The sequence below is a fragment of the Cellulosimicrobium sp. 4261 genome, from assembly GCF_040546915.1.
GTDB lineage: Bacteria > Actinomycetota > Actinomycetes > Actinomycetales > Cellulomonadaceae > Cellulosimicrobium > Cellulosimicrobium cinnabarinum.
Map to the genome: position 1 here is coordinate 1 of NZ_JBEPOQ010000010.1, position 57,671 is coordinate 57,671.

Consider the following 57,671-nt stretch of genomic DNA (forward strand, 5'->3'; position numbering starts at 1 on the left):
GCGGGGGGGCTGGGGCGGCCCCCCCGGGGTGGGGCGGGTGGGCGGCGCCGGGCCCGGGCGGGGGGGGGGGGGGCCCCCGGTGCGCCGGGGGGGCCCCCCCCCCCCCCCCCCCCCCCCCGGGACCGCTCCTCTACCTCGCGAGGAGGGCTTAGTGGAACTGGGCGGTCTCGGTGGACCCGGCGAGCGCGAGGGTGGCGGCGTCGGGGTTGAGAGCCGTGGCGACCCGGTCGAAGTAGCCGGTGCCGACCTCCCGCTGGTGACGGGTGGCGGTGTAGCCGTCGGCCTCGGAGGCGAACTCGGCCTCCTGCAGCTCGACGTAGGCGGACATCGCGCGCTCGTTGTACCCGCGCGCGAGCTCGAACATGGAGTGCGAGACGGCGTGGAAGCCGGCCAGCGTGATGAACTGGAACGCGTAGCCCATCGCGGCGAGCTCCTTCTGGAAGCTCGCGATCTGGGCGTCGTCGAGGTGCTTCTTCCAGTTGAACGACGGCGAGCAGTTGTAGGCGAGCTTCTTGCCCGGGTGCTGCGCGTGGATCGCCTCGGCGAACGTCCGCGCGAGCTCGAGGTCGGGCTCGCCCGTCTCGACCCAGATGAGGTCGGAGTACGGTGCGTACGCGAGGCCGCGCGCGACGACCGCGTCGAAGCCGGGGCGCACCCGGTAGAAGCCCTCGGACGTGCGCTCGCCGGTGAGGAACGGCTGGTCGCGCTCGTCGACGTCGGACGTGAGGAGGTCCGCGGCGAGCGCGTCCGTGCGGGCGATGACGATCGACGGCACGCCCGCGACGTCGGCCGCGAGACGCGCGGCGTTGAGCGTGCGGATGTGCTGGCTCGTCGGCACGAGCACCTTGCCGCCGAGGTGGCCGCACTTCTTCTCGGACGCGAGCTGGTCCTCCCAGTGCACGCCCGCCGCACCGGCGGCGATCATCGAGTGCATGAGCTCGTAGGCGTTGAGCGGACCGCCGAAGCCGGCCTCGGCGTCGGCGACGATCGGCGCGAGCCAGTCGCGGTCGGGCCCCTGCCCGTCCGACCCCGCGCGCTCGGCCGCCTCGATCTGGTCCGCGCGCAGGAGCGCGTTGTTGATGCGACGCACGACGGCGGGCACGGAGTTGGCGGGGTAGAGCGACTGGTCGGGGTAGGTCTGGCCGGACAGGTTGGCGTCGGCCGCGACCTGCCACCCGGACAGGTAGATCGCCTTGAGGCCCGCGCGGACCTGCTGCACGGCCTGGTTGCCGGTGAACGCGCCGAGCGCGGCGACCCACTCCTCGGTGTGGAGGAGGTCCCACAGCGTCTCGGCGCCGCGGCGGGCGAGCGTGTGCTCCTCGCGCACGGAGCCGCGCAGCGCGACCACGTCCTCGGCGGTGTAGTCGCGCTGGAGGCCGGCCCAGCGCGGGTCGGTCGCCCACTGCTCGGCGAGGTCGGCGGCGCTCTGCGTCTGGTCGCCCGGACGGGCGGACGGGCGCGCGGTGCCGCCGGGGGTCGGGGCGGTGCCGGGGCCGGTGACCGTCGCCGTCGTCGCGACGGCGCCGAGCGGGCGGGCGCCGCCCGCGTACTCGGACGGGGAGCGGCGGCTGACGATGGTGGGCCTGTTCACGGGTGCCTCCTGGTGGTGCGCCGGCCCGCGTGGCGCGGGCCGGCCGGGCCGGTCGGTGGACCTCGGCGAGGTCCGTGCTTCGACCTTCCTCCCGCCGGCAAGCCCTTCTCAAGCCCTATCACGCGAAAGAATCGCGGTTCTTCTCTTGTGCGCAAGGAGTGGCGCGTGTCACTCTCAGTCATGGCTATCCCGACGACGCGACCGGCCGGAATCGCGGAACATGCGGAAATCCCGCTCGAGAGCGAGCCCGACGCGCTGACGATCGGCCGCAGGATCCGGCACCTGCGCACCGCGCGCGGCATGACGCTCGACGAGCTCGGCGCCGCGATCGGCCGTGCGCCGTCGCAGGTGTCCCTCCTCGAGAACGGCAAGCGCGAGCCGAAGTTCGGCCAGCTCCAGGCCGTGGCGCGCGCGCTCGGCGCGAGCCTCGACGACCTGCTCTCGCCGGAGGCGCCGTCGCGCCGGGACGCGCTCGAGATCGAGCTGGAGCGCGCGCAGCGCGGCCCGCTCTTCGACGCGCTCGGGCTGCGTCCCGTGCGGGTGGGGAAGTCGCTGCCCACCGACGCGCTCGAGACCATCGTCGCGCTCGAGCGCGAGCTCCAGCGCCTGCACACCGAGCGTGCCGCGACGCCCGAGGAGGCGCGCCGCGCGAACGCCGAGCTGCGCGCGACCATGCGCGCGCAGGACAACTACTTCCCTGAGCTCGAGGACGCGGCGGCCGGGCTGCTCGACGGCGTCGGGCACGCGGGCGGGCCGATGCCCCAGCGCGTCGCGGCCGACCTCGCCGCCCACCTCGGCTTCACGCTGCACTACGTCGGCGACCTGCCGCACTCCACCCGGTCCGTGCTCGACCTGCGCCACCGCCGCGTGTACCTGCCGAGCAACGGGATGCGCGGGCGGTCCAACGCGACGTCGGCGCTGCTCCAGGCGCTCGCGCCGCACGTGCTCGGGCACGCGGAGCCGCGCGACTACCGCGAGTTCCTCCGCCAGCGCGTCGAGGCGAACTACCTCGCCGCGGCGCTCCTGCTGCCGGAGCGGCACGCGGTCAAGGCCCTGCGCGCCGCGAAGGACGCGCGCGAGATCTCGATCGAGGACCTCCGGGACGCGTTCGCGGTGTCCTACGAGACCGCCGCGCACCGGTTCACCAACCTCGCGTCCAAGCACCTCGGGATCCCGGTGCACTTCATGAAGGTGCACGAGTCCGGGGTGATCCACAAGGCGTACGAGAACGACGGCGTGCGCTTCCCCGCCGACCCGCTCGGCGCGGTGGAGGGGCAGTACGTGTGCCGGAGCTGGACCGCGCGCACCGTGTTCGCCGTCGAGGACCGGCTCAGCCCGTTCAGCCAGTACACGGACACCCCGAGCGGCACCTACTGGTGCACGTCGCGCGTGCAGGCGTCGGCCGACGGCGAGTTCTCCGTGAGCGTCGGCGTCCCGTTCGCGCACGTCAAGTGGTTCCTCGGGCGCGACACGACCGAGCGGCTCGTGTCCCGCTGCCCCGACGGCGCGTGCTGCCGCCGCCCGCCGGACGCCCTCGCCGACCGCTGGGCCGGCCACGCGTGGCCGAGCGCCCGCCCGCACGCGTCGATGCTCGCCGCGATGCCGACCGGCGCGTTCCCTGGCGTCGACCAGACCGAGGTCTTCTCGTTCCTCGAGGCCCACGCGCCGGGTTAGCCGGCCCGTGCCTGCCCCCGCGGTCCCCACCGCCCGCGCGGTCCGCGCGAGCCGCGTGCGCCATGACGGCGGACGCCGGACGACGGTCAGCCGATCGAGCCGCCCTCGACGGGCGCGACCATCGCGTCCTTGAGGCGCGCGGTGTCGGCGTCGTTCCAGCCGTCGGGCGCGTGCAGCGCGGCGAAGCCGTCGGCGTACTCGAGCTGGTAGACGTGCCCGTGGCCCGGCGGGATGTCGGACGCCGCCGCGACGAACAGGTCGCCCGTGAGCTGCCAGAACGTGACGAACGGGTACCAGCGCACGTCGCCGAGCACGTCGGGCCCGCGCGGCTCGCGGAGCCAGTCGGGCTCGGACCACAGCGTCTCGGGACCCCACCAGGTCACGCCGTCGGACGCGTGCTGGAGGTACACGACGCGGGGCTCGTCCCAGCGCGGGCCGGGGCCCCAGAGGTCCGCGACGCCGGTCGCGACCGGGTCGCCCCAGCGGACCTGGCGGCCGTCGTCCACCACGGGGGCGTACTCGAGCGAACCGGGGTCGCGCGCGTCGGTGAGCTCGCGCCACATCGGCGTGAAGCCCGGCGTCCCGGTGAACATCGCGCCGTCGGACCGCGCCTCGACGTCCTGCACGCCGCTGAACGCGCCCTGCATGCCGAACGACCCGAGCGAGATGCCGAACGCGAGCAGGCGCGGGCGGTCGTCCGTGGGCAGGTCGGACCAGCGCGCGTACACGGCCTCGAACAGCGCCTTGCCCGCGGCGGGCGGGGTCGAGCGATCGCCGACGAAGCTGATCCAGCTCGGCAGGTACGAGTACTGCATGCTCGCGATCGCGGTGTCGCCGCCGTGCATGAGCTCGAGCGCCTCGATCATCCCGGGGTCCACCCAGCCGGTCCCGGTCGTCGTGGCGACGACGAGGACGGACCGGCCCCACGCGTCCGTCCGGTCGAGCTCGTCGACGACGCGGGCCGCGGTCGCGTCGAGGTCGCCCTCGGGGTCGAGACCCGCGTACGCGTGGATCGGCTCGCGCACGGCCGCGGGGTCGACGACGTCGCCCGCCGCCGCGAACGCGCGCAGCTCGTCGAGGGTCGGGCCGGAGACGACGAACTTGCGCCCCTCCGCGCCGAGCGACTCCCAGGACTCGAGGGACTCGGGCGAGCCGGACCGCTCGGGGAGCGTCGGGGGCGTGAGCCGGGGGCTGATCTCGGCGTTCGCCGCCGCGTAGACCGAGTTGAGCGCGCTCAGGGTGCCGGACCAGATGACGCCGTTGAACAGGAGCACCACGACGACGGCGACGGCGACGCCGCTGACGAACCGCGCCACGGGGGCGGGCACGACCTTGCCGACGAGGACGCTCAGCCACCGGGCGACGCGGCGCAGACCCCGGCCCGCCTGCAGCACGAGCAGCGCGACGGCGAGCGCCGCGAGCAGCGTGACGATCTCGCGCCCGGGGACGTCCTCCGACATGCCGAACAGGTGCCGCAGCTCGATCTGGCGTCGCGCCCCGAGGATCAACGACAGCGGCACGAGCACGACGGTCGCCCCGGCGAGCACCCACCACGCGATCCGGCTCGCGCGCGCGGTCCACCGGATCCGCAGCCCGACCTTCACGGCGAACCACTCGACGAGCGCGCCGACGGCGTACCCGCCGACGGCGCTGACACCCGAGATCACGGCCTGGTAGTACCAGGCGCGCGGGATGAGCGACGGCGTGAACGACAGGCAGAACCAGGCGAGCGCGACCACGAGCCCGGTCGCGGAGAACCGCCGGAGCCACCGCCCCCACACGCCGTGCCGGGGGCGCTCCTCGTCGACGGGCTCGGGGGCGCGGGTCTCCGTCGTGGTGGGCTGCACGTCGCGATCGTAGGCGCGGCGCCCCGAACCGTCCCCTCGAACGGTCGGGGCGCCGTCGGCCCACCGGACAGGGCGAGCCCTACGCCTCGAGGAGCAGCGCCTCGCCCTGGCCCCCGCCGCCGCACAGCCCGACGGCGACGCGCCCGCCCCCGCGGCGCGCGAGCTCGTGCGCCGCGTGGACGGCGAGGCGGGCGCCGGACGCACCGATGGGGTGGCCGAGCGAGATGCCGCCGCCGTGCACGTTGACGAGGTCGGGCGAGACGCCGAGCACGCGCGTGGAGACCGCGACGACGGTCGCGAAGGCCTCGTTGATCTCGACGAGGTCGAGGTCGTCGACCGTCCACCCGGCCCGGTCGAGGGCCTGCTGGATCGCACGGGCGGGCTGGGAGTGCAGGGACGTGTCCGGGCCGGCGACCTGGCCCCAGGTCCGCACGGTCGCGAGCACCGGCGCGCCCGCGGACTCGGCCCGGGCGCGGGTCGTGAGGACGAGCGCGGCCGCGCCGTCGGAGATCTGCGACGCGTTGCCCGCGGTGATGGTGCCCTCGGGGTCGAACGCGGGGCGCAGGCGCGCGAGGCCCTCGACGGTCGTGTCGGGGCGCACGCCCTCGTCGTCGCGCACCTCGACCGGCTCGCCCCGGCGCTGGGGGACGCTCACGGGGGCGAGCTCGGCGTCGAACAGGCCGTCCTTCGCCGCAGCGGCGGCGCGCTGGTGCGAGGCCGCCGCGACGGCGTCCTGCTCCGCGCGCGAGACGAACACGTCGCCCACGTTGGTGCGCTCGGTCGAGACGCCCATGGAGGTGTGGTCGAACGCGTCGGTGAGCCCGTCCCGCGCGACGGCGTCGACGAGCGTCGCGTCGCCGAACGCGAACCCGGCGCGCGACCCGGGGAGCAGGTGCGGCGCGTTGGTCATGGACTCCTGGCCGCCGACGAGCACGACCTCCGCCTCGCCGGAGCGGATCATCCGGGCCCCGTCGATGACGGCGGTGAGCCCCGAGAGGCACACCTTGTTCACGGTCGCGGCGGGCACGTCCCAGCCCACGCCCGCGGCGGCGGCCGTCTGGCGCGCGGGGTTCTGGCCCGCCCCGGCCTGGAGCACCTGGCCGAGCACGACGGCGTCGACGGCGTCGGCGCCGAGGCCCGAGCGCTCGATGGCGGCGCGCGCGGCGACGGCGCCGAGCTCGACCGCGGTGAGCGCGGCGAGCGAGCCCTTGAGCCGCCCCTGGGGCGTGCGGGCTGCGGCGACGACCACGACGTCGTCAGGGGAGTGGGGGGTGGTGGTGCTCACGGCTGGACCTCCAGGGGTGCGGACGGCGTCGTCAGCGCGGACGCCGGGGGTGTGGCGTCCGCTCGTGCGGCGGCCTCGTCGACCAGCCCGAGCAGGAGCCCGAGGAACACGTCCGGCTCCTCGAGGTGGGGGCTGTGCCCGACGCCGGGCCGCACCTCCTCACGGTACCGCCCGCCCGCGGCCGCGTAGGCGTCGAGGACGGCGCGGGTCTGGGCGACCATCGGCTGGGGCGGGTGCGTGCCGGCGCCCGGCCACCCGGGCACCGCCCCGAGCGCGCCGAGGTGCGCGAGGTCGAACAGCGACGTGTCCGAGACGATCGCGTCGGCGTCGCCGCGCACCCACAGCACGGTCGCCGTCGCGCCGGACGTCGCGAAGCCGGACAGGTCGCAGTACCGCGCGCTGATCGCGTTGTTCATCCCGCGCGTCCCGGGCGCCACGCCGGGCCACGTGCCCGACGCCGTCCGGTCGCCCGGGTAGTTGTCGTCGCCCGTGCGCGTGGAGAGCACGGAGTCGAGCAGGAGCTCCTCCAGGGCGCCGAGCGGCTCGCCGAGCGACGCCGGGTCGGCGACGTAGAACCGGCGCAGCACGTCGCGGGGCGACCCGGCGTCCTCGCTGCGGTCGCCGGCGGCGAGCGCCGCGACGAACGCCGGGTTCGCCGTCCCGCCGCCCGAGCCCGCGAAGTCCGGGGAGAGCGGCGCTCCGTCGACGTCGCGCGTGCCGCCGAACCCGTACGGCGACATGGGCGCCTCGAGCAGGATCGCGTCGAACAGGTCGGGCCGGTCGGTCGCGAGCTGCAGCACGACGCCCGCGCCCGCGGAGTGCGCGACGGCGACGAGCGGGCGCGCGAGGTCGAGCGCGTCGAGGACGGCCGCGACGTCGTCGGCGAAGTCCCGCACGCCGCGCGTCGCGTCGACGGGGCGGACCTCGGCGTCGCCGTACCCCCGGAGGTCGACGGCGACGCCGCGCACGTCGCTCGGCAGCGTGCGCAGCAGCGGGTCGAAGAACGCCGACGACGAGCAGTTGCCGTGCACGAGCAGGACCGTCGCGCGCGCCGCGCCGTCGGCGGCGACCTCGCGCACGTGCTCGCGCCCGCGCGGGGTCGGGACGTCGCGGCGCAGCACCTCGCGGCGCAGCACCCCGCGCGTCACGACGGCGTCCCGGCGGCCTGCGTGGACGGTCCCGGGCCGGCGTCGGTGACGTCGAGCGGGGCGTCGTCGAGCGCGACGGCGAGGTCGGGCTCGGTCGCGGCGCGCACGTCGTCGACGCTCACGCCGGGCGCGGTCTCGCGCAGCACGAGCCCGTCGGGCGTCACGTCGATGACGGCGAGGTCGGTGATGACGCGGTGCACGACCCCGCGCCCGGTGAGGGGGAGCGAGCACGAGCGCAGGATCTTGGGCGACCCGTCGCGCGCCACGTGCTCCATGAGCACGATCACGCGCGCGGCCCCGTGCACGAGGTCCATCGCGCCGCCGGGACCCTTGACCATCTTGCCGGGGATCATCCAGTTGGCGAGGTCGCCCGTCTCGGAGACCTGCATGCCGCCGAGGATCGCGGCGTCGATCTTGCCGCCGCGGATCATGCCGAAGCTCAGCGCCGAGTCGAAGAACGCGGCGCCCGGCAGGACGGTGACGGTCTCCTTGCCGGCGTTGATGAGGTCGGGGTCGACGGCGTCCTCGGTCGGGTACGGCCCGACGCCGAGGATCCCGTTCTCCGACTGCAGCACGAGGTGCTTGTCCTCCGGCACGTAGTTCGGCACGAGCGTCGGCAGGCCGATGCCGAGGTTGACGTACCAGCCGTCGTGGAGCTCGCGCGCGGCGCGCGCGGCCATCTCGTCACGGGTGAGCGGCACGGCTCAGCCCTCCTTCACGCTGGTCGCGGTGCCCGACGGCGCGGGCCGGTCGGTGGCGGCGGCCGACCGCACGGTGCGGCGCTCGATCCGCTTGGGGACGTCGGTGCCGACCTCGACGACGCGGTGCACGAACACGCCGGGCAGGTGCACGGCGTCGGGGTCGATCTCGCCGGGCTCGACGAGCTCCTCGACCTGCGCGACGCACACGCGGCCCGCCATCGCGGCGAGCGGGGAGAAGTTGCGGGCCGACCGGTGGAACACGAGGTTGCCGTGCCGGTCGCCGCGCAGGGCGTGCACGAGCGCGAAGTCCGTGGTGATCGCGTCCTCGAGCACGAACTCGGCCTCGTCGGCGAACGCGCCGTCGCGACCGCGCGGCCCGACGCCGAACGTGCGCACCTCCTTGGGCGCGCTCGCCTGCGCGACGCCGCCCGCGCCGTCGTACCGCTGGGGGAGGCCGCCCTCGGCGACCTGCGTGCCGACGCCCGTCCGGGTCCAGAACGCGGCGATGCCCGCGCCCCCGGCGCGCAGCTTCTCCGCGAGCGTGCCCTGCGGGGTGAGCTCCAGCTCGAGCTCGCCGGAGAGGAACTGCCGCTCGAACTCCTTGTTCTCCCCGACGTACGAGCTCGTCATCTTGCGGATGCGGCCCGCGCCGAGCAGGACGCCCAGGCCCCAGTCGTCGACGCCGCAGTTGTTGCTCACGACCCACAGGTCGCGCGTGCCCTGGGCGAGCAGCGCCTCGATGAGCGCGATCGGGTTGCCGCACAGGCCGAACCCGCCGACGGCGAGCGACGCGCCGTCGGGCACGTCCGCGACGGCCTCGGCCGCGGACGCGACCACCTTGTCCAGCCCGGTCCCTCGTGGGGACGCGATCGTGGGGCTCATGCCGTGACCTCCTCGTCACTCGCCGGTCCTGTGCCGTCGCTCGTGACGGCGGCCAGGGCCCGCAGGGTCTCGCCCGCGACGGCCTCGACGCCGGGCGGGCTCATGATGATCGTGTAGTGATTGATACCCGCTACGTCGCGGGTGCGCAGCCCCGGCAGCCGCGCGCGCCACGCGGCGAGGTGCTCGGGGGAGTAGAGGGCCTCGGGCTCGTCGAGCAGGCCGCGCGGCGCGCGCAGCAGCACGAGCGGCACGTCGAGCGGGTGGTCGCCCGCGAGCGCGTCCGCGAGCGGCCCGCCCTCGTAGAGCTCGAGCGAGTCGGCGGAGACCGCCGCGCCGGACGACGCCGGTCGCAGCGCGGGCGCCTCGCCCACGAGGTCGTAGTCGACGTACCCCGCGACGACGTCGGCCCACGGCTCCTCCCACGCGCTCGCGAAGGCGGGGTGCGCGCGCCAGAAGCCGCGGTACTCCTCGTGGTCGGCGAACGTGCGCTCGAGGCGCTCGACGGCCGGCCCGAGGAGCGCGCGCAGGACCTCGTCGTGGTCGGCGTCCGGCGGCAGGCCCGCCGGGGGCGGGAGCGGGACGCCGCCGTCGACGAGCACGAGCCGGGAGACGCGGCCGGGGTGGCGGTGCGCGAGCACGACGGACACGAACGCGCCCATGGAGTGCCCGAGCGCGACGACGCGGTCGATCCCCAGCGCGTCGAGGACGGTCGCCAGGTCGTCCGCGTGCGCGCCCATGCCGTACGGGCCGGGCAGGGCGTTGCTGCGGCCGCGCCCCCGCAGGTCGGGCGCGACGACGCGCACGCCCGGCAGCGCCGCGACGACGGCCGGCCACGCGCGGTGCGAGGCCGTGATGCCGTGCACGGCGAGGACGGTCGGGACGGCGTCGTGCGCGGGGGGCGCGCCGCCGTCGGGCCGGGCGCCGGGCTCGGGTGCGTGCGGGGCGACCGGGTCCCACACGCCGACACGCAGCCGCCCGCCCGCGACGGGGACGTCGAGCGTCGCGTAGGTGTGGGTGGCGGCGGTGACGTCGTCCGGCGCGGTCGTCGCCGCGGTCACCGGGCGCTCCAGCCGCCGTCGATCGTCCACGACGCGCCCGAGACCATCGACCCGTCCGGGCCGGTGAGCCAGCCGACGAGCGACGCGACCTCCTCCGGCTCGACGAGCCGCTTCACCGCGGACTCGGCGAGGAGCACGGTCGCGAGCACCTCGGACTCGGGGATGCCGTGCACGCGCGCCTGGTCCGCGATCTGCTTCTCGACGAGCGGCGTGCGGACGTACCCGGGGTTGACGCACACGCTCGTCACGCCGTGCGGGCCACCTTCGAGCGCCGTCACCTTGGACAGGCCCTCCAGGCCGTGCTTCGCCGACACGTACGCCGACTTGAACGGCGACGCGACGAGGCCGTGCACGGACGAGACGTTGACGACGCGCCCGAACCCGCGCGCGTACATGCCCGGGAGCGCAGCCCGGACCAGCAGGAACGGCGCCTCGAGCATGATCGCGTGCAGCAGCCGGAAGTCGTCGGGTCGGAACTCCTCGATGGGGCTCACACGCTGCACGCCCGCGTTGTTGACGAGCACGTCGACGTCGAGCGTCAGGTCGTCGAGCGCGCGCGTGTCGGCGAGGTCGACGACCCACGCCTCGCCGCCGAGCTCGTCCGCGAGGCGCTTCGCGCCGTCGGGGTCGACGTCCGCGACGGTCACGTGCGCGCCGCGCGCGGCGAGCTCGCGCGCGCAGGCGGCGCCGATGCCGCTCGCGCCGCCCGTGACGAGCGCGCGGCGCCCGGCGAGCGTCGGGGCGGTGCCGGGGAGCGGTGCGGGGACGGTCATCGCGCGTCTCCTTCGGTGTCGGTCGTGGTGGCGGGTCCGCTCCCGGCCGAGGAAGCGGGCCGGGGCGCGGCGAGCGCGCGCTCGATGAACTGCATGGTCTGCTCGAAGACGTGCGGGGGGACCTCGGCGGCCGCGGTGTCGTACGACGGCGGCTCGGCGCCCTCGTCCCAGCGCCCGCCCCACAGGACCCAGCGCATCCCGACGATCTCGCCGATGCCCATGAGCGCCCACGCGGCGACCTCCGGGTCGACGTCGTGGCCGACCTCGCCGTTCGCGCGCGCCTTGTCGAGCCCGGTCATGTAGCCCTCGACGATCCGCGCGTAGTGGCGGCGCAGCGCTCCGGGCGAGACGAACTCGGCCTGCCGCACGATGCGGTAGAGCGCCGGGTGCTCGGCGGTGAAGCGGAAGAACGCCTCGAACCCCGCGCGCTCGGCGGCGAGCCGGGTGCCCGCCTGCGAGCTCGCCTCGATCATCGCGTGCCGCACGCGGCGGTTGAGGTCGTCGACGAGCTCGTCGAACACGTCGATCTTCGACTCGAAGTACAGGTAGAACGTGCCCTGCCCGACGCCCGCGGACTCGGTGATCTTCACGATCGACGCGTCGTGGTACCCGACCTCGGCGAACACCTGCTCGGCCGCGGCGAGGATCTTCGCCCGGGTGCGGTTGCCGCGGGCGGTGCGGGGCTGGGTGCTCATGAGTCCTCCGGGACGGTCGCGCGCTCGGCGAGCGAGCGGCGCGACACCTTGTGCAGCGACGTGCGGGGCAGGGACGGGACGAGGTCGAAGCGGCGCGGGACCTTGAAGTGCGCGAGCTCGCGGCGGCAGAACGCCTCCAGCTCCTCGGCGTCGGTGGGGTGGCCGGCGCGCGGGACGACGAACGCCGCCCCGACCTCGCCCCACCGGTCGTCGGGGACGCCCACCACCGCGACGTCCGCCACCGCGGGGTGGCGGCGCAGCACGGTCTCCACCTCCGACGGCGTGACGTTCTCGCCGCCCACGATGAAGACGTCCTTGAGGCGGTCGACCACGCGGTAGCACCCGTCGGCGTCGCGCTCGACGAGGTCGCCGGTGCGCAGCCAGCCGTCGCGCAGGACGGCGGCCGTGGCGGCCTCGTCGCGGAAGTACCCGGCGAACACCCCCGGCCCGCGGACCAGCAGCTCGCCCGCCGTGGGCCCGTCGAGGTGGCGTCCGGTCACCGGGTCGGCGACGGCGACCTCGACGTGCGGGTACGGCGTGCCGGCGGAGCCGCTGCGCTCGCGGGCCTGGTCGTCGGGCAGGCACAGCACGTTGGGCCCCGCCTCCGTGAGCCCGTAGCCCTGCGAGAGCGCGACGCCGCGGCGGTGCCACGTGCGCAGCAGCGGCTCCGGCATGGGCGCGCCGCCCACGACGGCGTGCCGCAGCGACGACAGGTCGGCGTCCGCGAAGCCGGGGTGCTCGGCGAGGAGCAGGTAGTTCGTCGGGACGCCCATCATCGTCGTGACACGACGCTCGGCGACGAGCTGCAGCACGCGCTCGGGCTCGAACGTGCGCTCCAGGACGACGGTCGCGCCGGTCCACCACGCGAGCAGCGGCTGGATGTTCCACCCGCCCGCGTGGAACTGCGGCAGCACGCTCAGCACGACGTCGTGGCTCGTCAGCTCGACCGTGCGCGAGAGCGAGAGGTTCGTCCAGAAGCAGTTCGCGTGCGTGAGCAGCGCGCCCTTGGGCGTGCCCTGCGTGCCGGACGTGAACACGAGGAGCAGCGGGTCGTCGTCGCGCACGGGCCGGCGCTCCGGCGCGGGACCCTGCCGCGACGGCGGCGGGACGTGCGCCTCGACGCCGCTGCGCCCGAGCTCCGCCCGCCGGGGCGGGCGGCCGAGCCGCTCCGCGTCGAGCCGGCGCAGCGGGTCGAGCCGGTCGAACGCCGCGTCCGCGAGGCCGGAGAACTCCTGCTCCACGAGCACGAGCGCCGGGTCGGCCTGCTCGACCTGGGCGGCGAGCTCGCCGGGCGACAGCCGCCACGACAGCGGCGCGAGCACCAGCCCGGCCTGCGCGCACGCGAAGAACAGCACGACCTGGTCGGCGCTGTTGCCCGTGACGGTCGCGACGCGGTCCCCGACGCCGTAGCCCGCCTCGCGGAACGCCGCCGCCAGGGCGCTCGCGCGCTCGTGCAGGTCGCGATAGCGCAGGGTCACGCCGCGGTCGTCGACGGCGACGCGGTCGGGCGTCGCGAGCGCGCGGTCGCGCGTCCAGCGCCCGAGGGTGTGCAGGCCGTCCTGGGCGTCCTGGTGCTGCGTCGTCATGCCACCTCCTCCAGGCGCTCGCGGGCCTCCTCCCGATCCTCCCGCGGGCGGCGGCGCGCGGCGAGGCGCGACGCGGCCCCGGCGATGCCGCCGGGCAGGAACATCACGACGAGGATGAAGAGGGTCCCGAGCAGGAACAGCGGCTCGCTGAGCGGCACGCGCAGCACGGCCGGCAGGTCCGCGACGGCCGCGGAGCTCGCGAGCGTCCCGAGCCGCTGGTCGAGGATCGTGTAGAGGACGCCGCCGACGATCGCGCCCCACCGGGACCCGACGCCGCCGAGCACGACCATGACGAGGAGCGTGAGCGTGAAGTCGGCCGACGTCGCGCGCGGCACGGCCCCCGACTGGAGCAGCAGGTACGCCATGCCGACGACGGTCGCGAGCGTCGCCGCGAGGACGAACACGAGGAGCTTGACGAGGTAGGGGCGCCCGCCGATGACGCGCACGCGCATCTCGTTCTCGCGCGTCGCCGCCGCGACGTGCCCCGCGCGCGACCGCTCGACCCACAGCACCACGAGGTAGACCACCACGAGCACGGCGAGCGCGAGCCAGTAGAGGTTGCGCGTGTTGAGCACGCCCACGAACGCGTCGGGGACGTTCCGGGTCGCGAGCGCGAGGCCCTCCTCGCCGCCGGTCGCGCCGCCGGGGTTGCGGCGCACGAGCACGTTGCCCGCCTGGGCGAACGCGAGGGTGACCATGGCGAACGAGATGCCCGTGACCCGCAGCGAGATGGCCCCGACGACGTGCGCGAGCACGATCCCACCGACGAGCACGAGCGCCGCGGCGGGCAGGAGCGGGATCTCGGTCGTGTCGAGCACGATCGCGAGCCCGTACAGCCCTGCCGCGAAGTACAGCGCGTGCCCGAAGCTCAGCAGGCCCGCGACGCCGAACAGCAGGTGGTAGCTCAGCGCGAGGGCGCCGATGAGCCAGCACATCGCCATCATCTGGAGCGCGCCGGGCGTGTACGTCGGTCCGGGCAGCACGCCCGGCACGTGGATCGCGAGCAGCGGGAGGCACGCGAGCACCGCGACGAGCGCGACGCCCGCGAGCGCGCGGACCAGCGTGCCCGACGGCGTCCGGCGGCCCGCACTCTCCGCGCGCGGTGCGTCGTCGGCGGGGGCGGCCGGGGCCGGGGGAGCGGTCTGGGTGGTCATGCGGCTGCCCTCCCGAGGAGGCCGGTGGGACGGACGAGGAGCACGAGCGCGAGCAGGAGCACGACGAGGAGGTCGCCGTAGCCGAGGTAGTAGTTCGCGAACTGCTGGAGCACCGCGACCAGCACGGACGCGACCGCCGCCCCGGTCAGGGAGCCGAGCCCCCCGATGACGGTGACGATGAACGCGAAGATGAGCAGCGACCCGCCCAGGTGCGGCGAGACGTACCCGAAGTACTGCGAGGCGAGGACCCCGCCGAGCCCCGCGGCGGCGCCGCCGACGGCGAAGACGAGCGTGAACGCCTTGCGCACGTCGATGCCGAGCGCGGTGACCATGGACCGGTTCTCGACGCCCGCCCGGATGATGAGCCCGTAGCGGGTGCGCTTGAGGAACAGCACGATCGCGCCGAGCACGAGCGCCGCGGCGGCGATCGCGACGAACCGGTCGTTGGGCACCGGCGCGCCCGCGAGGTCGGTCGTGCCCTTGAGCCACGCCGGGCCGGAGATGAACTCGGGGTCGGACCCCCACATGCCCTCGAACAGCGCGACGGACGCGAGCGAGAGGCCCACCGTGACGAGCACCTGCTCGATGTGCCGCTCGTAGAGCGGGCGGATGAGCAGGAGCTCGGTGAGGGCCGCGGCCCCCGCCCCGACGACGGCCCCGGCGAGCAGCGAGAGCGCGAACACGCCCCACGAGTCCGCGCCGAGCGAGCGCGCGACGAACCAGCCGCCGAAGGCACCGAGCGTGAGGAACGAGCCGTGCGCGAAGTTGAGGACGCCCATGAGCCCGTAGATGAGCGACAGGCCGGACGCGACGAGGAAGTACAGCGCCCCGAGGCCGAGCCCCGTGACGAGGAGGAGGACGATCGTGCTCACCGGGCCACCGCCCCTTCGGTTCCGTGGTGGTCGACCTCGGCGTGGACGCCGAGGAGCTGCTGGACACGGTCGGGGTCGTCGAGGAGCTCGCGCGCGGGGCCGGTGTGCACGACGCGGCCCGCGTCGATCACGACGACGCGCTCGGCGAGCCGCTCGATGACCTCGAGGTTCTGCTCGACGAGCAGGATCGGCACCGTGCGGGCGGCCTCCGCGAGCGCGTCCGACACCTCGCCGACGATCCGGGGTGCGAGGCCCTTGGTGGGCTCGTCGACGAGGAGCAGGCGGTTGGCGTTGAGCAGGGCGCGCGCGAGCGACACCATCTGCTGCTGACCGCCCGAGAGCGTGCCCGCGCGCTGGGCGGCGCGCTGCACGAGGTCCGGGAAGAGCTCCGCGACGAGCTCGCGGCGCGGCTGGGCGTCGCGCTCGGCGAGGCGCAGGTTCTCCGCGACGGTGAGCCCGGCGAACACCTCGCGGTCCTCGGGCACGTACCCGACGCCCCGGCGCACGATCCTGTCCGTGCGCTCGCCGTCGACGCGCTCGCCCGCGAGCAGCACCTCGCCCCGGCGCTCGATGAGGCCGAGCACGGCCTTGAGGGTGGACGTCTTGCCGACGCCGTTGCGCCCCAGCACCGCCGTGACGCCCGTGGCCGGGACGGAGAACGTCACGTCCTCGACGACCTGCTGGCCCGCGATGCGCGCCGACAGCCCGCGCACCTCGAGGACGGGCACGTCGCTCCCGCTCGCGGGGTGGGCGGTGCTCCTGCTGCTGCCGCTCATGCTGCTTCTCCTGCCGTGACGCCCAGGTAGGCGCTCTGCACCGTCGGGTCCGCCATGACGGCGTCGGGGGTGTCGCACGCGAGCAGCTCGCCGTGGTGCATGACGGCGACGCGGTCCACGAGCCCCAGGACCACGTCCATGTGGTGCTCGACCATGAGCACGGTGCAGCCGATCGCGTGCAGGTCGCGGATGACCTCGACGAGGCCGGGCACGTCGGCCGACGACACGCCGGCCATGGGCTCGTCGAGCAGCACGACGCGCGGCTCGGTCGCGAGCAGCACCGCGATCTCGAGCTTGCGCTTGTCGCCGTGGGACAGGTCGCCCGCGGCGACCTCGGCGCGGCGCACGAGCCCGACGGTCTCCAGGTGCCGGTCCGCCTCCCGCGTCGCGGCGTCGCCGCGACGCGGGAAGCGCAGCACCGACAGGGCGCCGCCGAGGCGCCCCTGCGCGGCGAGCCGCACGTTCTCCCGGACGCTCAGGCGCGGGAACAGGCTCGACGTCTGGAAGGTGCGGCCCAGGCCCGCGCGGGCGCGCGCGGCCACCGAGGTGGTCGTCACGTCCGCGCCCTCGAGGAGCACCGACCCGCTCGTCGGGCGGTGGATCCCCGAGACCAGGTTGAAGAGCGTCGTCTTGCCCGCGCCGTTCGGCCCGATCACGCCGAGCATCTCGCCCTGCCCGACGGCGAGGCTCACGCCCCGCAGGATGCGCGCGCCGCCGATCTGGAGCCCGAGGTCGCGGACCTCGAGCGCGGGGAGGGTGTGCGGCTCGCCCACGTCAGCCCGCCTCGGCCGGCGCGACGTCGTCGCCCGGCACCTCGGCGACGAGCTCGGGCACCCAGCCGTCGCCCTCGGGCACGAGCTTCACCTGGTACATCGGCTGGACCAGCGCGTGGTCGGACGCGCGGACCGTGGTCGTGCCCTTGGGGCCGTCGAAGCTCCAGCCCTCGAGCGCGTCGACCATCGCGTCGACGTCGTCGCCGCCCTCCTCGATCGCGTGGACGATCATCTGCGCGGCGACGAAGCCGTCGGGCGTGAAGAGGTCCGCCTGCTTCCCGGCCTCCTCGACGGACGCGAGCATCGCGGCCTCGACCTCGGTGCCCGCGGCGCCGGGGAAGTAGTGGTTGAGGAAGTCGACCTTGCTCGCCGCGGCGCCGTACGCGCCGTAGGTCGCGACGTCGCCGAGCCCGGTGACGACCGTGGTCGCGTCGAGGACGCCCTGCTGGTCGAGGCCCTGCCACATGGCGCCCGACGTCGCCCCGGCCCACGCGACGAACACGAGGTCGGGCGCGGCGTCGACGATCTGGTGCGCGAACGGCGTGAACTCCGTCGCGTCCTCCGGCACGAGCACGCTCGTCACCTCGGCGCCCTGCGCGCCGAGGACGGCCTCGACCGCGGCGAGGTTCCCCTGGCCGAACGCGTTGTCCTGGGCGAACACGACGACCTTCGCACCGTCCGGGTCCACGAACGTGCCGGCGGTCGCCACGTCCTGGAGCGACTGGCGCCCCGAGCGGAACGTGTAGTCGTTGATGCCCGTGAGCGCGTCGACCGCGGCCGGCCCGGAGATGTAGAGCACCTTGTTCTGCTCGGCCTGCTCGGCGAGCTTGAGCGCCACGCCGGACACGACCGTGCCGCCGAGGATCTGGTAGCCCTTGCCGATGAGGTCCTTGGCCTGGCCGACGGCCTTGTCCGGGTCGCCGCCGTCGTCGTGGAACGTCACGTTGACCGGTCGGCCGTCGACCTCGCCCGTGCCGTCGGTCGCGTAGGCGAGACCGGCCTGGAAGCCCTCGTAGTAGGCCTCCCCGTAGGCCGCGAGCGGCCCGGTCTTGGAGTAGATGATGCCGACGTCGACCGGGTCGGCGCTCGTGCTGCTCTCGCCTCCGGTGCTGCCGCCGCTCGCGTCGGTCGGCGCGCAGGCGGCGAGCGCGAGGCTCGCGGCCGCGAGCGCGGCGACGGCGAGCGCCGGCCGCTGGGACTTCTTCGTCCGCATGACTTCGCCCTTCGTTGGGTGGTCCTGAGGGGGGAGCGCCGCTCAAACATGAGAGGCGATTCAGGTTGCGGGAATCATGGATCCCCGGACGGCGCGGTGTCAACCCGCTCCCGCGCGGTCGGCGGTGGCAGCACGCTGCTCGGGCCTCGGAGACAGTTGACAGGTGATTCAGGTCACACGTAGCGTCCGGTCCGCCCGGGTCCGGCGCGCGACGGTGCGCGCCACGGCGCGTGAAGCGCCGACGGCGACCCGACCTCGACGTGGAGGTTCAGATGGTCAGGCACTCCCTCAGACAGCGCGCCCGCGCCCGCCGGAGCGCCGTCGCGCTCGCGCTCGGCGCGGCGCTCGCCGTCGTGCTCGCCCCGCTCGTCACGGCGCCGGCGACGGCCGCCGGGTCGTGGTCCCAGCGCACCGCCGGCGGCATGACGGTCGAGCTCTACCGCCCGTCGACGGCGCCCGCGCTCCCCGGCGGGCGGGCGCTCATGGTCTCCCTGCACGGGTGCGTCCAGACGTCGCAGGTGCTCAAGACCGGCGGGAACTGGACCGCGACCGCCGACGAGCACGGCATGGTCGTCGCGGTCCCCGCCGCGCCGAACGGCGGCGTCCTGCTCGGCTGCTGGGACTACTACGACACGAACCACAGCCGCACGAACCCCGCCCGGCACGACGACAACCTGCTCGACCTCGTCTCGACGCTGCTGGCGGACACGTCGCTCGGCATCGACCCGGACCAGGTCTACGTCAGCGGCCTGTCGTCCGGCGGCGGCCAGGCGATGGTCATGGGCTGCCTCGCGCCCGACGTGTTCGCGGGCGTGGGGATCGCGGCGGGGCCGACGGTCGGGACGACGTCGGGCCAGATCGGGAGCGTGGCGACGACGCTCGCCCAGGCCCGCTCCACGTGCCGGACCTTCGCCGGGTCGCGCACCGCGGACCTCGCGACCCAGGTGACGTCCGTCGTCCACGGCAGCGCCGACACGACCGTCGCGACCGGGTACGGGACGCTCAACGCCCAGGTCATGGCCGACCTCTACGGGGCCGGGGCCACGTCGTCGTTCTCGCTCGCCGGGCTCGCGGGCACGAACCGGGCGGGCACCGGGTCGCTGTGGTCCGACGCCGCGGGCCCGCGCGTCTCGCTGGTCCAGAACACCGGGCTCGCCCACGCGTGGCCCGCGGGCGGCGGCCCCGGCGGGTCCTACGTCTCGGCGAACAGCATCGACTACCCGGCCTACCTCACCGACTTCCTGTTCGCGCACAACCGGCGCGTCGACCGCGACCCGGGCCCGGGCCCCGACCCGGACGTCACGGCGCCGACGGTCGCGATCACCGCGCCCGCCGCAGGTGCCGCCGTCTCCGGGACGGTCCGCGTGGCGGTCGCGGCGTCCGACGACCGCGCGGTCGACCGCGTCGAGCTGAGCGCCGACGGCGCGGCGCTCGCGACGCTGCGCACCGCCCCGTACGGGTTCGACTGGGGCACGACGGCGCTCGCGCCCGGCTCCCACGTGCTCACGGCCCGCGCGGTCGACGCGGCGGGGAACGCGTCGACGGCGCAGGTCACGGTGACGGTCCAGGCGCCGACCGGGCCGTGGTGCGGCACCGCGACGAACGCGCAGCACCGGGCCGCGGGGCGCGCGATCTCCTACGGCGTGCACCCCTACAACCCGTACTACGCGGTGGGCTCGCTCGCGTACCTCGGGCAGGGCGACGCGACGGTCACGACGCTGCGCGAGGCCGCGCCCGGCCGGTTCGAGGTCGCCGCCGCCTGCTGAGCAGGGCGGGCCCGCTCGGGCTAGTGCTCCAGGCGGTCCTTCGGGTCACCGATGAAGTCGGTGACGTCGTCCGGGAGGTCGTCACGGTTCATGTCGTTCGAGCGGGCCCGGCGGGCGTCCCAGCGCAGCGCGAGCGCGGCCAGCACCGCGGCGATCGTGGACGCCGCGAGGATCGCGATCTTCGCGCCGTCGGTGTGCTCGGCGTCGGGGAACGACAGCTCGGCGATGAGGAGCGAGACGGTGAAGCCGATGCCCGCGAGGAACCCGACCGGCAGGAGGTCGCGCACGCCGATGCCGGCCGCGAGCCGCAGTGGCGTGAAGCGCGTGACGAGCGCCGTGACCCCGAGCACGCCCACGAGCTTGCCGACGACGAGGCCGAGGACGATGGCGAGCACGACGGGCTGCGTCAGCACCTCCCCGACGGGCGTCTCGCCGCCCACGATCGAGACGCCGGCCGCGAAGAACGCGAACACCGGCAGCGCGACGCCCTGCGACACCGGGCGGATCGTGTGCTCGAAGCGCTGCGTGCGGGACTCGCGCTCCCCGTGCACCGCGAGCGCGGGGACGGTGAAGCCGAGCAGGACGCCGGCGATCGTCGCGTGCACACCGGACTCGTGCATGAGCGCCCACGCGACCACCGCGACGGGCAGCAGGAGCCACCAGCGGGTGCGCCGCGCGCGCACGAGGACCGCGTAGAGCGCGACGGCGAGCAGCGCGAGGCCGAGGTAGCCCCATCGCAGGTCCGCGGTGTAGAAGATCGCGATGACGACGATCGCGAGCAGGTCGTCGACGACCGCGAGCGTGAGCAGGAACGTGCGGATCGCGACGGGGAGCCCGCGGCCGAACACGGCGAGCACGCCGAGCGCGAACGCGATGTCCGTCGCCGTGGGGATCGCCCACCCGTGCAGGGCGCCCGGGTCGCCCGTGGTCAGCAGCACGGCGACGAAGATCAGGGCCGGCACCGCCATGCCGCCCATCGCCGCGAGCACCGGGACGCCCGCCTGCTTCGGGTTGCGCAGGCTGCCCGCGACGAACTCCTGCTTGAGCTCGACGCCGACCACGAAGAAGAAGATCGCGAGCAGGCCGTCGGCGGCCCACGTCGACAGCGTCAGGTCGAGGTGGAGCGGCGAGGACGGGCCGACGACGGTGCTCGACAGCGTGAGGTAGGACTCGCGCCAGGGCGAGTTGGCCCAGACCAGCGCGAGCAGCGCGGCACCGATGAGGAGGGCGCCGCCGGTCGTCTCGCGGCCGACCCAGCGGCGCAGGCGCTCGCCCGGGGAGGGCGGCGTGGCGCGCGGGGTGGCCGGAGGGCCGGAGGGCAGGGCGGCGTGGGTCATCGTGCTCCCGGGGTCGCTGTCGTGTCGCACGGCCGCGTCGCGGACCGTGGCCGACCAGACTTCCCGGCACACCGCCCACGATTCTACGGGGCGTCGCGCGAGGGCGACGCCCCCTCGCGGTCGACGTGTCCGGCTCGCGGTCCAGTCTCCCGGTGGTCGTCGCGCCGCGCGCGTCAGGACGGGGTGTCCTCGGCGAGGTCGAGCAGCCGGGTGACGGTGTTCCAGTTCCGACCGGTCACCGGGGTCCCGGCCGCCTTCGTGAGGGCGGCCGTCGTCAGCCTCGACCGCCCGACGCCGTCGGGGTAGGCGACGTAGAGGACGCCGTTCGCGACGGCGGCGCGCTCGGTCGTCAGCCGCGGCCCGAGCGCGCCGGCCGCGTCCGGGTCGACGGGCTCCTCGCCCACGTGGACCAGCAGCCCGGCCGGACGCTCCTCCGCGTCGTCGGGCAGCGGGTTGCCGCGCACGATCTTGCGGAGGCGCTCGGTGGTGAGCACCGCGACGGCCGCGTCGACGCCGAAGCGGTCGGCGACGCCGTCGTGCAGGAGGCGCGCGACGTCCACGGGCGACGCCGCGCCGGACGACCCCGGCCCGACGACGAGGTTCCCGCTGTTCACGACCGTGCGGGCGTGCGCGAGCCCGAGTTCGCCCGCGAGGTCGCGCAGCGCGGTCGACGGGACCTTCCGCCCGCCCACGTTCACGGCGAAGAGCAGGCACACGTACGCCGTCACGACGGGGCCCCCGGGCGGCGCTGGGACCACGGCGCGGCCTCCTCGAGGCGCGCCGCGAGGGCCAGCAGCAGGGCGTCGTCGCCGTGTTCCGCGCCGAGCATCACCCCGACGGGGACGGTCGCGGTCGACCCGTCGGGGTCCGTGACGCGCGCCTCGCCGAGGGGGAGGGAGACCGCGGGCCGCCCCGTGAGGTTCCAGACGCTCGTCCAGGGCGTGAACGCCGTCTGCGCGGCGAAGTCGGCGGCCGGGTCGTCGTCGTCCCGCTGGCTGCCGACGAGCGCGGGCGGCTGCGCGAGCGTGGGGGAGAGCACGACGTCGACCCCCGACCACGCGGCGGCGACCTCGCGCGTGAGCTGCTGCACCCCGGCGAGCGCCGTCGCGTACGCGAGCCCGCTCACCGCGCGCCCGCGCTCGCGCAGCCACCGCGTGAGCGGCACGAGCAGGTGCTCGCGCTCCGGCGGGACGGGCGCCTGGAGCGCGCCGACGGACCACAGCGCCGCGAACGCGTCCCAGCGCTCGGCCCCGAACGGGGGCGGGATCTCCACGACGTCGTGCCCGAGCCGGACGAGGAGCTCCGCCGCGGCCCGGGCGGCGTCGGCGCACGCGGGGTGCACGGGGGCGCCGGCGGCGATCACGGGCTCCAGCAGCAGCCCGACGCGGAGCCGCCGCCCCTCCGGTGCGGCGCCGAGGCGCGCGGTGAACGTGTCGCCGGGCCAGGGGCGCGCGAGCACGTCGAGGAACGCCGCGGTGTCGCGGACCGACCGGGTGAGCACGCCGTGCGTGGCGAGGCCCGCGCCGTCGACCCCGTACGGGCCCGGGCTCACGAGCCCGCGCGACGGCTTGAGCCCGACGAGCCCGCACGCGCTCGCGGGGATGCGCAGCGAGCCGCCGCCGTCGCTCCCGTGCGCGACGGGCACGACGCGCGCCGCGACCGCGGCGGCCGCGCCCCCGCTCGACCCGCCCGCTGACCGTGCGAGGTCCCACGGGGTGCGGGCGGTCGGTCCGACGTCGGGCTCGGTGTAGCAGGGGAGGCCCAGCTCCGGGGTCGACGTCTTGCCGACCATGACCGTGCCCGCGCGGCGCAGGAGCGTCACGACGCCGTCGTCGGACGGCGGCAGGAACGGGTCGATCGCGGCCGAGCCGGCGCGCATCGGCACGCCCTCGACCATCGTGAGGTCCTTGACCGGGCAGGGGACGCCGAGGAACGGCGGGAGGTCGTCGTGGGGACCGGCGCGGCCGTCGCGCCGCGCCGCCACGAGCGCGTCCTGCGCGGCGAGGGCCTGCGTGCGCGCGAGGTCCGGGGTGAGCACGGTGAAGGCGCCGACGTCCGCGCCGACACCGGCGGCGGCGTCGAGCGTCGCGTCGAGCACCTCGACGGGGGAGACGTCGCCGGCGCGCAGTGCTCCGGCGAGCGCGGTCGCGTCGAGGTCCAGGAGCTCGGGGGCGCTCATGGCTCGTGAACCTACGCGCGCCGCCGCGCCGGCGCGACCCCGTCGGCGGAACCCGCCTGCGCGACCCCGCGCGCGACCTCCGCCTGTGCGTAGCCCTGGCGGTCGACACCGGCCGAGCGCAGGCGTATATTCCAACCGGAATATTCCAGCCGGGCGTGGCTCCCCACCCGCCGGCCCGCCGTCCCGTCCCGGAGACCACCGTGACCTCCCCGCGCCTCAGCCCCACGGCGACCCTCGTGCTCGCCGTGCTGCTCGAGCAGCCCATGCACCCGTACGAGATGCTCGTGCGCCTGCGCAAGCGGCGCGACGACCGCCTCGTGCGGCTCAACCCGGGCGCCGTCTACCACGCGGTGGACCGCCTCGAGCGCGACGGCCTCGTCGAGCGCGCGGGCGTCGACCGGGACGGCAACCGCCCCGAGCGCACCCTCTACGCGATCACCCCGGCGGGCGTGGCGGCGCACGACGCCCGCACGCGCGACCTCGTCCGCGAGACGCCACGCGAGTACCCCGCCTTCCCGGTCGGGCTCGCGCTCGTGCACGACCTCCCGCGCGAGGACGCCCTCGCGCTGCTCCGCGAGCGTCGCGCGGCGCTCGCGGCCGCGATCGACGGGGTGCGCGAGCGCCTCGACGACGTGGTCGCGCGCGGCCTGCCCCGCCGCTACCTGCTCGACGCCCACTTCGAGCTCCACCAGACCCGGGCCGAGATCGCCTGGCTCGACGCGACCGTCGCGGACGTCACGTCCGGCGCGCTGAGCTGGACCGAGGAGCCCGGGCCCGCGTTCCGCCACTCCCGCACGACCCCACCTCAGGAGTCCTCGTGACCACTCCCGCCCCGGGCACCGGCCCGGCCCCGGCACCCGCCGAGGCCGGCTCGCGCGTCGTGCCCCTCGTCGACCTCCACGGCCGCAGCGCCTGGAGCATCCTGCCGCCGCTGATCCTCGGCTTCTTCATGATCATGGTGGACACCACGATCGTGAACATCGCGGTCCCCACGCTCCAGCGCGAGCTCGACGCGTCGCTGGTCGCGGTCGGCTGGGTCAACAGCGCCTACCTGCTCTCCTACGCGGTGCTGCTCCTGCTCGCGGGTCGCCTGGGCGACCGGTACGGGCCCAGGCCGGTGTTCGTCGTCGGCCTGGCGGTGTTCACGCTCGCGTCCGCGTGGTGCGGGCTGTCGGGCTCGATCGGGATGCTCATCGCCGCCCGCGTGGTCCAGGGCGTCGGCGCGGCGCTCATGACGCCGCAGACCATGGCCATGATCACGCGCGTCTTCCCGCCGCGGCAGCGCGGCGCGGCCATGGGCCTGTGGGGCGCGACGGCGGGCGTCGCGACGATCGCCGGCCCGCTGCTCGGCGGTCTGTTCGTCGAGTCGTGGGGCTGGGAGTGGATCTTCTTCGTCAACGTCCCGGTCGGGGTCGTCGCGCTCTGGCTCGCGCTGGTGCGGCTGCCGCGGCTCGCGACGAACAAGCGCTCGTTCGACGTGGTCGGCGTCGTGCTGTCCGTCGTCGGGCTCTTCGCGGTCGTCTTCGGGCTCCAGGAGGGCCAGACGTACGACTGGGGCACGATCACCGGCCCGGTCACCGTGTGGGGCGTGATCGGCGTCGGGCTGCTCGTTCTGGCCGCGTTCGTGCTGTGGCAGCGCCGTCTCGGCGACGACGCCCTCCTGCCGCTGCGCCTGTTCCGCTCGCGCAACTTCTCGCTCGCGAACGTCGCGGGCATGTCCGTGTCGTTCGCGATGATCGGCATCTTCTTCCCGCTGACGATCTTCCTGCAGTCGATCCTCGGCCTCTCGCCGCTGCACGCCGCGCTCGTCAACCTCCCGGGGTCCCTCGTCTCGGGCATCGTCGCGCCCCTCGCGGGACGCCTCTCCGACCGCGTGCCCGCGAAGTGGGTCGTCGCGACCGGGTTCGGCGTCCTCGCGGTCGCGATCGGGTGGCTCGCGGCGGTCGTCGGGCCGGGCGTGTCGGTCGTGACGATCGTGCTCCCCATGACGCTGTTCGGCGTCGGCACGGGGTGCGTCTTCTCGCCGCTCGCGAACCTCGCGACGTCGGGCCTCGACCATCGCACCGCGGGCGCCGGCGCGGGCGCGTTCAACACGACGCGCCAGGTGGGTGGCGTGATCGGGTCGGCGGCGATCGTCGCGACGCTCACCGCGCGCCTCGCCGTGACGCTCCCCGCGGCCGCGCGCGACGCCGCCGCGTCGCTGCCCGAGCAGCTCCGCCAGCAGTTCGTCGACGGGTTCTCGAACGCCGGGTCGCTCCAGGGTGGCCAGGGCGGCTCGTTCGACCTCCCGCCGGGGGTGCCCGACGACGTCGCGCGCCAGGTCACCGACGCCGCGACCACCGCGTTCCACCAGGGCTTCGCGACCGCCGTCGGGCAGACGCTCGCGGTCACGGCCGTCGTGCTCGTGCTCGGCTTCGTCGCCGCGATCGCGATGGCTCCGAAGCACGTCGAGCACTGACCCCGAGATCGACCCGACCGCCACGACGTCGGCCCCCGGAGGGCCGGTCTCGGGCGCTCGGGTCGATCTCGCGTGCCCGGGGTGCAGCCTCCGCGTGAACGGTGGGTTAAACCTCGCGCGAAGGCGTGTCGGGGGTGGTGACCGGAATCACACGGGCGTAGTTTCGAGGAGACGGACGGCACCTTCGTCGTCCTCCGGGAGGCCAGCCGATGGGGTTCACGCTCCGCTCAGGAGGGCCGGCACCGGCGCTGCTGAGCCGTGTCACCCACGGCCCGACGGCCGGTCGCCCGCCTCGCCCAGAGAGAGAACGGCGCGCGTGCGCCGGAGGGGAGCCCTCGTGGTCCATTCCTCACCCACCCCCGGTACCTCACCCACACCGCAGGACGACGCACCGGACGGCGCGCGCCGCACGTTCGTCGTCGACACCTCGGTCCTGCTGAGCGACCCGCGCGCGATCGGGCGGTTCGCGGAGCACGACGTCGTCCTGCCGGTCGTCGTCATCACCGAGCTGGAGGCCAAGCGCCACCACGCCGAGCTCGGGTACTTCGCGCGCAGCGCGCTGCGCATGCTCGACGACCTGCGGGTCAGGCACGGCCGGCTCGACGCCCCGATCCCGGTCGGCGACGTCGGCGGGACGCTGCGCGTGGAGCTCAACCACACCGACCCGGCCGTGCTGCCGGCCGGGTTCCGGCTGGGCGACAACGACACCCGCATCCTCTCGGTCGCCGCGAACCTCGCGGCGGAGGGCCACGACGTCACGGTGGTGTCCAAGGACCTGCCGATGCGGGTCAAGGCGTCGGCCGTGGGCCTGCGCGCCGAGGAGTACCGGCACGAGCTCGCCGTGGACACGGGCTGGACGGGGATGGGCGAGATCTCGTTCACCGACGCGGAGGCGGCGGCGCTCTGGGAGCACGAGTCGGTCGAGCTGACGAGCCTGGACCCGGAGGTCGTGGAGGCGGCCGGCCCCCTGCACTGCCACACCGGTCTCGTCGTGCACTCGCCGCGAGGGTCCGCCCTCGGGCGCGTCACCGCGGACAAGCACGTCCAGCTCGTGCGGGGCGACCGGGAGGTGTTCGGGCTGCACGGGCGCTCCGCGGAGCAGCGCGTCGCGATCGACCTGCTGCTCGACGAGAGCGTCGGGATCGTCTCGCTCGGTGGGCGGGCGGGGACGGGCAAGTCGGCGCTCGCGCTGTGCGCCGGGCTGGAGGCCGTCATGGAGCGTCGGCAGCACCGCAAGGTCATGGTGTTCCGGCCGCTCTACGCCGTCGGCGGCCAGGAGCTCGGCTACCTGCCCGGCTCCGAGGCCGAGAAGATGAACCCGTGGGCGCAGGCCGTCTACGACACCCTCGGGGCGCTCGTCTCGCCGCAGGTGCTCGACGAGGTGATCGACCGCGAGATGCTCGAGGTGCTCCCGCTCACGCACATCCGCGGGCGCTCGCTGCACGACGCGTTCGTCATCGTCGACGAGGCGCAGTCGCTCGAGCGCAACGTCCTGCTCACGGTGCTGTCCCGCATCGGGCAGTCGTCGCGCGTCGTCCTCACGCACGACGTCGCGCAGCGCGACAACCTGCGCGTGGGCCGGCACGACGGCGTCGCCGCGGTCATCGAGGCGCTCAAGGGCCACCCGCTGTTCGCGCACGTCACGCTCACGCGCTCCGAGCGCTCGCCCGTGGCGGCGCTCGTCACGGAGATGCTGGAGTCGATCGAGGTCTGACCCGCCGCCGAGGTAGAGGCCTGGTCATGACCAGGCCTCTACCTCGCGGTGCCAGGCCTCTACCTCGGCGGACCGGGGGTCTCGCTCGCGCGGAGGCGGGTCCGCGGGTGGACGAGGAGCACCGCGAGGACGCCGACGACGGCGCCCAGGACCGTGTCGAGCGCGCGGTCGAGCGCGAGCGCGGACGGGTCGGCGGGGTGCGCGAGGGACGTCATGAGCAGCGCCATGGGCGTGATGGTGAGCATCGCGAGCCCGTAGTGGCGGCTCACGATCGTCTCGGTGACGGTCTGGAGCACGACGACGACGGCGGCCGTCCCCCAGAAGCCGAGCGGCGCGGCGAGCAGCGGCCAGGCGAGGAGCGCGCCGGCCACGGTGCCGGCTCCGCGCTGCAGCGCCCGCACGACGGCGTGGCGCGCCGACTCGCCCTGGAGCACCGCGGTCGAGCCCATGGTCGCCCACGCGGCGTGCCCGAGGCCCGCGACGGCGGCGACCGCACCGGCGACGAGGCCTGCGGCGCCGACGCGCGCCGTCGGGAGTCGCCAGGGCCCTGCGGCCCGGGACCGCGCCTGGGCGCGCAGGGTCGTCCGGACCGCCGGGACGGTGTCGCCGCGCGGCACGCCGGTCGCGTCGAGCGCCCGCTCGACCGCGTCGAGCTCCGCGGCGAGCGCGGGGACCGCGGCCCGGGTCCGCCACCAGGACGCGTCGTCCGCGAGGACGTCGCGCGCCCGCGCGACGGCGCCCCGGGCCGCGGCCGCGGCGCGCGGGGCCGCCCCGGGTCGTTCCGCGGCGCGCACGGCGTCGGCGGCGCGGCGGACCGCGAGGCGTGCGGGCGCCGTCGGGCGGACGAGCACGCCGGCCGTGCACACGAGCAACGCGAGGAGCGCGCCGCACGCGGCCGCGAGCGCGCGCGGACCGACGTCGGCGAGCGTCGGTGCGCCCGCGAGGCCCGCGCCCGCGGCGAAGACGATGATCGTCGCCCCGGGCGGGCCCGTGCGGACGAGGAGGCAGAAGGCCGTGGCCCCCGCGGCGAGGAGCGCGACGGCGGCGGTCGTGAGGAGCGCGGGCGTGCCCGCCGCGGCGAGGAGCGTGAACGCCGCGATCGTGCCGGTCATGAGGGTGCCGACGGTGGCGAGGAGCGCGGCCCGGCGCCGGTACGGGTCGTACCGGCCGTAGAGCGACGTGAGCGCGCCGAGCGACGCGAACGCTGCGAGGTCGGGACGCCCGAGGAGGCCCGGGACGGCGATCGCGAGCGCGACCGCGGCGCCGCAGCGCAGCGCGGCGGCGACCGTCGCGTCGGCGGGGCTCACGCGCAGGGCGGCGCGGAGGTGGGCGGGGTCGAGGACGTCCTGGGCGGCGGCGCGCACGGGCGCGAGCGCCGGGCGGGCGGGGGAGGAGAGGGGCATCGACGGACCAGCCTACCGGTGATTCCTAGATGTTTCACCAGTGAAAGACTGTGAGGCTCGCCCTATCCTGGGTCCGTGGACTACGTCGACCGCGTGCGCGCGGAGTGGGCTGAGCAGCGGCCGGACCTCGACACCGCGACGTCGGCGGTCGGTGCCCGGCTGCGGCGCGTCGCCGCGCTGCTCGAGGCGGCGCTGGAGCGCTCCGCGGCGCGGCACGACGTCTCGCGCGCGGAGTTCGACGTGCTCGCGGCGCTGCGTCGCGCCGGGCGGCCGTTGCGTGCGGGCGAGGTCACCACGATGACCGGCGCCCCCGGCGCCTCGATCACCAAGCGCCTCGACCGGCTCGAGCGCGCCGGCCTCGTGGAGCGCACCGTCGCGGAGCGCGACCGGCGCGGCGTCCTCGTCGCACTGACGGACGCGGGGACCGCGCTCGTCGACGAGGTCTTCCCGCAGCAGCTCGACCGCGAGCGCGCCGCGCTGGCCGACCTCGACGAGGCCGAGCGCGCGGAGCTCGCGCGCCTGCTCGCCGTCGTCCTGCGCCGCCTCGACCCCGTCGACTACTGACGTCCGCCCCACGCGACGCCGGGGACGACGAAGGCCGGGCAGAGCGGGTCGTCCCCGCTCCGCCCGGCCCCCGGAGGGTCGCTCAGGCCTGCGGCGGGCGCGTCATCGACAGGACGTCGAGCGCCTCGTCGAGCTGCGCCTCGGTGACCTCGCCGCGCTCGACGAAGCCCAGGTCGATCACGGCCTGGCGGACCGTGAGGCCCTCCTTGACGGAGTGCTTCGCGACCTTCGCCGCCGCCTCGTAGCCGATGACGCGGTTGAGCGGCGTGACGATCGACGGCGACGACTCGGCCAGCGCGAGGGCCCGCTCGACGTTGGCCGTGATGCCCGCGACGGTCTTGTCCGCGAGGACGCGCGACGCGTTCGCGAGGAGCCGGATCGACTCGAGGACGCCCTGCGCGATCACGGGGATCTGCACGTTGAGCTCGAACGAGCCCGACGCGCCGGCCCAGGCGACGGTCGCGTCGTTGCCGATCACGCGCGCGGCGACCATGAGCACGGCCTCGGGCACGACGGGGTTGACCTTGCCCGGCATGATCGAGCTGCCCGGCTGCAGGTCCGGGATGAAGATCTCGCCGAGGCCGGTGTTCGGGCCCGAGCCCATCCAGCGCAGGTCGTTGCAGATCTTGGTGAGCGAGACGGCGATCGTGCGCAGCGCGCCCGAGAGCTCGACGAGGCCGTCGCGCGAGGACTGCGCCTCGAAGTGGTCGCGCGCCTCGGTGAGGGGCAGGCCCGTGTCCTCCACGAGCAGCGCGATGACGCGCTGGGGGAACCCGGCGGGCGTGTTGATGCCGGTGCCGACGGCGGTGCCGCCGAGCGGGACCTCCGCGGCGCGGGGCAGCGCCGACTCCAGCCGCTCGATGCCGTAGCGGACCGCGGCGGCGTACCCGCCGAACTCCTGGCCGAGCGTCACGGGCGTGGCGTCCATGAGGTGCGTGCGGCCCGACTTCACGACCGTCGCGAACTCGGCGGACTTCGCCTCGAGGGCCTCGGCGAGGTGGCCCAGCGCGGGCACGAGGTCGCGCACGACCCCGGCCGTCGCGGCGACGTGGACCGACGTGGGGAACACGTCGTTCGACGACTGCGACGCGTTGACGTGGTCGTTCGGGTGCACGTCGCGCCCGAGCGAGCGCGTCGCGAGCGTCGCGAGGACCTCGTTCGTGTTCATGTTCGACGACGTCCCGGAACCCGTCTGGTAGACGTCCACCGGGAAGTGCGCGTCGTGCGCGCCCGACGCGACCTCGTCGGCCGCGGCGACGATGGCAGCCGCGACGTCCTCGTCGAGCACGCCGAGCTCCGCGTTCGCGCGGGCCGCGGCCTTCTTCACGCGGGCGAGCGCCTCGATGTGGCCGCGCTCGAGCGGGGTGCCCGAGATGGGGAAGTTCTCCACCGCGCGCTGCGTCTGCGCGCGGTAGAGGGCCTGCGCGGGCACGCGCACCTCACCCATGGTGTCGTGCTCGATGCGGTACTCGGTCGTCGGTGCGGCCGCGCCGGCGGCGGCGCCGGGAGCCTCGGGAGATGCAGTCATGGGGCCATCCTGCCGCACCGCGCGCGGGCGCCCGCAACCCGCGTGGGCGAGGTCACGCGGGCTGCGGTCAGGGGCGCGGGCAGGTCGTGGGGTGCCGCCCCGAGCCGACCGTGCGGGACCGCCGGGGCGGTCCGGGCCGGGCCTCAGTCGTCGGCGCGGGGCTGCTCGCCGACGTCGCCCACGACGTCGACCAGGTGCGCGCGGCCCTCGGCGAAGTCGTACTCGACGCCGACGATCGCGCAGCGGCCCTCGGCGACGGCCGCGGCGAGGCCGGCCGAGTAGGAGTGCAGCATGTCGACCGTGTTGCGCACGTGCTCGCGCCGCAGCACGGCGGGGTCGAGGTTCTCCAGGGTGCCGTTCCCGGCGCCGGTGATCTTCGCCACGGACGGGATGACGCGGTCGACGACGGCCCGGACGAACCCGTCCGCCTGCGCACCCGTCGTGAGGGTCTCGACCGCCGCGCCCACGGCGCCGCACGAGTCGTGCCCGAGCACCACGACGAGCGGAGCGGACAGCACCTCGACGCCGTACTCGATCGAGCCGAGCACCGTCGTGTCCACGACGTGCCCCGCCGTCCGGACGACGAACATGTCCCCGAGACCCTGGTCGAAGATGATCTCCGCCGCGACGCGGGAGTCGGAGCAGCCGAACAGGACCGTGTGCGGGTGCTGCGCGGCCGACGTCTCTCGTCGTCGGTCCGCGCCCTGCGACGGGTGCAGGGGGGCGTCGGCGACGAAGCGGTCGTTCCCGGTCCGCAGCGTCGCCCACGCCTCGGCGGGGGTGAGCGAGCGGACCGGCTGTGCGGGGGCGGGAGAGGTCATGGCTCCCATCATCGCGCAGGCCGGGGCGTGCCCGACGTGCCCGTTCGCATGGCGGGCCCGGCCGGGGGGCGGTATCCATGGAGGGTGACACCCCCGGTACTCGGGGAAGCCGCGACCGAGGGGAGCCGACGTGCGCCGACGCACCCGAGCGCTCGCCGTCCTGGTCGCCGCGGGGCTCGTGGCGCCGCTCGCCGCGTGCGGCCCGGGCGACGACGGGACGCCGGAGCTCACGTGGTACATCAACCCGGACAACGGGGGCCAGGCCGACATCGCGGCGGCCTGCACCGAGGCCGCCGGGGGCGCGTACCGCATCACGACCGAGCTGCTGCCGCGCGACGCCGCGTCGCAGCGCGAGCAGCTCGCCCGCCGCCTCGCGGCGAAGGACTCGTCGATCGACATCATGAGCCTCGACCCGGTCTTCATCGCCGAGTTCGCCGAGGCCGACTTCCTGGCCCCCGTGCCCGACGACGTCGCGCAGGCGACGACGCAGGACGTGGTGCAGGGCGCGATCGACGCCTCGACGTGGAAGGACGAGCTGGTCGCCATCCCGTTCTGGGCCAACACGCAGCTCCTCTGGTACCGCAAGTCCGTGGCCGAGGCAGCGGGGCTCGACATGTCCCAGCCCGTCACGTGGGAGCAGATCATGCAGGCGGCCCAGGACCAGGACAAGCTCCTGGCCGTCCAGGGCGCCAAGGCCGAGTCGCTCACCGTGTGGATCAACGCGCTCGTCGAGGGCGCGGGCGGCCACATCATCGACAACCCCGAGGCCCCGGCGGACGAGGTCAAGCTCGGTCTCGACACGGACGCGGGCAAGGCCGCGGCGGCGATCATCGGCGGCATCGGCACGTCGGGCGTCGGCGGACCGGGCCTGCCGAGCGAGGACGAGCCCGCGTCGCTCACCAAGTTCCAGGGCGACCGCGGGTCGTTCATGGTGAACTGGCCGTTCGTCTGGTCGTCCACCCAGGGCGCCGTGGAGGCCGGCTCGCTCGACCAGGCGCTCCTCGACGACATCGGCTGGGCGCTGTACCCGCGCACGACGGAGGGCGAGGACGCCCGGCCCCCCTACGGCGGCATCTCGCTCGGGATCGGGGCGTTCGGCAAGCACACCGACCTCGCGTACGAGGCCGCGCAGTGCATCGTGAGCCCCGAGAACCAGGCCGAGTACTTCGTCACCAACGGCAACCCGGCCGCGAGCATCAAGGCCTACGACGACCCGGACGTCCAGAAGGCGTTCCCCATGTACGACGTCATCCGCGACTCGCTCGACCAGGCGGCGCCGCGACCGCAGACGCCGTTCTACAACGAGGTCTCCACGGGCCTCCAGCAGACGTGGTACCCGCCCGCGTCGGTCGACCCCGACACGACGCCGCAGGAGTCCACCGAGTTCATCACCGCCGTCCTGCGAGGGGAGCGACTCCTGTGAACGCCGGACCTCCTACCGAGCCCGCGCCCCGCGGCCGGCACGCCACCACGCCGTCGGCCACGACCGAGGCCGACCCGCCGCGCGGCGGGGCCGCCTCCCGGTCGGGGACCCGCGGCACGCCGGACGCCGCGGCGAAGGCCGCGCGCAGCGACCGCTCCCGGGCCGAGGCCCGCCTCGGCTGGTACCTCGCCGGGCCGGCGTTCGTCGTCATGCTCGCCGTGACGCTGTACCCGATCCTGCAGGCCGTCTACGACTCGCTCTTCAACTACAAGCTCACCGCGCCCGACGACCGGGCGTTCGTCGGGCTCAACAACTACGTCGTGATCCTCACGGACTCCGTGTGGTGGCGGGACCTCGGGGTGACGCTCTTCATCACGGTCGTCACGGTCGTCATCGAGCTGATCCTCGGGTTCGCGCTCGCGCTCGTCATGCACCGCGCGATCAAGCGCCTGCGCGGGCTCCTGCGCACCGCGATCCTCGTGCCCTACGGCATCATCACGGTCGTCTCGGCGTTCGCCTGGTTCTACGCGTTCGACATCACGTCCGGGTACGTCAACCACTGGTTCGACTGGGTGCCCGGCGTCGGGCCCGACCTCAACTGGTTCGCGCAGCAGGGCACGAGCCTGTTCGTCATCATCGCGTCCGAGGTCTGGAAGACGACGCCGTTCATCTCGCTCCTGCTCCTCGCGGGCCTGGCGCAGGTGCCGGGCGACCTGGAGGAGGCCGCGAAGGTCGACGGCGCGACCGCCTGGCAGCGGTTCGCGCGCGTCATCGTGCCGAACATGAAGGCCGCGATCATGGTGGCCGTCCTGTTCCGCGCGCTCGACGCGTTCCGGATCTTCGACAACGTCTTCATCATGACGAACGGCGCGAACGGCACCGAGGTGCTGTCCCTGCTGGCCTACCGCACCTCGATCGGCCAGCTCCAGATCGGCATGGGCTCCGCGATCTCGGTCCTGCTGTTCCTGTGCGTCGTGCTCATCTGCTTCATCGCGATCAAGCTCTTCAAGGTGGATCTCGCCGGCGCGAGGGGGGAGAAGTGATGGGCAGCGTCCTCAGCACCAAGGCCAAGATCTGGTGGGCCGTCATCACGGTCGTCGTGCTCGTCGGCGCGCTGTTCCCCGTGCTGTCGATCTTCATGACGAGCTTCAAGGGGCCCAGCGACATCAACTCCGGGACGTTCCTGCCGCCGCAGTGGAGCACCGACAACTACGAGCAGATCCTCGCGTCCGGCGGCTCCGCGCAGGAGCTGTTCCTGTCCGCGCTGCGCAACTCGATCGGCATCTCGCTCATCGCGACGGTCATCGCGGTCGTGCTCGCCACGCTGTGCGCGTACGCGATCGCCCGCCTCGACTTCCCGGGCAAGCGCCTCATCCTCACGACGGCGCTCGGCGTCTCGATCTTCCCCGTCGTGTCGATCGTCACGCCGCTGTTCAACCTCTGGCGCAACATCGGCCTCTACGACACCTGGCTCGGCCTGATCATCCCGTACCTGTCGCTCACCCTCCCGATCTCCATCTGGACGCTCGCGGCGTTCTTCCGCCAGATCCCGTGGGAGCTCGAGCAGGCCGCGCAGGTCGACGGCGCGACGCCGTGGCAGGCGTTCCGCAAGGCGATCGTCCCGCTCGCCGCGCCGGGCGTGTTCACCACCGCGCTCATCGCGTTCTTCATCGCGTGGAACGACTTCGTCTACGGCATCTCGCTCACGTCGACGAGCGCGGCCCGACCGGTCCCGGCGGCGCTCGCGTTCTTCACCGGCGCGTCGTACTTCGAGGAGCCGACGGGGGCGATCTCCGCGGCCGCCGTCGTCGTGACTATCCCCGTCGTCATCCTCGTCGTCCTGTTCCAGCGCCAGATCGTCTCGGGCCTGACCCAGGGGGCGGTGAAGGGATGAGCACCGCGTCCCCGGCCCGCCCCGTCCACCACCGCACGCCCTCCCGGTCCGCCGGGCACCGTGCCGCACGCCGCACCCGAGGAGAGAGCTGATGGCGTCGATCACCCTCAAGGACATCGTCAAGCGCTACGGCGACGGGTTCCTCGCCGTGGACAACGTGAACCTCGACATCGCGGACGGCGAGTTCGTCATCCTCGTCGGGCCGTCGGGTTCGGGGAAGTCGACCGTCCTGCGCATGATCGTCGGGCTCGAGGACATCACGGCGGGCGAGCTCGAGATCGACGGCGTGCGCGTCAACGAGAAGGCGCCGCGCGAGCGCGACCTCGCGATGGTGTTCCAGAACTACGCGCTGTACCCGCACCTCACGGTCGCGGAGAACATCGCGTTCCCGCTGCGCCTCGCGAAGGGCAAGCACAGCGAGGAGGAGATCCGGGGGAAGGTCGAGCGCGCGGCCGACATGCTCGACCTGCGCGAGCACCTCGACCGCAAGCCGGCGAACCTCTCGGGCGGCCAGCGGCAGCGCGTCGCGATGGGCCGGGCGATCGTGCGCGACGCGAAGGCGTTCCTCTTCGACGAGCCGCTGTCGAACCTCGACGCCAAGCTGCGCGGCCAGACCCGCACCGAGATCGCGCGCCTCCAGCGCCGCCTCGGCACGACGACCGTCTACGTCACGCACGACCAGACCGAGGCGATGACCCTCGGCGACCGCGTCGCCGTCCTGCGCCGCGGCGTGCTCCAGCAGGTCGCGAGCCCGCGCGGCCTCTACGAGCAGCCGGTCAACCTGTTCGTCGCGGGGTTCATCGGCACGCCGCCCATGAACTTCCTGCCGGGCGAGGTCTCGGGCGGGAAGATCACGCTGCCCTTCGGCGAGTTCGACATGCCGGAGAGCATCGCGACGGCCGTCGGAGACCGCGGCCTGGTGATCGTCGGCCTGCGGCCCGAGCACTTCGAGGACGCGCGGCTCGTCGACCCGGCGAAGAAGGACCGGGGCCACACGTTCGAGGCGCAGATCGACGTCACCGAGTGGCTCGGCGCGGAGCTCTACGCCTACGTCCCGTTCGAGATGCACGAGTCCGTGAAGGGCCAGCTCGACGAGCTGGACCGCGAGCTCGACGGCGAGGGCGTGCGCACGCAGTTCGTCGTGGCGCTCGACTCGGCCTCGCGGGCGCGCGACGGCGACGTGACCGATCTGTGGTTCGACCCGACGAAGATGATGATCTTCGACCCGGAGACGAGCGAGAACCTCACGCGCGACGACGCGGAGGCCGAGCGCATCGAGCAGGAGAACGTCGAGGACCGCAAGCGGTCGCTCGAGCGGGCGCAGAAGCAGGACGCGCAGGTCTGACACGGGTCTCGGCCGCCCGGGCAGTCGCCCGGGCGGCCGAGCCGTGTCCGGGCTCGTGGACGGGCCTCCGCACGGTGCGCCGGCTCAGGCGGAGGTGAGCTCCGCGCGTCGCGGCGGGTTGGCCCCGGCGCGCGAGACGGTGACGGCGGCGACCGCGACGCAGCGGCGCAGCACGTCCGCGAGCACCGCGGCGTCGATCGCGCGCAGCGCCTCGCGCCGGTCCGCGCCGAGCAGGCCGGCGTCCCACAGCCCGTCGAGGAGCGCACCCATGAACGAGTCGCCCGCGCCGACGGTGTCGACGACCTCGACGCGCGGGGCCGTCACGCGCTGCTCGCCCGTCGCGGTGACGGCGACCGCTCCCTCGCCGCCGAACGTCACGACGACGAGCGCCGGGCCCAGGGCGAGCCACTCGCGCGCGACCGCGACCGGGTCCGCGCCCGGCACGAGCCACGCCACGTCCTCGTCGCTCACCTTGACGACGTCGGCGAGCGCGACGAGCGCCTCGATGCGGGTGCGCGCGTCGGCGGGGTCGCCCATGAGAGCGGGCCGGGCGTTGGGGTCGTAGGTGATCGTCGCGGTGTCGCGCGCCGCGGCGACGAGCGCTCGGACGTCGGACGCGCCGGGCTCCAGCACGGCGGCGATGGAGCCCGTGTGGACGGCGAGCGTGCCGGCGTCGGGAGCCGTGCCCGCCGGGACGCGCCACTCCAGGTCGAACTCGTACGTGGCCGCCCCGTGCGCGTCGAGGTGCGCGGTGGCGACGCTCGTCGTGGGGGCGTCGGTGCTGCCGGCCGTGAGGGTCACGGCGGAGTCGTCGAGCCACGCCCGTACCGCCTCGCCGCGCGCGTCCTGCCCGAGCCACGTGGCGAGCCGGGCGTCGCGACCGAGGCGCCCGAGCGTGAGCGCGACGTTCGCGAGGCTGCCCCCGGGGTGCTCCGCGACGCTGCCGTCCGCGCGGTGCACGACGTCGACGAGCGCCTCGCCGACGACGAGGACGTGCTCGGTGGGCGCCGCGGCGGCGGGGTGGGCGGGGGCCGTGCTGGTGCTCATGCGTCGTCTCCGGTCGGGTCGTCGGGGTCGGTCGTGCCGCGTGCCGGCGCCTCGTCCTGCGCGCGCGCCGCGTCGAGGCGGGCGCGTGCGCCGTCGAGCCACTCCTGGCAGCGCGCGGCGAGCTCCTCGCCCCGCTCCCAGAGCGCGAGCGAGTCCTCGAGCGGTTCGCCCCCGGCCTCGAGCCGGGCGACGACCTGCACGAGCTCGTCGCGCGCCTGCTCGTAGGAGAGCGTCGACACGTCGGGCGTGACAGCGTTGTCAAAGGAAGTCACGGCAGTATTCAACCCCATCTGTGCGTCATGGCCCGACCGGTCGTCCGGCGGGCGGTCGGGAACCGGCGCGGGCGCGTCACGACGCCTCCCGGCCAGGAGCGGGTCCGTCGTCGTGCGTGCCGGTGACCGCCGCGTCCAGCGCGCCGTGCGCGAGTCGCACGCGCACCACGTCGCCCGTCGCGACGTCGGCGGGGGAGCGGACCACGTGCCCGTCCGCCCGCTGCACGACGGCGTACCCCCGCTCGAGCGTCGAGGCCGGGGACAGGGCCCGCACCTGGGCCTCGAGCCGGCCCACCTCGCCCGCCGCGCGCACGAGCCGCGCGTCGAGCGCCCGGCGTGCCCGGTCCCGCAGGGCGCCGACCCGCTCCTGCCGGTCCGTGAGCATCCGCCCGGGGTCGGCGAGCACGGGCCGGGACCGCAGCGCGTCGAGCCCCGCCTGCTCGCGGGACACGCGCCCCGCGATCGCGCTGCGCAGGCGCTGACGGCCCTGCGCCACGCGGGCGCGCTCCTCCGTCACGTCGGGCACCACCCGCTTGGCCGCTGCCGTCGGGGTGGAGGCGCGGTAGTCCGCGACCAGGTCGAGGAGCGGGCAGTCGGTCTCGTGGCCGATCGCGCTCACGAGGGGCGTGCGGCACGCCGCCGCGACGCGCACGAGCGCCTCGTTCGAGAAGGGCAGGAGGTCCTCGACGGCGCCCCCGCCGCGCGCGACGACGATGACCTCCACCTCCGGGTCCGCGTCGAGCGCGCGGATCGCGTCGCCCACCTGCTGCACCGCGTGCGCGCCCTGGACGGCCACCTCGCGGATCTCGAACCGGACCTGGGGCCAGCGGGCGCGAGCGTTGACCACCACGTCGTGCTCCGCCTTGGACTCGCGCCCGCACACCAGCCCCACGACGGCCGGGAGGAACGGCAGGGGCCGCTTGCGGTCGGCGTCGAACAGGCCCTCCGCCGCGAGCACGCGCTTGAGGTGCTCGATCCGCGCGAGCAGCTCGCCCACCCCGACGGGGCGGATCTCGCGCGCCTGGAGCTGGAGCGTGCCGCGCCGCGTCCAGAACACCGGCTTCGCGTGCACGACGACGTGCGCGCCCTCCTCCACCGGCGTGCCCTGCAGCACGCGGGACGCCGCCGACACCGGGAGCGACATGTCGAGGTCCGTGTCGCGCAGCGTGAGGAACGCCGTCGACGTGCCCGGGCGCCGGTTGAGCTGGACCACCTGGCCCTCGACCCAGACCGGCGCCATCCGCTCGACGTACTGCTCGATCTTGCGCGACAGGAGCCGGACCGGCCACGGGTGCTCCGCGCTCGTCTCGAGCGCGCGCGCCGGGAGGGGGCCGCGCGCCGCCGGACCGGCGGACGCGGCACCCGGGCGGGGGGCGTCGTCGGGCAGCGGGAGGGAGGCGGTCACGGGACCAGCCTGCCGCACCCCACCCACGCCCACCCAACGCGCCGCGATGCCGAGCACGCCGCCGAGCACGCCGACGAGCGCGCCGGCCGAGCGGTCAGGGCGCGAGCAGGTCGACGGTGACGAGCCGGTAGCCCTGCGCGCGCAGGTCGTCGACGATCCCGGGCACGGCGTCGACGGTCGAGGCGTGGATGTCGTGCATGAGCACCACGCTGCCCGGACGCGCGCCCTCCACCGCGCGGCGACGGGTCTCCGCGGCGTCGCGCGTCTTCCAGTCGAGCGTGTCCAGGTTCCACAGCACCACCTGGAGCCCGGAGCGGAGCGCGACCGACCGCACGCGGTCGTCCACGTCGCCGTACGGGGGCCGCAGGAGCGTCGGGGTGATCCCCGCGGCGCTCTCGATCGCCTCCTGGGTGCGCGTGAGCTCGTCGCGGACGGCGTCGTCGTCGAGGGTCGTGAGCTGCGGGTGGTCCCAGGTGTGGTTCGCGAGCAGGTGGCCGGCGGCCGCCGTGTCGCGCACGACGTCGGGCCGCTGCTCGACGTTGCTCCCGACGAGGAAGAACGTCGCCGAGACGTGCTTCTCCGCGAGCACCTGCAGGAGCCGCTCGGTGTCGGGCCCCGGGCCGTCGTCGAACGTGAGCGCCACGCACCGCTCGACCGCGCAGTCCACTCCCGTCGCCCGCGCCTGGTCGCGCCGCTGGGCGAGCTGGAGCGCCAGCCGGTCCGACCAGACGGCCTCCGTCGCCGCGAGCACCGCGTCGCGCAGCGCCACGGTCTCGGCGACCGGGGCGCCGCCCGGGCCGGCGTCGAGCGTCGTCGTCGCCTGCGCCAGCAGCCCGTCGAGCGTCGTGCGCGTGCCCTCGTCCGTGACGAGCCCGGCCGACTCCGTGAGGACGGGCCGACCCTCGGCCGCCGCCGCGTCGAGGCCGTCGTACGCCCACTGCCGCTGCGCGGTCGCGACGGGCTCCGCCGCCTCGACGACGGCGGTGGCGGCCTCGTCCAGGGCGTCCGCCGTGGGCTCGGAGCCCGTCACGACCTCGACGTGGACGGCGGGGCGCGAGCCCGGGTGCAAGGGGTTCGGGCGGGACAGCGCGTCCACGGTGCGGTCCTCCTCCGGGTAGGCCACCGGGGTCGTACGGAGCGCGGTGGCCTCCTGGAGCGCCGCGGCCAGGGGCTCGCGCACTGCCGGGTCGTCCACCTGGCCCTCGCTCGCGGCGAGCAGCGCCGCGCCCGCCACCTCGGCGGCGCTCGTCCGGACGAGCCGCGTGAGGTACGCGGCCTCGGCCTGCGCACGGCCGTCCGCCGCGTCCTGCGTCACGCGCGCGACGTCGGCGTCGTAGCGCTCGACCGCGGCGACCCAGGCGCGGTGCTCCAGCGTCCCGACGACCACCACGGCCGCCGCGACGACGACGAGCAGCAGCGGGACGAGCCACCACCACACCCGGCGGCGCCGTCGGGGCGCGTCGGGGTCGGGTGACGTCGTGCCGCCCGGGTCGTCGCTCATGCCCTCGATCTTGCGGGGCGGCGGCACGGACGTCGACCCGGCGCGCCCGGCGTGCGGCCGACCACGCAGACCGCGCGCGGCGCCTGCGGAGGGTCTGTGTGCTCCTCGCGCGCGGCTCGTGACGACGTCGAGGTCGGGCGGTGGGTGACCGGCCTCACCGGGGTCGGGAGACCGCCGCTCGCCTAGACTCGGGAGCGTGAGCGTCCTCCCCGCCGGCTCGTCCGCGTCCCCGACCGACCGCCCCGTCGCGACCCCTGCCGCCGACGGGACCCGCAAGCGCGTCCTGCTGGCGGCGCCGCGCGGCTACTGCGCGGGCGTCGACCGCGCCGTCGTCGCGGTCGAGAAGGCGCTCGAGCACTACGGCGCGCCGGTCTACGTGCGCAAGGAGATCGTGCACAACAAGTTCGTCGTCGAGACGCTCAGCGAGCGCGGCGCGATCTTCGTCGACGAGACCGACGAGGTGCCGGAGGGCGCGCGCGTCGTGTTCTCCGCCCACGGGGTGTCGCCCGCCGTGAAGGCGGCCGCGGCCGCGCGCAACCTCGACACGATCGACGCCACGTGCCCGCTCGTGACGAAGGTGCACAAGGAGGCCGTGCGCTTCGCCAAGGACGACTACGACATCCTGCTCATCGGCCACACGGGTCACGAGGAGGTCGAGGGCACCGCGGGGGAGGCCCCCGACCACGTGCAGGTCGTCGACTCGCCCGACCACGTGGACGACGTCGTGGTCCGCGACCCGGACAAGGTCGTGTGGATCTCCCAGACGACGCTCTCCGTCGACGAGACGATGGAGACGGTCCGACGCCTGCGGGAGAAGTTCCCGACCCTCCAGGACCCGCCGAGCGACGACATCTGCTACGCGACGCAGAACCGCCAGGTCGCGGTGAAGAAGCTCGCTCCCGACGCCGACGTGGTCATCGTCGTCGGCTCGGCGAACTCGTCCAACTCGGTGCGCCTCGTCGAGGTCGCGCTCCAGGCGGGGGCCGGGGCGTCGTACCGCGTCGACCACGCGAAGGAGATCGACCCGACCTGGCTCGACGGCGCGACGACCGTGGGCGTGACCTCGGGTGCGTCCGTGCCGGAGATCCTCGTGGACGACGTGCTCGCCTACCTCGCGGAGCGCGGGTTCGGCGCGGTCGAGGAGGTCCGCACGGCGACGGAGGACCTGATGTTCTCGCTGCCGCGCGAGCTGCGCGCCGACCTCAAGGGCTCGACGGCCGACGGCGGGCGCCCCGCCCGCGGCGGCCGCACCTCGCTCTCCGTGCAGCCCGTCTGACGCCCTGCGCCGGAGCCTTTACGTCCGTGGGCCACGGGGGAGCGGTCAGGCGCTCGCCCCGCCGGCCGACGGCTCACGCCGGGGCTCGTCGCGGTCGTCGGGGCGCTCGTCGATCGCGACCACGGACTCGTTGACGGACGCGAGCAGCTCGGGCGCGCTCACCGCGCTGAGCTGCGGGTTCACCGTCGGGGGCGTCGTCAGCTCGTCGTCGACCACGTGCAGGTCCGCGAACCGCCGCGCGCTGACGAGCACGCGCGTCTCGAGCGAGCCGACGGTCCGGTTGTAGGAGTCCGCGGCGCTCTGGAGCTGGCGCCCGAGCTTCGCCAGGTGCGACCCCATGACCGCCAGCCGCCCGTGGAGCTCCTTGCCGAGCGTGAGGACCTGCTGCGCGTTCGTCGCGAGGGCGTCCTGCCGCCACGCGTAGGCGATCGTCCGCAGCATCGCGACCATCGTCATGGGCGTCGCGATGACGACGTTCTTCGACACCGCGTGCTCGAGGAGCGACGGGTCCTGCTCGACCGCGGCCGAGAGGAACGACTCCGCCGGGACGAACATGACGACGAACTCCGGCGCGGGGCCGAACTGGTCCCAGTAGCGCTTGGCGCCGAGGTCGTCGACGTGCTTGCGCATGTGGCGGGCGTGCGCGGCCAGGCGGTCCGCGCGCACGGCCGGGTCGGTGGCGCCCTGGGCGTCGAGGTAGCCGAGGAACGCGACCTTCGCGTCGACCACGACCTGCTTGCCGCCCGCGAGCCGCACGACCATGTCCGGGCGCAGCGCGCCGTCGTCGGTCGCGACCTGGTCCTGCTCGACGAAGTCGACGTGGGGGAGCATGCCCGCCGCCTCGACGACGCGCCGGAGCTGGAGCTCGCCCCACGCGCCGCGCACCTGCGACGACCGCAGGGCCGTCACGAGCTGCGACGTCTCGGCGCGCAGCAGCTCGGACGCGTCGCGCACCCCGCGCACCTGCTCCGTGAGGCTCCCGTGCGCGGCGAGGCGGGCGCGCTCGGCCTCGGCGACCTCCGCGCGCACCTTCTCCAGCGCCCCGGCGAGCGGCTCGACCAGGTGGCGCACGGCCTCCTCGCGGCGCGCGAGCTCGGCCGCCCCCTGCTCCTGGCTGCGTCGCATGCGCTCCTCCGCCTGCACGAGGAACTGCTCCGTGCCCGCGGCGAGCACCTTGCGCGAGAGCGCCTCGAACTGGGCCTCGAGCCGCCGGTGGTCGCCCTGGACCTCCGCGACGCGGCGCTCGGCCGCGGCCCGCAGCTCCGCGAGCTGCTGCTCGTGCGTGGCCCGGGCGAGGTCGAGCCGCTCGTCGGCGCTGCGCTGGGCTGCGCCGAGCTGGCGCGCGAAGCCCTCCCGCTCCGCCTCGAGCCGCTCGGCGAGGCCCGCGCCGCGCGCGGCGTCCTGCTGCGCCTGGCCCAGGAGCTGGGTGAGACGGCGGACCTCCGCGGCCGCGGCGTCGGGCGAGGCGCGGCGCACCGCGAGCACGAGCGCGGCGCCGACCACCAGCCCCAGCACGAGTCCGACGGCGAAGAGCAACCATCCCGAGGAGTCCATGGCCGCACCCTCCCACGGGGCACCGACAGCACGGCCGGTCGGCGCGCGGGACGGACGTCGTCGCGCAGGTCGTGACAAAAGGCACCGCCGTGCGCCCGGGGGCTCCGCTACCTTGGCGGCATGGTCGATCCCCACCCCGTGCCACCCGTCGCGCCCTCCGGCGCGCCCGCCCCCGGCCTCGCGCCGGGCGTCGCGCCCGACCCCCGGCCCACGGCTCCCCCCGGGCAGCCTGCGCCCCCGGACCCCACCGCCGCGCTGTCACTGCGCGCGCTGTGGAAGCGCTTCGGGGAGAAGATCGCGGTCGCCGGCATCGACCTGGACGTCCCGGCCGGCTCGTTCTACGGCCTCGTGGGCCCCAACGGCGCCGGCAAGACGACGACGCTCTCCATGGCGACGGGCCTCCTGCGGCCCGACGCCGGCTCCGCGCACGTCCACGGGACGGACCTGTGGGCCGACCCGGCCGCGGGCAAGCGCCAGCTCGGCGTCCTGCCCGACGGCGTCCGCCTCTTCGACCGCCTCACCGGCGCCCAGCTCGTCACCTACGCGGGCCTGCTGCGCGGCATGGACCGCGACACGGTGGCCGAGCGCACCACGGAGCTGCTCGCGGCCCTCGACCTCGCGAAGGACGCCAACACGTTCGTCGTCGACTACTCCGCGGGCATGACGAAGAAGATCGCGCTCGCGACCGCGCTCATCCACGCGCCGCGCACGCTCGTGCTCGACGAGCCGTTCGAGGCCGTCGACCCGGTCTCCGCGGCGAACATCCGCGACATCCTGGCCGGCTACGTCGCCAGCGGCGGGACGGTCGTGGTGTCGTCGCACGTCATGGACCTCGTCCAGCGCATGTGCGACCACGTGGCGGTCGTCGCGGGCGGGCACGTGCTCGCCGCGGGCACCGTCGACGCGGTGCGCGGCGACCAGAGCCTCGAGGACCGGTTCGTCGAGCTCGTGGGCGGTCGGCAGAGCACGGAGGGTCTCGCGTGGTTGCGCAGTTCGTAAGGCTCAAGCTCACGCTCATGGGGAACTCGTTCCGCCGGAGCGTGTGGCAGACCATCGGCTTCGTCGTCGGCGTCCTCTACGGGTCGTTCGTCGTCGGGATGCTCGTCGTCGGGATGGTCGTCCTCGGCACCGAGGACGCCGCGCTCGCGGGGTCGATCACGATCCTCGCCGGGGCGCTCGCCGTCCTCGGGTGGTGGGTGATCCCGCTCTTCGCGTTCGGCGTGGACGCGACCCTCGACCCGCAGCGCTTCGTGCTGTTCGGCATCCCGCAGCGCCGGCTGCTCGCGGGCCTCGCCGTCGCGGGCGTCGTCTCGATCCCGGGCATCGTCACGGCCCTCGCGGCGCTCGGCGCGTCGTTCGCGTGGTGGCGCACGCCCCTCGCGGTCCTCGCCGCGCTCGTGGGCGCGGTCGTCGCGGTCGCGCTGTGCGTCGTCGGCTCGCGCGCGACGACGACGGCGCTCGCGCCCCTGCTCGAGTCGCGGCGCTACCGCGAGGTCGTGACGATCGCCGCGTTCGTGCCGCTCGTCCTCATCGGGCCCGCGTTCGCGTGGCTGGGGTCCCAGCTGGGCGAGGGCCCGGTCGACGGCGACGCGGTGCGCGGCATGGTGACGAGCCTCGCCGACGTCGCGGCCTGGACGCCGTTCGGCGCGCCGTGGGGCCTCGGCGCCGCGGTGCACGACGGCGCGTGGGGCCTCGCGCTGGCGCGGCTCGTCGTCGCGCTGGCGACCCTCGCGGTCGCGTGGGTCGTGTGGGACAAGTCGCTCGCCCGCGCCCTCGTCACGCCGCCCACCTCCGGCGGGGGCGGCCGTGCCAAGGGCCTCGGATTCTTCTCGCGCTTCCCCGCGACGCCCACGGGCGCCGTCGCGGCACGCACGGCCACCTACTGGCTGCGCGACCCGCGCTACTCCGGGTCGATCGCGGTCGTCCCGCTCATCCCCGTCGTGCTGCTCGTCGTCGGTGGCGGCAGCGGCTCGGCGATCTTCCTCGCGCTCGCGCCCTTCACGGCGTGGATCCTCGGGTTCTCCATCTCGGCAGACATCGCCTACGACCACACCGCGTTCGCGCTCCACGTGTCGTCGGGCGTGCCGGGGCGGGCGGACCGCTGGGGGCGGGCGCTCCCCGTGCTCGTCGCCGGCGGGGCCGTGACCCTCCTCTTCGCGCTGGTCTCCGTCGCGGTAGCCGGGCGCTGGGACGCGCTGCCCGCGCTGCTCGGTCTCACCGCGGGCACGCTGCTCACCTCGACGGGCATCTCGAGCGCGACGTCGGCGCGTCTGCTCTACCCGGTGCCGAAGCCGGGCGACAGCCCGTTCAAGCAGCCGCAGGGCGCCGCGATGGCGACCCTCGTCGCCCAGACGGTCGCGATGCTCCTCGTCCTGGCGCTGTCGCTCCCGTTCCTCGTCCCGGGCGTCATCGCGATCGTCGCCGACCTGCCCGTCCTCGGGTGGGTCACCCTCGCGGTCGGCGTGGTCGTGGGTGCCGTGGTGCTCGTGCTCGGCGTGCGGTGGGGTGCCCGCACCTACGACCGCCGGGCGCCCGAGCTGCTCCAGCGCGTGCTGTCGTACGCCTGACGCGCGGGCCGGGACCGCGCGCCGCGGTCCCGGCCCGTAGACTCGGCCGACGTGGCACTCACTATCGGCATCGTCGGCCTGCCCAACGTCGGCAAGTCCACCCTCTTCAACGCCCTGACGCGCAACCAGGTCCTCGCCGCGAACTACCCGTTCGCGACGATCGACCCGAACGTCGGCGTCGTGTCCCTCCCGGACCCGCGCCTCGACAAGCTCGCCGAGATCTTCGGCAGCCAGCGCGTCCTGCCCGCCACGGTGTCGTTCGTCGACATCGCGGGCATCGTCAAGGGCGCGAGCGAGGGGGAGGGGCTCGGCAACAAGTTCCTCGCGAACATCCGCGAGGCCGACGCCATCTGCCAGGTGACGCGCGCGTTCTCCGACCCGGACGTCGTCCGCGTCGAGGGCTCGACGGACGCCGAGGGCGACATCGAGACCATCAGCACCGAGCTGATCCTCGCCGACCTCCAGACGCTCGAGAAGACGGTCCCGCGCCTCGAGAAGGAGGTCCGGATCAAGAAGGGCGACGCCGCCCTCCTCGACGCGGCCCAGAAGGCCCAGGCGGTCCTCGAGGCCGGCACGACCCTCTTCCAGGGCGCGGCCGCCGCGGGTCTCGACCTCGCGGACGTCGCGAGCCTGCAGCTCCTCACGGCGAAGCCGTTCATCTACGTCTTCAACACCGACGACGCGGGCCTCGCCGACGAGGACCTCCAGGCGCGGCTGCGCGCGCTCGTCGCGCCCGCCCAGGCGATCTTCCTCGACGCGAAGTTCGAGTCCGAGCTCGTCGAGCTCGAGCCCGACGAGGCGAAGGAGATGCTCGCGGAGTCGGGGCAGGCGGAGGCCGGCCTGGACCAGCTCGCGCGCGTCGGGTTCGACACGCTCGGTCTGCAGACGTACCTCACCGCCGGGCCCAAGGAGGCGCGCGCGTGGACCATCCGCAAGGGGTGGACGGCGCCCCAGGCGGCCGGGGTCATCCACACCGACTTCGAGCGCGGCTTCATCAAGGCGGAGGTCGTCTCGTTCGAGGACCTCGTCGAGACCGGGTCGGTCGCCGCGGCGCGTGCCGCGGGCAAGGCGCGCGTCGAGGGCAAGGACTACGTCATGGCCGACGGCGACGTGGTGGAGTTCCGCTTCAACGTCTGAGACGCAGGTCACAGCCCTGGGCGCCCGCCGCATCGTGAGACGCGGCGGGCGCCCGTGCGTCCGGGCCCGGACGTTTCGCGCGTGTTTCCCCGCCGTCGCAGCCCGGAAACGCGCCCGTACCGGCCAGTATCAACTCGGTAACGATCACCTGCCGCAACCGGGCAAGGGGGAGATCCTTCGCAACTTGCTAGGTAGCGTGGCCTCAAACCGTGGTGGGCATGCCCGTCCACGCGCGCCGGCCCCCGGGCGAGCGCGCGAGCGACGGGGCGGCCGAGGGGCGATCGACGCCCGCTCGTCCGCGCCCACCATCCCTTGGAGGAGGAACATTGAAGATCAGGCGCACGAGTGCCGCCCTGGCCGTGACGGTCACGGGGGCGCTGCTGTTCTCGGCGTGCAGCGGCACATCGGGTGAGGGCGAGACCGACGGCGGCGACGACGCGGGCATCAACACCGCGACCGCCGTCACCGTCGCGTGGGAGGCTCCGCTCAACGAGCTCAACCTGAGCTCCCAGAACGGCAACGCGACGCAGAACGCCGTCATCAACTACATGCTCAACTCGGGCTTCAGCTACTACGACGCCGACCTGAACATCGTCAAGGACGAGTCGTTCGGCACGTACGAGAAGCTCTCGGACGACCCGCTGACGGTGAAGTACACGTTCGGCGACGACACCAAGTGGTCGGACGGCACGCCGGTCGACGCGACGGAGATCCTGCTGGACTGGGCCGGTCAGTCCGGCAAGTTCAACACGGTCGAGGCCCAGACGGACGAAGAGGGCAACGTCACGAACCAGGCCGAGGTGGACGCCGGTGTCTACTTCGACGGCTCGGACCCGGGCGTCGCGCTCATCTCGCAGAACCCCGAGATCTCGGACGACAACAAGTCGATCACCGTCGTGTACGACAAGCCGTTCGGTGACTGGGAGCTCAGCTGGACGAACGAGTTCGTCCCGGCGCACGTCGTGGGCCAGAAGGCGCTCGAGATCGAGGACCCGGAGGAGGCCAAGGCCGCCGTCCGCGACGCGATCCTCAACAACGACACCGCGGCGCTGGCGAAGATCTCGAAGTTCTGGAACGAGGGCTTCGAGTTCACCTCGCTGCCGGACGACCCGTCGCTCTACGTCTCCAACGGCGCCTACACGCTGGAGGAGTACAAGGAGAACCAGTACCTCACGCTCAAGGCGAACCCGGACTTCAAGGGCAAGAACAAGGGCTCGGTCGAGACGATCACGGTCCGGTACATCGACGACCCGATGGCCCAGGTCCAGGCGCTCGAGAACGGTGAGGTCGACCTGATCGGCCCGCAGGCCTCCGCGGACGTCCGCACGGCGCTCGAGGGCCTCGACGGCGTCGAGACCCACTCGGGCATCGAGGGCACCTACGAGCACGTCGACCTGGTCTTCCAGAACGGTGGTCCGTTCGACGCCAACACCTACGGTGGCGACGCCGAGAAGGCCAAGGCCGTGCGCCAGGCGTTCCTGCTGACGATCCCGCGCCAGACGATCGTCGACAACCTCATCAAGCCGCTGAACCCGGACGCCGAGGTGCGCAACTCGAACATCCTGCTCCCGGGGTCGCCGAACTACGACCAGATGGTCGCCGAGAACGGCTCCGACTTCTACCCGCCGGCGGGTGACATCGAGAAGGCGAAGCAGCTGCTCGCCGACGCCGGCGTCGCCACCCCGGTCAAGGTGCGCTTCGCGTACAACAACGAGAACACGCGTCGCGTGAACGAGCTCGCGCTCATCACCGACACCGCGGCGCAGGCCGGCTTCGAGATCGTCGACACGGGCCGCCCGGCCGCCGAGTGGGGCACGCTCCTCGCCACCGGCCAGGACCAGTACGACGCGTCGCTCTTCGGCTGGCAGTCGACCTCGACCGCGGTCACCGAGTCGGACGCGAACTTCCGCTGGGCGCCGAACCCGGGCGTCAACAACTACGGCAAGTACAACAACCCCGCCGTGGACGCCGCGCTCGACAAGCTCCAGGTCTCGACGGACCCGGAGGAGCAGTTCCAGCTCCAGCTCGAGGTCGAGAAGAACCTCTGGGCCGACGGCTTCGGCGTGACGATCTTCCAGTTCCCCGCCATCCAGGGCTGGGACGAGAACCTGAAGGGCGTCGAGTCGATCACGATCAGCCCGACGATCTTCCACGGGTTCTGGAACTGGACGTTCGAGGGCTGAGTGCCCTGAGTCCCTGACGCGCCCTGCCGCCGCCCCGTGCGGTGGCAGGGCCGTCCAGGTGTGAGACCGGGGGTTCCGGCGGGCTGTCCGCCCGGGGCCCCCGGTCCTCGCGTGCACCCGCCCCGACGCCCAGACCCGCGGCGTCCCGGGCCCTCGGTTCACGACCACGCGAGACCCGCGCGTAGAATCGACCGGCCCCTGACCCGGGGTCCCTACCGACCAGCGAGGTAAGACCTCCGATGTTCTCCTTCATCTCGCGGCGTGTGCTGGCAGGGTTGGCGACCCTCCTCGTGTCCACGTTCGCGATGTACCTGCTCGTCGACGCCGCGATCCGGCCGTACATCTTCGCGGATCTCGAGTCGAGCACGAAGCCCAACAAGGCCCAGCTGATCGCCCAGCGCACCGCCGACCTCGATCTCGACACCCCGTCGGTGATCCGCTACTTCAAGTGGCTCGGCGACTTCGTCACCGGCGACCTCGGCACGGCCTGGCAGAGTGGCCAGTCCGTCTCGACGCTGCTCCAGGGCGCCGTCATCTCGACGATCCAGCTCGTCGCCGCCGCGACCGTCCTCGCCGTGGTCTTCGGCGTCATGGTCGGCATCGTCAGCGCGCTGCGGCAGTACAGCACCTTCGACTACCTGACGATCTTCGTCTCGTTCGTGCTCTACTCCCTCCCGGCCTTCTGGGTCGCCGTCCTGCTCAAGCAGTGGGGCGCGATCGGCTTCAACGACTTCCTCCGCGACCCGAACCTCTCGATCCTCGTGATCGTCGGCATCGGCGTGATCTCCGGCCTGCTGTGGTCCCTCGCCTTCGGCGGGACCGCGCGGCGGCGGCTCACGGTCTTCGGCCTCGGCTTCGCGGCGAGCGCGCTCGCGCTGCTCTACCTGCAGCTCTCCGGCTGGTGGGAGAAGCCGAACCTCGGCCCGGTCATCATCGTCGTCACCGGCGCCGCGCTCGCCTTCGCGATCACCGCGCTCGTCTCGGGGCTGAAGAACCGCCGCGCGCTCTATGCGTCGCTCACCACGGTCCTGATCGGGGTCGTCGTCTACTTCCCGATCCAGTCGGTCCTCAAGCAGGTCGACAACTGGTGGATCGTGCTGGTGCTCGCCGTGGTCACCGTCGGCGTCGGCATCGGGGTCGGGTACGCGTGGGGCGGCCCCGACAAGGGCGTGTCCGCGCGTGCCGCCGCCATCACCGCATTCCTCGTCGGGTCCATGGTCTTCGTCGACAAGGTGATGTCGGTCTGGCCCGCGTACTTCGGCGCACCGGCGATCAACGGCCGGCCCATCCCGACGATCGGCAACAGCACGCCGAACCTCGGCGGCAACTTCTGGGTGCAGGTCCTCGACCAGTACACCCACCTGCTGCTCCCGACGATCGCGCTCGTGCTCATCCAGTTCGCCGGGTACACCCGCTACTCGCGCGCGAGCATGCTCGAGGTGATGAGCCAGGACTACATCCGCACGGCGCGGGCGAAGGGACTCCCCGAGCGGACCGTCGTCATGCGGCACGGGTTCCGCAACACGCTGATCCCGCTCGCGACGATCGTCCCCATCGACGTCATCACGCTCCTGGGCGGCGCCATCATCACCGAGAAGGTGTTCGCCCGGCCCGGCATGGGCCTGCTCTTCCTCAACGCGCTGCAACGCGGCGAGATCGACCCCGTCATGGCGTACCTCGTCATCGTCGCGGCCCTCGCCATCATCGCCAACATCGTGGCTGACCTCATCTACGCAGCCCTCGACCCGCGGATCCGGGTGAACGCATGACCAACACACCGAACGACGCGTCGCAGAGCGGCGCGGTCGAGAACCAGATCGAGCTGCGCGAGGTCGAGGGCCTGTCCCAGGGCCAGATCGTCCGCCGTCGCTTCTTCCACCACAAGGGCGCCGTGGTCGCGCTCATCGTGCTGATCGGCATCGTCGCGCTCGCGATCACCTCGATCGGCATCGGCGGCTGGCAGGGCTGGTACGCCTACAAGCCGTCCGGGCAGGGCTCCACGTACCCCCTGGTCAACGGGGGTGCACCGTCGGAGGCGCACATCTTCGGCCAGGACGAGGCGGGTCGCGACGTGTTCGCGCGCGTCATGCAGGGCACCCAGACCTCGCTCCTCGTGGTGCTCTCCGTCGGCGTGATCGCGACGATCGCGGGCGTGCTGGTCGGGGCGCTCTCCGGGTACTACCGCGGTCGTACCGACTCGTGGCTCATGCGGTTCACCGACCTCATCATCACGATGCCCGTCATCGTCATCGGCGCCGTGCTGGCCCTGCTCTCCGGCGGCAGCAACGCGCTCATCCTCGGGGCGTTCCTGGGGCTCGTGCTGTGGCCGCCGCTCGCGCGCCTCGTGCGCGGCGAGTTCCTCTCGCTGCGCGAGCGCGAGTTCGTCGACGCGGCCCGGGTCGCGGGCGCGAGCGACACGCGGATCATCTTCAAGCACATGCTGCCGAACGCGGTCGGCGTGATCATCGTCAACGTCACGCTGCTCATGAGCTCGGCGATCCTGCTGGAGACGGCCCTGAGCTACCTCGGCGTCGGCATCCAGGCACCGGCGACCTCGCTCGGCAAGCTCATCAGCGACTACCAGGAGGCGTTCGCGACGCGTCCGTGGCTGTTCTGGTGGCCGGGTCTGTTCATCGTCGCCATCGCGCTGTGCGTCAACTTCATCGGTGACGGCCTGCGCGACGCGTTCGACCCCCGTCAGAAGCGCATCCCCTCCGAGCGCAAGATGGCCCGCGCGAAGCGCGTCGCCCGCCCGACGGCCGCCACGGCGCCGAGCGCGACCGGCGAGGCCGGGGCCAGCTGATGACCGCCGTCGTCGCCGCCCGCCCGGGAGGTCGTGCACCTCTCGGGCGGCGCGGCGCGCCGCGGTCAGGCGGTGAGCGCCACGACCGTCCCCACCGCGAGCGCGGCCAGCACGGCGAGCTGCACGACGTGCCACGTCGAGCGCGCGCCGGGAGCTCCCTGGACCGCCCGGTCGAGGTGGCCGGCCGCCGCGAGCATCGCGTGGCGCTGCGTCACGGCGTCGGCCACGCCCTCGGCACTCGCGCCGGTGACCACCTGCTCCTGGCCGACGGCGCGCCGTCGCGAGCTGCGCAGCCAGCGGGCCGTGCCGCTCGAGCGGGGCGCGGACCACGCGGTCACGCGTCCGCCCGCGTAGCGCACCTCGAGCGAGTAGCGGGTGTCGACGCCCTCGTACGCCGTCCACGGCACGTGCACGGTGCGCGTGACGTTGCGGACCTCGACCCCGCCGTCGGACACCTCGACGGCGGGACGCCAGAACAGCATCCAGACGAGGTACGTCACGAGCGCGGCGGGCACCAGTGCGCCGACGACCGCGCCGACGTCCCCCGTGAAGGCCGTGCTCACACCCAGGGCGACGGCGACGAGGCCCGTCGCCACCGTGAGAACTCGGCCGTACGTCGAACGGAAGACCAGCGTGGGACCCATGCGCCCATGCTCGCAGAGTCGCGGCGCCACGAGCGCCGGCTCCAGCAGGAAGGACACTGATCAGCGTGGCCATCGAGACGTCTCCCGCGGCCCCGGCCGCGCGCCAGGGCAGCCCCGTGCTGACCGTGCGCAACCTCGGCGTGGACTTCTACGTCGACAAGGCCTGGTACCCCGCGGCCGCGGACGTGAGCTACGACCTGCACTCCGGTGAGGTCCTCGCGATCGTCGGCGAGTCCGGCTCGGGCAAGTCCCAGTCGTCGCTCGCGCTGCTGGGCCTGCTCCCGCCGAACGGCCGCGCCAGCGGCTCGGCGAAGCTCGGCGACCGCGAGCTCATCGGCATGTCGCACGGCTCGCTGCGGCACGTCCGCGGCAAGGAGATCTCCATGATCTTCCAGGAGCCGATGACGGCGCTGAACCCCGTCTACACCGTGGGCTTCCAGATCGTCGAGACCATCCGGACGCACTTCAACGTCGGTCCCGCCGATGCGAAGAAGCGCGCGATCGAGCTCCTGCGGCTCGTCGAGATCCCCGAGCCGGAGCGCCGCTTCGACGCGTACCCGCACCAGCTCTCCGGCGGTCAGCGCCAGCGCGCGATGATCGCGCAGGCGCTCGCGTGCGACCCGAAGCTCCTCGTCGCGGACGAGCCGACCACGGCGCTCGACGTCACGGTCCAGGCGGAGATCCTCAAGCTCCTGCGCGACCTGCGCTACCGCGTCGACGCGGCGATCATCCTCATCACGCACGACATGGGCGTGGTCGCCGACATGGCGGACTCGATCATGGTCATGAAGGACGGCCAGGTCGTCGAGCGCGGCACGTCGGCCGAGATCTTCGGCAACCCGCAGCACCCGTACACGGTGCGCCTCCTCGAGGCCGTGCCGCACCTCGGCTCCAAGCGCGGCACGACGACCGCCACGGACCGCGTGCCCGCGGGCGCGCCGGCCCCCGAGCGGCCGCTCGTGCTCGACGCGCAGGACATGATCATCGAGTACCCGGGCCGCGGTCGGCAGGCGGCGTTCCGGGCGGTCGACGAGGTCTCGCTCCAGATCCACCAGGGCGAGGTCGTCGGCCTGGTCGGCGAGTCCGGCTCCGGCAAGACGACGATCGGCCGCGCGGCCGTGGGCCTGCTGCCCGTCACGGGCGGCTCGCTGAAGATCGTCGGGACGGACATGGTGGGCGCCCGGCCCAAGGACCTCAGGCCGCTGCGCACCGAGGTCGGCATCGTGTTCCAGGACCCGGGGTCGTCGCTCAACCCGCGCCTGCCGATCGGCGAGTCGATCGGTGAGCCGCTCATGCTGCACAAGGGCGTCAAGGGCAAGGAGCTCAGCCGCGAGGTCGAGCGCCTGCTCGACCAGGTCGAGCTTCCCCGCGCGATGCGCAACCGCTACCCGCACGAGCTCTCGGGCGGTCAGCGTCAGCGCGTCGGCATCGCCCGGGCGCTCTCGCTCGAGCCGAAGCTGCTCGTCGCGGACGAGCCGACGTCGGCCCTCGACGTGTCGGTCCAGGCGAGGGTCCTCGACCTGTTCACCGACCTGCAGCGCGAGCACGGGTTCGCGTGCCTGTTCATCTCGCACGACCTCGCGGTCGTGGAGCTCCTGTCCGACCGCATCGCCGTGATGCACAAGGGCAAGCTCGTCGAGGTGGGCGACACGTCGCAGATCGTGCACGAGCCGAAGCACGCGTACACGCAGCGCCTGCTCGCGGCCGTCCCGGTCCCGGACCCGGCCGCGCAGCGCGAGCGGCGTGCCGCTCGCGACGCCCTCCTCGAGGCCGCCGCCCGCGACATCGCGAACGACGAGGTGTCCTCGCTGGCGGACGAGGAGCGCGCGCTCGCGGCGGCGCGCGAGGACGTGGACCACGAGCGCAGCGCCCCGCCCACCGCGGGCGCCGGCTTCTGACCGCACGCTCCACGGCTCGCTGAGCCATCACGACGCCCCGGGGGCGGCCGCGCACGCGGCCGTCCCCGGGGCGTTCCGGCTGCCAGGACGGGCGCTCCGGGCGTCGGAGCCCGCGCTCCGGTTGCCGGGGTCCGCGCGTCCGACAAGCCTTGAGCCCATGAACGCCCCGCACCACGAGACGCCCCGCGAGCCAGCACGTGACGAGGATGCCGCACCGGCGCCCGACGGGGGAGGGGCTGACGCGCCCCGCGCCGAGGGAGCCGTGACGACGGACGCTGCGGCGACGGACGCCGTCGGCCCGGAGACCGCCTCCGCCCCGGTCGTGTCCGCGCACGACCCCGACGCCCCCCGGACGGGCCGTCCCGACCCGCGCGTCTTCTACCCGGCGGCGAGCATCATCCTGGTCTTCGTCCTGCTCACGGTGCTGTTCACGGACACCGTCACGTCCGTCATGGAGACGCTGCAGTCGGACGTCATCGGCGCCTTCGGGTGGTACTACGTGATCGTCGTCGCGGGGTTCGTCGTCTTCTCGCTGTGGATGGGCCTGAGCCGGTTCGGCGACATCGTGCTCGGCAAGGACGAGGAGACCCCGCTCTTCCGGCTGCCCGTGTGGTTCGCGATGCTGTTCGCTACCGGGATGGGCATCGGGCTCGTCTACTGGGGCGTCGCGGAGCCGCTCTCGCACTACGTGAGCCCGAAGCCCGGCGTCGAGGGCAGCGACGCGTCGCTCGCGCAGGCCGCGATGGGGCAGAGCTACCTGCACTGGGGCATCCACGCGTGGGCGATCTACGTCGTCGCGGGCCTCGCGCTCGCGTACGCGATCCACCGCAAGGGCCGCCCCGTCTCGATCCGGTGGGCGCTCGAGCCGCTGTTCGGCGACCGCGTGAAGGGACGCCTCGGCGACGTCATCGACGTGGTCGCGATCATCGGGACCGTCTTCGGCGTCGCGACGTCGCTCGGGTTCGGGGTGCTCCAGATCGCGGCAGGGCTCGGGTATCTGGACGTCGTCGAGCCGAGCACCGCGCTCGAGATCGGGCTCATCGCAGCGATCACGGCGCTCGCGACGCTCTCCGTCGTGTCGGGCCTGGGCAAGGGCATCAAGTGGCTCTCCAACGGCAACATGGTCCTCGCCGGCGTCGTGCTCGTGCTCGTGCTGGTACTCGGCCCGACGCTGTTCCTCCTGCGCGAGTGGGTCCAGTCGCTCGGCTACTACCTCCAGAACGTCGTGCGCCTCACGTTCGACACCACCGCCTTCCAGGGCCAGGCCGGCCTCGAGTGGCAGTCGCAGTGGACGATCTTCTACTGGGGCTGGTGGATCTCCTGGGCTCCCTTCGTCGGGGTGTTCATCGCCCGCATCTCGCGCGGGCGCACGGTGCGCGAGTTCGTCCTCGGCACCCTCCTCGTCCCGACGATCGTCACGACGCTCTGGTTCTCCGTGTTCGGCGGGTCGGCGCTGTACCGCGAGCTCATGGAGCCCGGGAGCATGCTCGTGGACGGCAAGGTCGACACGGACACCGCGCTCTTCCAGCTGTTCGACGGCCTGCCCCTCGGGAACGTCCTCGCGGTGGTGGGCATCGTGCTCATCGTCATCTTCTTCGTGACGTCGTCGGACTCGGGCTCGCTCGTCGTCGACATGCTCGCGAGCGGGGGCAACCCGAACCCGCCCACCTGGAGCCGTATCTTCTGGGCGGGCACGTCCGGGCTGCTGGCCATCGCGCTCCTGCTCGCGGGCGGCCTCCAGGCGTTGCAGACGGCGGCGATCCTCATCGCGCTGCCGTTCTCCGTGGTCATGATCGGGATGGCCGTGTCCACGGTGCGCGCGCTGCGGGTCGAGCACGCCGCGATCCTGCGGGCAGAGCGCCGTGCGGCGCGCGCCGCGCTCACGGAGCACGTGACGACGCGCGTCTCTGAGTCGATCTCCGAGCAGTGGGAGGAGCTGTACCCCGACCGCCCCGACCGGTGGCGCGCGCTCGTGCGCCGACCGCGGCGCAAGACGCCCTCCTGAGGGGGCACGTCCAGAGGGCGCACGACGGCGGGCATGGTGTCCCGAGCGCGGACCCGGTAGGATAGCCGGGCCCGGGCGACGGCCCGTGCTCCGTGATGCTGCGGCGGGCCGAGCCCGCCGTCGTGCGCGCTGAGGTGGCCGGCCGTCGTCGCCCCTCGTACCCCACGAAATGAGAACCGTAGATGTCTGTGCGCTCCGACCTGCGCAACGTGGCGATCGTCGCCCACGTCGACCACGGCAAGACCACGCTCGTCGACGCGATGCTGCGCCAGTCCGGCGCCTTCTCCGCGCACCAGCACGTGGACGAGCGCGTCATGGACTCCGGTGACCTCGAGCGCGAGAAGGGCATCACCATCCTCGCGAAGAACACCGCGGTGCGGTACGCCGGCCCGGCGGCCGCCGCGGTGGGCGAGCCCGACGGCATCACGATCAACGTCATCGACACCCCGGGCCACGCCGACTTCGGTGGCGAGGTCGAGCGCGGCCTGTCCATGGTCGACGGCGTCGTGCTGCTCGTGGACGCGAGCGAGGGCCCGCTCCCGCAGACCCGGTTCGTGCTCCGCAAGGCGCTCGCCGCGAAGCTCCCGGTGATCATCGTCGTCAACAAGGTCGACCGACCCGACTCGCGCATCACCGAGGTCGTCGCCGAGGCGACCGACCTGCTGCTGGGCCTCGCGTCCGACCTCGCGGACGAGGTCCCCGACCTCGACCTCGACGCGATCCTCGACGTCCCGGTCGTCTACGCGTCCGCGAAGGCCGGTCGCGCCTCGCTCGACCAGCCGCTGGACGGCCAGCTCCCCTCGAACGAGGACCTCGAGCCGCTCTTCACGACGATCCTCGAGAAGATCCCCGCCCCGACGTACGACGAGGGCGCGCCGCTCCAGGCGCACGTGACGAACCTCGACGCGTCGCCGTTCCT

General features: G+C 74.1%; 47 protein-coding genes (1 of these 47 running past the window's edge). 20 read left to right on the forward strand and 27 right to left on the reverse strand.

Features of this window, described 5'->3' with window-relative positions; translation table 11 throughout:
- Positions 1-148: 148 nt before the first annotated feature.
- Entirely contained in the window at positions 149-1,591 is a 1,443-nt protein-coding gene (aceA, locus tag ABIE39_RS13090) for an isocitrate lyase (RefSeq protein WP_354052084.1), read from the reverse strand.
- A gap of 180 nt (positions 1,592-1,771) precedes the next feature.
- On the opposite strand from aceA, the gene ABIE39_RS13095 reads away from it, so the two are divergent.
- Positions 1,772-3,265, forward strand: coding sequence for a helix-turn-helix domain-containing protein (locus ABIE39_RS13095; protein ID WP_354052173.1), 1,494 nt, complete (start codon positions 1,772-1,774; stop codon positions 3,263-3,265).
- An 86-nt stretch (positions 3,266-3,351) separates the two neighbouring features.
- Here the strand turns inward: ABIE39_RS13095 and ABIE39_RS13100 are convergent, their stop codons facing one another.
- The 14 genes from ABIE39_RS13100 to ABIE39_RS13165 all read right to left on the reverse strand — a co-directional run bounded on the left by ABIE39_RS13100 (position 3,352) and on the right by ABIE39_RS13165 (position 18,028).
- Positions 3,352-5,112 (reverse strand): alpha/beta hydrolase, encoded by a 1,761-nt coding sequence (locus ABIE39_RS13100; RefSeq protein ID WP_354052086.1) that lies wholly within the window; start codon positions 5,110-5,112, stop codon positions 3,352-3,354.
- Between the two features lie 79 nt (positions 5,113-5,191).
- Entirely contained in the window at positions 5,192-6,397 is a 1,206-nt protein-coding gene (locus ABIE39_RS13105) for an acetyl-CoA C-acyltransferase (RefSeq protein ID WP_354052088.1), read from the reverse strand.
- Positions 6,394-7,545, reverse strand: a complete 1,152-nt coding sequence (locus tag ABIE39_RS13110; protein WP_354052090.1) for an alpha/beta fold hydrolase — start codon at positions 7,543-7,545, stop codon at positions 6,394-6,396. The genes ABIE39_RS13105 and ABIE39_RS13110 overlap by 4 nt, the downstream gene beginning before the upstream one ends.
- Positions 7,542-8,246 (reverse strand): CoA transferase subunit B, encoded by a 705-nt coding sequence (locus tag ABIE39_RS13115; protein ID WP_342779533.1) that lies wholly within the window; start codon positions 8,244-8,246, stop codon positions 7,542-7,544. The genes ABIE39_RS13110 and ABIE39_RS13115 overlap by 4 nt, the downstream gene beginning before the upstream one ends.
- A 3-nt stretch (positions 8,247-8,249) precedes the next feature.
- Positions 8,250-9,128 (reverse strand): 3-oxoacid CoA-transferase subunit A, encoded by an 879-nt coding sequence (locus tag ABIE39_RS13120; protein WP_175007979.1) that lies wholly within the window; start codon positions 9,126-9,128, stop codon positions 8,250-8,252.
- The gene (locus tag ABIE39_RS13125; protein WP_354052092.1) at positions 9,125-10,216 is read right to left on the reverse strand and encodes an alpha/beta fold hydrolase; all 1,092 of its coding nucleotides are present in this window, start codon (positions 10,214-10,216) and stop codon (positions 9,125-9,127) included. The genes ABIE39_RS13120 and ABIE39_RS13125 overlap by 4 nt, the downstream gene beginning before the upstream one ends.
- Positions 10,183-10,959 (reverse strand): 3-hydroxybutyrate dehydrogenase, encoded by a 777-nt coding sequence (locus ABIE39_RS13130; RefSeq protein WP_175007981.1) that lies wholly within the window; start codon positions 10,957-10,959, stop codon positions 10,183-10,185. The genes ABIE39_RS13125 and ABIE39_RS13130 overlap by 34 nt, the downstream gene beginning before the upstream one ends.
- Positions 10,956-11,654, reverse strand: coding sequence for a TetR/AcrR family transcriptional regulator (locus ABIE39_RS13135; protein ID WP_209827302.1), 699 nt, complete (start codon positions 11,652-11,654; stop codon positions 10,956-10,958). The genes ABIE39_RS13130 and ABIE39_RS13135 overlap by 4 nt, the downstream gene beginning before the upstream one ends.
- Positions 11,651-13,240 (reverse strand): AMP-binding protein, encoded by a 1,590-nt coding sequence (locus ABIE39_RS13140; RefSeq protein ID WP_175007983.1) that lies wholly within the window; start codon positions 13,238-13,240, stop codon positions 11,651-11,653. Before ABIE39_RS13140 ends, ABIE39_RS13135 begins: the two co-directional genes overlap by 4 nt.
- Positions 13,237-14,394 carry a branched-chain amino acid ABC transporter permease gene (locus tag ABIE39_RS13145; protein WP_083385284.1) on the reverse strand — a complete coding sequence of 386 codons (1,158 nt, stop codon included), beginning with the start codon at positions 14,392-14,394 and terminating at the stop codon, positions 13,237-13,239. The genes ABIE39_RS13140 and ABIE39_RS13145 overlap by 4 nt, the downstream gene beginning before the upstream one ends.
- Positions 14,391-15,266 carry a branched-chain amino acid ABC transporter permease gene (locus ABIE39_RS13150; RefSeq protein ID WP_209827304.1) on the reverse strand — a complete coding sequence of 292 codons (876 nt, stop codon included), beginning with the start codon at positions 15,264-15,266 and terminating at the stop codon, positions 14,391-14,393. Before ABIE39_RS13150 ends, ABIE39_RS13145 begins: the two co-directional genes overlap by 4 nt.
- Positions 15,263-16,042, reverse strand: a complete 780-nt coding sequence (locus tag ABIE39_RS13155; protein WP_175007985.1) for an ATP-binding cassette domain-containing protein — start codon at positions 16,040-16,042, stop codon at positions 15,263-15,265. The genes ABIE39_RS13150 and ABIE39_RS13155 overlap by 4 nt, the downstream gene beginning before the upstream one ends.
- Positions 16,039-16,815 (reverse strand): ABC transporter ATP-binding protein, encoded by a 777-nt coding sequence (locus ABIE39_RS13160; RefSeq protein ID WP_209827306.1) that lies wholly within the window; start codon positions 16,813-16,815, stop codon positions 16,039-16,041. The genes ABIE39_RS13155 and ABIE39_RS13160 overlap by 4 nt, the downstream gene beginning before the upstream one ends.
- 1 nt (position 16,816) lies before the next feature.
- Positions 16,817-18,028, reverse strand: coding sequence for an ABC transporter substrate-binding protein (locus ABIE39_RS13165; RefSeq protein WP_175007987.1), 1,212 nt, complete (start codon positions 18,026-18,028; stop codon positions 16,817-16,819).
- Between the two features lie 272 nt (positions 18,029-18,300).
- Here ABIE39_RS13165 and ABIE39_RS13170 point away from each other — a divergent pair, with 272 nt between their 5' ends.
- Positions 18,301-19,794, forward strand: coding sequence for an extracellular catalytic domain type 1 short-chain-length polyhydroxyalkanoate depolymerase (locus ABIE39_RS13170; protein WP_209827308.1), 1,494 nt, complete (start codon positions 18,301-18,303; stop codon positions 19,792-19,794).
- Between the two features lie 20 nt (positions 19,795-19,814).
- Here ABIE39_RS13170 and nhaA read toward each other — a convergent pair whose 3' ends face one another.
- From nhaA to ABIE39_RS13185, 3 genes are all read right to left on the reverse strand, one after another.
- Positions 19,815-21,131, reverse strand: a complete 1,317-nt coding sequence (gene nhaA, locus ABIE39_RS13175) for a Na+/H+ antiporter NhaA (RefSeq protein ID WP_209827309.1) — start codon at positions 21,129-21,131, stop codon at positions 19,815-19,817.
- A gap of 173 nt (positions 21,132-21,304) precedes the next feature.
- Positions 21,305-21,889 carry a DUF1697 domain-containing protein gene (locus tag ABIE39_RS13180; protein ID WP_209827310.1) on the reverse strand — a complete coding sequence of 195 codons (585 nt, stop codon included), beginning with the start codon at positions 21,887-21,889 and terminating at the stop codon, positions 21,305-21,307.
- Complete coding sequence (locus ABIE39_RS13185) at positions 21,856-23,310, reverse strand: amidase (RefSeq protein WP_354052097.1); 1,455 nt, start codon at positions 23,308-23,310, stop codon at positions 21,856-21,858. Before ABIE39_RS13185 ends, ABIE39_RS13180 begins: the two co-directional genes overlap by 34 nt.
- A 200-nt stretch (positions 23,311-23,510) precedes the next feature.
- Here ABIE39_RS13185 and ABIE39_RS13190 point away from each other — a divergent pair, with 200 nt between their 5' ends.
- The 3 genes from ABIE39_RS13190 (at position 23,511) to phoH2 (ending at position 27,482) form a co-directional block, all read left to right on the forward strand.
- Positions 23,511-24,131, forward strand: coding sequence for a PadR family transcriptional regulator (locus ABIE39_RS13190; RefSeq protein ID WP_209827312.1), 621 nt, complete (start codon positions 23,511-23,513; stop codon positions 24,129-24,131).
- A gap of 128 nt (positions 24,132-24,259) precedes the next feature.
- Complete coding sequence (locus tag ABIE39_RS13195) at positions 24,260-25,768, forward strand: DHA2 family efflux MFS transporter permease subunit (RefSeq protein ID WP_502914869.1); 1,509 nt, start codon at positions 24,260-24,262, stop codon at positions 25,766-25,768.
- Positions 25,769-26,105: 337 nt separating this feature from the next.
- The gene (gene phoH2 / locus ABIE39_RS13200; RefSeq protein WP_354052099.1) at positions 26,106-27,482 is read left to right on the forward strand and encodes an RNA 5'-3' helicase PhoH2; all 1,377 of its coding nucleotides are present in this window, start codon (positions 26,106-26,108) and stop codon (positions 27,480-27,482) included.
- Between the two features lie 59 nt (positions 27,483-27,541).
- Here phoH2 and ABIE39_RS13205 read toward each other — a convergent pair whose 3' ends face one another.
- The gene (locus tag ABIE39_RS13205; RefSeq protein ID WP_354052101.1) at positions 27,542-28,885 is read right to left on the reverse strand and encodes an FUSC family protein; all 1,344 of its coding nucleotides are present in this window, start codon (positions 28,883-28,885) and stop codon (positions 27,542-27,544) included.
- A gap of 75 nt (positions 28,886-28,960) precedes the next feature.
- Between ABIE39_RS13205 and ABIE39_RS13210 the strand changes: the two genes are divergently transcribed.
- A complete protein-coding gene (locus ABIE39_RS13210; protein ID WP_175007994.1) occupies positions 28,961-29,449 on the forward strand; it encodes a MarR family transcriptional regulator in 489 nt (162 codons plus the stop codon).
- A gap of 82 nt (positions 29,450-29,531) precedes the next feature.
- On the opposite strand, the gene ABIE39_RS13215 is transcribed toward ABIE39_RS13210, so the two are convergent.
- Together ABIE39_RS13215 and ABIE39_RS13220 are read right to left on the reverse strand one after the other, a co-directional pair.
- On the reverse strand, positions 29,532-30,977 hold the full coding sequence (locus ABIE39_RS13215) for an aspartate ammonia-lyase (RefSeq protein WP_175007995.1): 1,446 nt from the start codon (positions 30,975-30,977) through the stop codon (positions 29,532-29,534).
- Between the two features lie 143 nt (positions 30,978-31,120).
- Positions 31,121-31,798, reverse strand: a complete 678-nt coding sequence (locus ABIE39_RS13220; protein ID WP_175007996.1) for a carbonic anhydrase — start codon at positions 31,796-31,798, stop codon at positions 31,121-31,123.
- Between the two features lie 130 nt (positions 31,799-31,928).
- Between ABIE39_RS13220 and ABIE39_RS13225 the strand changes: the two genes are divergently transcribed.
- The 4 genes from ABIE39_RS13225 to ABIE39_RS13240 all read left to right on the forward strand — a co-directional run bounded on the left by ABIE39_RS13225 (position 31,929) and on the right by ABIE39_RS13240 (position 36,460).
- The gene (locus tag ABIE39_RS13225; RefSeq protein WP_175007997.1) at positions 31,929-33,221 is read left to right on the forward strand and encodes an extracellular solute-binding protein; all 1,293 of its coding nucleotides are present in this window, start codon (positions 31,929-31,931) and stop codon (positions 33,219-33,221) included.
- The gene (locus tag ABIE39_RS13230; protein ID WP_175007998.1) at positions 33,218-34,264 is read left to right on the forward strand and encodes an ABC transporter permease subunit; all 1,047 of its coding nucleotides are present in this window, start codon (positions 33,218-33,220) and stop codon (positions 34,262-34,264) included. Before ABIE39_RS13225 ends, ABIE39_RS13230 begins: the two co-directional genes overlap by 4 nt.
- Positions 34,264-35,115: a carbohydrate ABC transporter permease gene (locus tag ABIE39_RS13235; RefSeq protein WP_163184630.1), complete on the forward strand. Its 852-nt coding sequence runs from the start codon at positions 34,264-34,266 to the stop codon at positions 35,113-35,115. The genes ABIE39_RS13230 and ABIE39_RS13235 overlap by 1 nt, the downstream gene beginning before the upstream one ends.
- A gap of 91 nt (positions 35,116-35,206) precedes the next feature.
- Entirely contained in the window at positions 35,207-36,460 is a 1,254-nt protein-coding gene (locus ABIE39_RS13240; protein WP_074809206.1) for an ABC transporter ATP-binding protein, read from the forward strand.
- Between the two features lie 84 nt (positions 36,461-36,544).
- Here ABIE39_RS13240 and ABIE39_RS13245 read toward each other — a convergent pair whose 3' ends face one another.
- The 4 genes from ABIE39_RS13245 to ABIE39_RS13260 all read right to left on the reverse strand — a co-directional run bounded on the left by ABIE39_RS13245 (position 36,545) and on the right by ABIE39_RS13260 (position 40,685).
- Positions 36,545-37,507 (reverse strand): carbohydrate kinase family protein, encoded by a 963-nt coding sequence (locus ABIE39_RS13245; protein ID WP_354052105.1) that lies wholly within the window; start codon positions 37,505-37,507, stop codon positions 36,545-36,547.
- Positions 37,504-37,797, reverse strand: a complete 294-nt coding sequence (locus ABIE39_RS13250) for an exodeoxyribonuclease VII small subunit (RefSeq protein ID WP_209827316.1) — start codon at positions 37,795-37,797, stop codon at positions 37,504-37,506. Before ABIE39_RS13250 ends, ABIE39_RS13245 begins: the two co-directional genes overlap by 4 nt.
- A gap of 58 nt (positions 37,798-37,855) precedes the next feature.
- Entirely contained in the window at positions 37,856-39,184 is a 1,329-nt protein-coding gene (gene xseA / locus ABIE39_RS13255; RefSeq protein WP_428978474.1) for an exodeoxyribonuclease VII large subunit, read from the reverse strand.
- A 94-nt stretch (positions 39,185-39,278) separates the two neighbouring features.
- Positions 39,279-40,685 (reverse strand): polysaccharide deacetylase family protein, encoded by a 1,407-nt coding sequence (locus ABIE39_RS13260; protein ID WP_175008002.1) that lies wholly within the window; start codon positions 40,683-40,685, stop codon positions 39,279-39,281.
- A gap of 196 nt (positions 40,686-40,881) precedes the next feature.
- Here ABIE39_RS13260 and ABIE39_RS13265 point away from each other — a divergent pair, with 196 nt between their 5' ends.
- Positions 40,882-41,961, forward strand: coding sequence for a 4-hydroxy-3-methylbut-2-enyl diphosphate reductase (locus ABIE39_RS13265; RefSeq protein ID WP_175008003.1), 1,080 nt, complete (start codon positions 40,882-40,884; stop codon positions 41,959-41,961).
- A 45-nt stretch (positions 41,962-42,006) separates the two neighbouring features.
- Here the strand turns inward: ABIE39_RS13265 and ABIE39_RS13270 are convergent, their stop codons facing one another.
- Positions 42,007-43,515 carry a DNA recombination protein RmuC gene (locus ABIE39_RS13270; RefSeq protein ID WP_354052109.1) on the reverse strand — a complete coding sequence of 503 codons (1,509 nt, stop codon included), beginning with the start codon at positions 43,513-43,515 and terminating at the stop codon, positions 42,007-42,009.
- A gap of 120 nt (positions 43,516-43,635) precedes the next feature.
- On the opposite strand from ABIE39_RS13270, the gene ABIE39_RS13275 reads away from it, so the two are divergent.
- The 6 genes from ABIE39_RS13275 to ABIE39_RS13300 all read left to right on the forward strand — a co-directional run bounded on the left by ABIE39_RS13275 (position 43,636) and on the right by ABIE39_RS13300 (position 52,205).
- Positions 43,636-44,514, forward strand: a complete 879-nt coding sequence (locus ABIE39_RS13275) for an ABC transporter ATP-binding protein (protein WP_083385291.1) — start codon at positions 43,636-43,638, stop codon at positions 44,512-44,514.
- A complete protein-coding gene (locus tag ABIE39_RS13280) occupies positions 44,496-46,082 on the forward strand; it encodes a hypothetical protein (RefSeq protein ID WP_354052111.1) in 1,587 nt (528 codons plus the stop codon). The genes ABIE39_RS13275 and ABIE39_RS13280 overlap by 19 nt, the downstream gene beginning before the upstream one ends.
- A 51-nt stretch (positions 46,083-46,133) precedes the next feature.
- Complete coding sequence (gene ychF / locus ABIE39_RS13285; RefSeq protein WP_175008006.1) at positions 46,134-47,219, forward strand: redox-regulated ATPase YchF; 1,086 nt, start codon at positions 46,134-46,136, stop codon at positions 47,217-47,219.
- A gap of 326 nt (positions 47,220-47,545) precedes the next feature.
- Positions 47,546-49,402 carry an ABC transporter family substrate-binding protein gene (locus tag ABIE39_RS13290; RefSeq protein WP_249355850.1) on the forward strand — a complete coding sequence of 619 codons (1,857 nt, stop codon included), beginning with the start codon at positions 47,546-47,548 and terminating at the stop codon, positions 49,400-49,402.
- Positions 49,403-49,641: 239 nt separating this feature from the next.
- Entirely contained in the window at positions 49,642-51,171 is a 1,530-nt protein-coding gene (locus ABIE39_RS13295; protein WP_043654595.1) for an ABC transporter permease, read from the forward strand.
- Positions 51,168-52,205: an ABC transporter permease subunit gene (locus ABIE39_RS13300; protein WP_175008008.1), complete on the forward strand. Its 1,038-nt coding sequence runs from the start codon at positions 51,168-51,170 to the stop codon at positions 52,203-52,205. Before ABIE39_RS13295 ends, ABIE39_RS13300 begins: the two co-directional genes overlap by 4 nt.
- A gap of 65 nt (positions 52,206-52,270) precedes the next feature.
- Here ABIE39_RS13300 and ABIE39_RS13305 read toward each other — a convergent pair whose 3' ends face one another.
- Positions 52,271-52,849, reverse strand: coding sequence for a PH domain-containing protein (locus tag ABIE39_RS13305; RefSeq protein ID WP_354052113.1), 579 nt, complete (start codon positions 52,847-52,849; stop codon positions 52,271-52,273).
- Positions 52,850-52,914: 65 nt separating this feature from the next.
- On the opposite strand from ABIE39_RS13305, the gene ABIE39_RS13310 reads away from it, so the two are divergent.
- The 3 genes from ABIE39_RS13310 to typA form a co-directional block, all read left to right on the forward strand.
- Positions 52,915-54,747, forward strand: a complete 1,833-nt coding sequence (locus ABIE39_RS13310) for an ABC transporter ATP-binding protein (protein ID WP_255180828.1) — start codon at positions 52,915-52,917, stop codon at positions 54,745-54,747.
- Positions 54,748-55,009: 262 nt separating this feature from the next.
- Positions 55,010-56,752 carry a BCCT family transporter gene (locus tag ABIE39_RS13315; protein WP_354052115.1) on the forward strand — a complete coding sequence of 581 codons (1,743 nt, stop codon included), beginning with the start codon at positions 55,010-55,012 and terminating at the stop codon, positions 56,750-56,752.
- A 182-nt stretch (positions 56,753-56,934) separates the two neighbouring features.
- Positions 56,935-57,671 carry the start of a translational GTPase TypA gene (gene typA / locus ABIE39_RS13320; RefSeq protein ID WP_175008011.1) on the forward strand. The gene runs 1,174 nt beyond the window's last position, so 737 of the gene's 1,911 nt are visible here — the first part of the coding sequence; the start codon lies at positions 56,935-56,937; its stop codon lies off the right edge, out of view.

Coding starts and splice junctions, on each gene's coding strand:
- ABIE39_RS13095 (WP_354052173.1), top strand. CDS start 1,772: ATGGCTATCCCGACGACGCGACCGGCCGGAATCGCGGAACATGCGGAA.
- ABIE39_RS13120 (WP_175007979.1), bottom strand. CDS start 9,128: ATGAGCCCCACGATCGCGTCCCCACGAGGGACCGGGCTGGACAAGGTG.
- ABIE39_RS13130 (WP_175007981.1), bottom strand. CDS start 10,959: ATGACCGTCCCCGCACCGCTCCCCGGCACCGCCCCGACGCTCGCCGGG.
- ABIE39_RS13135 (WP_209827302.1), bottom strand. CDS start 11,654: ATGAGCACCCAGCCCCGCACCGCCCGCGGCAACCGCACCCGGGCGAAG.
- ABIE39_RS13140 (WP_175007983.1), bottom strand. CDS start 13,240: ATGACGACGCAGCACCAGGACGCCCAGGACGGCCTGCACACCCTCGGG.
- ABIE39_RS13145 (WP_083385284.1), bottom strand. CDS start 14,394: ATGACCACCCAGACCGCTCCCCCGGCCCCGGCCGCCCCCGCCGACGAC.
- ABIE39_RS13155 (WP_175007985.1), bottom strand. CDS start 16,042: ATGAGCGGCAGCAGCAGGAGCACCGCCCACCCCGCGAGCGGGAGCGAC.
- ABIE39_RS13165 (WP_175007987.1), bottom strand. CDS start 18,028: ATGCGGACGAAGAAGTCCCAGCGGCCGGCGCTCGCCGTCGCCGCGCTC.
- ABIE39_RS13170 (WP_209827308.1), top strand. CDS start 18,301: ATGGTCAGGCACTCCCTCAGACAGCGCGCCCGCGCCCGCCGGAGCGCC.
- nhaA (WP_209827309.1), bottom strand. CDS start 21,131: ATGACCCACGCCGCCCTGCCCTCCGGCCCTCCGGCCACCCCGCGCGCC.
- ABIE39_RS13185 (WP_354052097.1), bottom strand. CDS start 23,310: ATGAGCGCCCCCGAGCTCCTGGACCTCGACGCGACCGCGCTCGCCGGA.
- ABIE39_RS13195 (WP_502914869.1), top strand. CDS start 24,260: ATGATCATGGTGGACACCACGATCGTGAACATCGCGGTCCCCACGCTC.
- ABIE39_RS13205 (WP_354052101.1), bottom strand. CDS start 28,885: ATGCCCCTCTCCTCCCCCGCCCGCCCGGCGCTCGCGCCCGTGCGCGCC.
- ABIE39_RS13215 (WP_175007995.1), bottom strand. CDS start 30,977: ATGACTGCATCTCCCGAGGCTCCCGGCGCCGCCGCCGGCGCGGCCGCA.
- ABIE39_RS13220 (WP_175007996.1), bottom strand. CDS start 31,798: ATGACCTCTCCCGCCCCCGCACAGCCGGTCCGCTCGCTCACCCCCGCC.
- ABIE39_RS13235 (WP_163184630.1), top strand. CDS start 34,264: ATGGGCAGCGTCCTCAGCACCAAGGCCAAGATCTGGTGGGCCGTCATC.
- ABIE39_RS13240 (WP_074809206.1), top strand. CDS start 35,207: ATGGCGTCGATCACCCTCAAGGACATCGTCAAGCGCTACGGCGACGGG.
- ABIE39_RS13245 (WP_354052105.1), bottom strand. CDS start 37,507: ATGAGCACCAGCACGGCCCCCGCCCACCCCGCCGCCGCGGCGCCCACC.
- ABIE39_RS13250 (WP_209827316.1), bottom strand. CDS start 37,797: ATGGGGTTGAATACTGCCGTGACTTCCTTTGACAACGCTGTCACGCCC.
- ABIE39_RS13260 (WP_175008002.1), bottom strand. CDS start 40,685: ATGAGCGACGACCCGGGCGGCACGACGTCACCCGACCCCGACGCGCCC.
- ABIE39_RS13270 (WP_354052109.1), bottom strand. CDS start 43,515: ATGGACTCCTCGGGATGGTTGCTCTTCGCCGTCGGACTCGTGCTGGGG.
- ABIE39_RS13275 (WP_083385291.1), top strand. CDS start 43,636: ATGGTCGATCCCCACCCCGTGCCACCCGTCGCGCCCTCCGGCGCGCCC.
- ABIE39_RS13295 (WP_043654595.1), top strand. CDS start 49,642: ATGTTCTCCTTCATCTCGCGGCGTGTGCTGGCAGGGTTGGCGACCCTC.
- ABIE39_RS13300 (WP_175008008.1), top strand. CDS start 51,168: ATGACCAACACACCGAACGACGCGTCGCAGAGCGGCGCGGTCGAGAAC.
- ABIE39_RS13305 (WP_354052113.1), bottom strand. CDS start 52,849: ATGGGTCCCACGCTGGTCTTCCGTTCGACGTACGGCCGAGTTCTCACG.